Here is a 50,501-nt window from a genome sequence, read left to right as displayed (position 1 = left end):
GCGGTCTTTCTGCGGAGAGGGAAGTATCCCTGGCCAGCGGCAGGGCGGTTATGGCCGCGTTGCAGGACCGGGGCTGCAACGTCGTGGCCATAGACATCGGTGAGAACCCCCCGCGTCAGATTATGGAGGCCGGAATCGATGTGGCCTTCCTTGCCCTCCACGGCAAAGGCGGTGAGGATGGTACGATCCAGGGGGTCCTGGAAATGCTGCAGGTTCCCTATACAGGTTCGGGAGTCCTGGCCAGCGCCATCGCCATGCATAAGACGACCACGAAGCGTCTCCTCCTCTCTGAAGGCCTTCCCACTCCGCGCTTTATCGCCGTGCAGGCGCCGACAGGCGGAACGGGCGGGCTGGAAGACCTGGCCGGCGAGGTACTGGATCAGGTCGGACTGCCAATGGTCATCAAGCCGCCGATGCAGGGCTCCACGATCGGCATTACTTTTGCCCACCGGCGAGAGGACGTATTGCCCGGCCTGGAACTGGCCTTCCGCTACGGCAGAGAGGCCCTGGCCGAGGAATTCGTCCAGGGGATTGAAGTCACTGCCGGCCTGCTGGGCAACCAGGATCCGGTGGTGCTGCCGCTCATTGAAATTGTCTCCGCCACCGGGGTATATGACTATCACGCCAAGTACACCCCGGGGCAGAGTACGCACATCATTCCGCCGCACCTGCCCCAGGCTGTACAGGACGAGATCGGCGGGCTCGCCCGCAGGGTTTTCAAGCTCCTGGGATGTAGCGGCCTGGCGCGGGTGGATTTCATTGTCGGGCTGGCGGGCCCTATGATCCTGGAGGTCAACACTCTTCCCGGCATGACGGCGGTCAGCCTTTACCCCGACGCGGCACGTGCCGCGGGAATCGGCTTTCCCGACTTATGCCTGAAGCTTGTGGAACTGGCTACAGAGACGTAATCGGCATCACTGATAAGGAGGAGATTGGTATCACGCGTTCCGAGTTCGCCCGCCTGATCGATCACACAAACCTTCGCCCAGAAGCCGTTACCGATGACATCAAACGACTGTGTGCCGAAGCCCGGGAATACGGGTTCGGTGCCGTATGTGTGGCCCCATGTTTTGTGACCGCGGCGGCCCGTGCACTCCAGGGAAGCGGCGTCAAGGTCTGCACGGTCATCGGTTTCCCCCATGGCAACAATACCATCGAGGCCAAGGTCGCGGAGGCACGCCAGGCGGCCTTGAACGGAACCGACGAGATGGACGTCGTTCTGAACATCGGCGCCCTCAAGGAGGGCGACGGGCCCTTCCTGATGTCCGAGGCCGACAGGGTGATCGAAGGCGCCAGGGATGTGCGCCGTGACATCTACGTCAAGCTGATTATTGAAACCGCCTACCTGACACGTAACGAAAAGATGCTCGGCTGCTGGGTGGCCACGGGGGCCGGCGCCGACGCCGTCAAAACCGCCACCGGCTTCGGGCCGGCAGGCACCAACATCGATGACGTCCGCCTTCTGCGGGACGCTCTGGGCCCTCATTTCGGCCTTAAGGCCGCCGGAGGAATCCGCGATCTGGCGACGGCCCTGGCGATGCTCGAGGCGGGTGCCGACAGGTTGGGGACAAGCTCCGGCGTTAATATAATGCGTTCCTGGCCCGACTGATCCCCCTGCGATGTCGAAGAGCCGCGCTTTGGCTCGGGGATTGTAGTACGAATTATGGTATTCATGGCAGGAAAAGGTATACGCTGTGCCGAAACCCCTTCTGGGTAAGGAGGGGAGATGCGCAGTGTATTGGATCTTTGTCAAAAACCCCCTGAGCGGGTTCAAACGCCTGGCCGACCGCAGCCGTTTCTGGTATTTCGCCCACCGACTCCTCAAGTCCGCCGGCGCCGAAAGCAAGGCCCTGAGTTTTCTTGAAAGGAGCCTGCAGTCGCAAACCGGGCACCCCGAGCTACACCTGGAGGCCGGCCGGCTTTACCTGCGCAGGGGCCAACTGGACCGCGCCGCCTGGCACTACCACCTGGCAAACTGCGCCGTGGAGCCCGACAACTTTATCGCGTGGCTCGAGGAGTCCTGCGCCGGCGACCAGGGCGGGATCCTCGGGGACCGTAGCGCCGTCCTTATGGCCCTGGGGAACTGGTACCTTAACGCCGGGGAACCGGAGAAGGCGCTCACCTGTTACGACAGGCTAACCCTGGCCGGTCGCGGGGCCGGCGTTTCGGTCCTGAATAACAAGGGTGTCGCCCTCCTGGCCCTGGGGCGGCCGCGGGAGGCGCTAAGTCACTTCGAGGAGGCGCGGAATGCGGGCGGAGCCGGCCCGGAGGTTTCTTTTAACACGGGCCTGGCCCTCAGCAAGCTGGGGCGTTTCGCGGAGGCGCTCAAGCACTATGACAGGGCGCAGCGTGCAGGACTTGATTCGGTCGACATCCTAAACAACAAAGGTTACGTCCTCTACCACCTGGGCCGTCCCCGGGAAGCCATCCTTTGTTATAAACTGGCCCACCGGCTGGTCCCGGACGACCTGACCGTGCTAAACAACCTGGCCGCGTGCTATGAACGCCTTAACCGCCTGGAGGAAGCCATCGCCGCCTACGAAACCGCCCTGCGGTTCCATGCCCGTGACGCCACCCTGTATAACAACTTCGCCCTGTGCCTGGAAAGAGCCGGGCGCTACGAGGACGCCCTCGCCCATTACGAACGGGCCATTGAGCTTGATCCCCAAAACCGCATTTTCAGAGCGAACCGCGGGGCCTGCCTGGTACACCTGAACCGGGCGCCCGAGGCCATGGCCGTTTATGACCGGCTCCTGGCCGAGGAGCCCGCCAACCAGTTCGTCTGGGGACTTCGCGGCGACCTGCTCGCCGCTCTCGGACGCGACCGGGAGGCCACCGAGGCGTATAACCGTGCCTTGGGACTGACTGGATAAGCCGCTTTGCCCTTCGCACCACCCGTGCCGCCGCCGCTACAGGCGGCCTTTTTTATTTGGTCCTGGTCAGGACCCGGATCTTCGCGCATAATAGAAGGGAACCGGCCGAAGGAGGGGTTTGGCAATGTATGAACTTACTGTCGCCACCCGCTTTGCGGCAGCCCACCAGATCCCGGGTCATCCGGCCGAGTGCCGGCGGTTGCACGGGCACACCTGGAAGGTTGAAGTCTCAGTGGCCGGACAGCTTGATCCGGCGACGGGCATGGTGGTGGATTTTTGGAATCTTAAGGCCGCAGTATATGAGGCGGTGGGGGAGCTGGACCACCGTCTGTTGAACGAACTGCCGCCCTTTATGGGTCCGGACCCGCTGCGCATACCCACCGCGGAGAACATCGCCCGCCACATTTTCGCCACCGTGGCCGTGCGCCTGGCGGCCGTCAATCCTCGCCTCAAGATGCGCGCTGTACGGGTTTGGGAGTCGCCGACGGCCTCCGTCATCTACTCGGGGGAGGGATAACCCGTGGACGCCGTAATCCTGCTTTCGGGTGGACTGGACTCGGCCGTCAACCTGGCCTTCGGGGTGCGCAATTTTCGCTTCCGCATGGCCATTACGGCTCACTACGGCCAGATGGCCGCGGAACGCGAGATCAGCGCCGCCAGGGCGCTGGCCGCACATTACGGGGTACCGCACCAGACGGTGGACCTGCCCTTTATGCGCGGGCCAGGTGGAGGCGCGCTCCTCGGCTGCGGAACGGTCCCCGAGCCTGACCCGGCCGCCTTGGACGATCCCGCCCAGGCCGCCGCCTCGGCGCGGCGCGTATGGGTGCCGAACCGCAACGGTCTACTGGTCAACGTTGCGGCCTTCTTTGCCGAAGCCATGGGGTGCACGCGGATCGTATGCGGCTTTAACCGGGAGGAAGCGGCGACCTTCCCCGACAACTCGGAGGAGTTCGTGGCCGCCGTAAACGACGCCCTGAGGCGTTCCACCCTTTGCGGCGTGCAGGTGGTCAGTTTTACACAGCGCTTATCCAAGGATGAAATTGTCAGCCTCGGCGACACCCTCGGTGTCCCGTGGGAGTTGATCTGGAGTTGCTACCGCGGCGGCGAGAAACCCTGCGGATCCTGCGAGAGTTGCCGGCGTCTGGCCCGTGCCGTGGCCTCCCGCGGGCGCAACAAAGGAGGGTAGAAAGGGGGAAAGGTATGCACGTCCATTTGGTCCCGGACAGTCTGACATATGACGGCACACAGCTGAGGCCGCACTGGGCCTTCCGCCGTTTTCGCCTTCAGGGGGACAGTATTGTGACCTTCCGGGGACCCTGCCGGGTGGAGTTGAAACACATGGTCGACCTCCAGGATGTTCTCGATGAGGCCCCAATTTTCAGCCCGGATATGCTGCATTTCATCGTGGAGCACTTTGACACCGACCTCCAGCGCGGCATCTTGCGACAGAGGCTGTTAATCGCCCTGATCCGGGAGATCCTTGCCGAAAGAGGCGGTCCGATTAACCGCCGCGGAGACGATCTGTTCGTCGGCGGCCTCAAGCTTTCGGTCTCTATCGCCACTATCAGCCCGATGAGTACCCTCATTCACACCGGCTTAAACGTCCGCACCGAAGGCGTCCCCGTGCCCGCTGTCGGCCTGACGCAACTGGGCTGGGCGGATGTGGAGATCCAGGAACTGGCCGCCCGCATTGCGCGTAACTACGCCGAAGAAATGGCCGGCGTGCACCTGGCGCGCTGCAAGGTCCGGGGGGTTGGCTAGGGTGAGGGCGCCGCTGGTCGAGGTCTTCACTTCGATCCAGGGGGAGGGCCTCTACGTTGGCTGCCGGCACCTTTTCATTCGCCTGGCGGGATGCAACCTGCGCTGCGCATACTGCGACACCCCGCAGGCGGTGCCGGACGCCTGGCGCCTGGAGCGGACCCCGGGCCGAGGCGATTTTTCCGCCCTGCCAAACCCCGCGGCCGTGGATGATGTCCTGGAATGCCTGCACCCCCTGCCGCTTAACCTTTATCATGCCGTGAGCATTACCGGCGGGGAACCCCTGCTCCATGAGGCGTTTCTGGCCGAAATGCTGCCGCGCCTGCGACGCCGGGGCTGGCGGATCTACCTTGAAACCAACGGCACCCTGCCCGGCGCCCTGAAGCGGACGGCGGCTTTTTGTGATATCATCGCTATGGATTACAAGCTTCCGAGTGCGACCGGGCAACAGCTTTACGAGGCGGAGCACGCCGCGTTTCTGCGCCGTGCGCGGGGGCCGGGCCTGTTCGTGAAGGCGGTCGTGAGCCATGACACGTCCGCCAAGGAACTGGCTGCAGCAGCGGGGGTCATAGCCCGCGAGGCACCGGGCACGCCGCTCGTCCTGCAGCCGGTAACGGCGCCCGGCAACGGCACGCCGCAGGTCAATCCGGCCCGTCTCCTCGCCTTGCAGGAGACGGCACTGGCCTTCCTACCGGTGGTGCGGGTGATCCCGCAGACGCATATCATGCTTGGGGCGCGCTGAACATTGAAGGAGGATTTCTTTGGACCTTTCGAAGATTGAACGTGCCGTAACCTTGATCCTTGAGGCCATCGGGGAGGACCCTGCACGCGAGGGGCTGCGCGACACTCCGCGCCGTATGGCGCGTATGTACCAGGAGGTCTTCGCCGGCCTTAAGGAAAACCCGGACGACCACCTTGAGAGGCTCTTCACCGAGGATCACGAGGAACTGGTCCTGGTCAAGGACATCCCCCTTTATTCCTTTTGCGAACACCACCTGCTTCCGTTTTACGGCGCCGCACACGTGGCTTATATCCCCCGCCGGGGGCTGATCACCGGCCTTTCCAAGCTGGCCCGCGTCGTCGAGGGGTACGCGCGCCGGCCGCAACTCCAGGAGCGGCTGACAAGCCAGGTTGCCGACGCCATTATGCGTAAGCTGGAACCTTATGGCGTCCTGGTGGTGATTGAAGCGGAACACATGTGCATGACGATGCGCGGGGTTAATAAACCCGGCGCCAAAACCATCACCTCGGCGGTTCGGGGTATCTTTGAGACCAACGCCAAGACACGGATGGAAGCCTTCGCCCTGATCAAGGGCCGCTAGGGGAAGGGAGGGGCAGGTAAAACGCCGAAAGGGGAGAGCCGGGCCATGGAGGAAAAAGCCGGAAAACTCGAACTGATCGCCACCCGGTCCTTCGCACCCTACGATGAAATGTACCAGGTCGTTGATTTCCTGAATAAGAACCTGAAGAACCGGGGTCTGATCTTCGGATTGACAAAAGCTAAGGATGGGCGGATGGCGATCACGGTTTATGAAACGTAAACCTTTTTAGATAGTCCTTACGGGAGGTTTGACCGGTTGCGGATCCTCTTAACCAATGACGACGGTATCTTCGCCGAGGGTCTCGCGGTGCTCCGCCGTGCCCTCGCCGATCTGGCCGAAGCCGTCTACGTTATCGCGCCTGACCGGGAGCGCAGTGCCGTCAGCCATGCCATCACTATGCACCGCCCCCTGCGCGTCCGCGAAACCAAGTTTCAGGACCCGCACTGCCGCGGCTGGGTGGTCGACGGTACGCCGGCGGACTGTGTCAAGCTGGCCCTGGAGTCGCTGGTTCCGGCGCCGCCGGACCTCGTGGTCGCGGGGATTAACCTGGGCCCGAACCTGGGCACCGATGTGCTCTATTCCGGTACGGTGGCCTCGGCCGTGGAGGGCCTGCTTAACGGCGTGCCGTCCCTTGCCGTCTCCCTGGCTACCCGGCGCGACCCCGACTATGCCGCTGCGGCCGTCTTCGTACGGGACCTCGTCCCCCTTATACTGCAAAGGGGCCTGCCCCGGGGCACCCTCCTGAATATCAACGTCCCCGGCGGAACACCGCGGGGCCACCGCTTGACCGTTCTCGGCGCCCTGCGTTACGTTAACGCTATTGACCACAGGGTTGATCCGCGCGGCCGGGATTATTTCTGGATGGCCGGCCAGCCCGAGGTGGTCGGCGACGTCGACCCGGACAGCGACATTGCCGCCGTCCGCGAGGGGTACATCTCCATTACACCGCTCAAGGTGGACTTAACGGATCGCGCCACAATGAAAATCCTTTCGCGCTGGCCCATCGGCCGCAACGGACATTGAGCTTTTACCGGCGCAGGGCCCGCATTACCTGCCCTATGAGCACGCGAAGGCGGTCCAGTTCAGCCGGCGTCAGCCCGCCCACCAGGATCAGCACCCCAAGGTAAGCCGCCAGCCCCCCGGCAAGGGCGGTAAGGGTGCCGGTCGCACCTGTCCCGCCAAGTCTTGTGAGCCCCGACACCACAAGGGCCAGGACAAACGAGGCCGCCAACGGCCGCGTCAACAAACGGGACCAGTCCAACCGGCAGCCGGTCAGGCGGGTCACGTCGCGCAGGTTCAGGACGGCCATAATGATAAGGTAGCCCGTCAGCACCAGACCCGTGCCCTGGATCCCCCATACCGCCGTCGCGTAAAAGATGCCGGCAACCTTGAAGATCGATGCCCAGAGCATGTTTTTCAGCGGCTCCGCGGCCCGTCCCAGGCCCTGCAGGATGCCGGTCGTGGCCTGGACCAGGTAAAGAAATGGCCCGCCTGCAGCCAGGGTGGTCAGGATCGCCCCGGCGTCGGGATAACCGAAGAGCAAAGCACAAAGCCGGGATGGAAGGAGCAGGAAGACCACCCCCGCCGGCAAGCCGATCAGGATCGCGACCCGTACAGCGGCGCCGATCCGCTTGGTGAGGAGGTACCGGTTTCCTTGGGCGGCGGCGTCGGCCACGGCCGGAACAAGCGCAGTGGCCAGGGATACAGTGAGGATACCCGGAGTGTAGAGTAGGGTCTCGGCCATTCCCACGAGTTTCCCATACGTCGCCGTCGCCTGGCTCAGGGTAAGCCCGGCCGCGGCCAGCCGCTGCGGGATAAGTATGGCGTCCAGGGACATGAGGGCCGTCGAGGTGAACCGGGTAAGGGTCACCGGAACGGCAAGGCTAAAGATGCGCCGGGTGTCCGCGACAAAACCACCCTCCGCTTTCATCGGCAGAACGAAACGGGGACGGCGACGCAAATAAATGCCAAGCATAGATATAAGACCCACCAGCTCACCTACCACTACCCCCGCCGAGACCCCGGCCGTGGCGCAGGCCACTCCCCGCGGCAGCAAAAACCAGGCCAGCCCCAGACCCACTGTAACGCGTACCGTCTGCTCGACGGCCTGCGTAAACGCCGTCGGCCACATCTGCTGCAGGCCCTGGAAAAAGCCCCTGAAGGCCGAACAGACAGAAACAATCAAAACCCCCGGAATAAGCGCCGTGAAGGCCGGCTGAACGTCCGGGTTGACAAAAACGTGTCGGAGGATCCAGGGTGTGGCCGCCGAGAGCCCGAGGGTGCAAAAAAGGGCAAAGAATAATATGTAAACGCAGGATCTCCGAAAAATGCGGTAGGCCGCGGCGGGGTTATGCCGCGCCAATTCCTCGGCCACAAGCTTGGCAATCGCCACCGGTATGCCGGCCGAAGCCAGAACCAGGACCATGACGTAAATCGGGTAAACCATGTTGTACAGGCCGATCCCCTCGGCATGGACCAACCGGACCAGGACAACCTGGTAGGCAAAGCCCAGGACGCGGTTGTACAAGCTGGCCAGGGAAAGGACAAACGTGCCGTAGGCCAATGAAGGTGCGGCCATGTCGACCCTCCCGCATCTCCCGTCTGCTGTGTGACAAAGCCAAGCGGTAATAGTTATGAGGGAGGGGCCAAGCCTATGAGGAACGATCCCCGCAGTTTTTCGTGGAATGCCGGTCCTGCGCAGGGTTTTCCTTGTTCCTGTCGAAGTGTTAATGTCGGCGCGTTGGGGGAAAGTATAGAAATAAATTCCAAGGGAATCATATTGAAGCGAAAGGGGCTGTCTTCTTGAAGAACTATGAGGCGAAGAACATCCGTAATGTAGCCGTGGTGGCCCATGGCGGGGCGGGCAAGACCTCACTCGTCGAGGCCATGCTTTACTCCACCGGCGTGCTGTCGCGCTTGGGGCGCGTCGAGGATGGGACCACCACCGCGGACTACCACCCTGAGGAAGCCAAGCGCGGGATGACCATCCATACCAGTATCGTGCCCGCCGAACTTCGTGGGATCAAAGTAAACCTGCTGGACACACCGGGATTTCCCGACTTCGTCGGCGAAGTAAAGGCTGCCCTCCGCGTGGCCGACGGGGCGCTGGTGGTCGTCAGCGCCGTGGACGGCGTTCAGGTCTTGACCGAAGCCGCCTGGGAGTTCGCCGGCGAACGGGAGCTGCCGCGGATGGTCTTCATTAATAAGAGTGATCGTGAAAATGCCAGTTTCTATAAGGTTCTGGATCAATTAAAGGATCAGTTCGGCTCGAACTTCGTGCCTTTTGCGCTGCCCATTGGGATGGCCGAGACTTTCCAGGGCGTGGTGGATGTCGTGCGGGGCCGTGCGCTTACGTATAGCGACGGGAAGGCGAAAGAGGTTCCCATCCCGGACGAGGTGGCCGCGCGTCTTGAAGAGTATCGCGAAAAGCTGTCCGAGGCCGCCGCTGAGGCGAACGATGATCTACTGACGAAGTACCTGGACGGAGAGCCCCTGTCTCCTGAAGAGGTCCTGAGCGGCCTGCGCGAAGGGTTCGCCGCCGGAAAGTTCGTTCCGGTCTTCTGTGGCTCGGCGACCAAGATTGTCGGTGTGGACCTGCTCCTGGAGAGCCTGGCTGATTACTTCCCGGCACCCGAAGGAGACGTCAATGCCCCTCTGGCCGCTCTCGTCTTCAAGACCATGGCCGACCCCTTCGTCGGCCGCATGAACTTTATCCGTGTCTTTGACGGCGAACTGAAGAGCGACAGTACGGTATTTAACGCCAACAAAGAGAAGACGGAAAAGATCGGGCAGGTTTTCTTTGCACGGGGCAAGAACCAGGTGGCGACCGATAGGGTGCCCGCCGGGGACATAGCCGTCCTCGTCAAGCTGGCCGAAACAACCACGGGCGATACCCTTTGCAGCAAGGAGAATCCGGTGACGCTCCCGGGCATCGAGTTCCCTGAGCCGACCCTCACTCTTGCTATCGCCCCGAAGACCCAGGGCGACGACGATAAGCTGTCGACCGCCCTGGCCCGTTTACAGGAAGAGGAGCCGACCATCCGTGTAACCAAGAACACCGAAACCAAGCAGACCCTGCTCACCGGGATGGGCGAAACACAGCTCGACATTATCGTCGATCGCTTCAAACGCAAGTACGGCCTGGACGTCGTCCTGCTGCCCCAGCGGATCCCCTATCGCGAAACCATCCGTGCTACGGTTCAGGTCGAAGGCAAGCACAAGAAACAGTCGGGTGGGCGCGGGCAGTACGGGCATGTCTGGATCCGCTTCGAGCCCCTGCCCGGAGAGGAATTCCACTTTGCCGAAGAAATCTTCGGCGGGTCGGTGCCCAACCAGTACATCCCGGCCGTGGAAAAGGGCCTCCGGGACGCCTTGAACGAGGGGGTGCTGGCAGGCTATCCGGTGACCGGGATCAAGGCCGTCCTTTACGACGGCTCTTACCACCCGGTGGACTCCTCGGAAATGGCCTTCAAGATCGCCGCTTCCCTGGCCTTTAAAAAGGGCATGCAGCAGGCCAAGCCGGTCCTCCTGGAGCCGATTATGGAGGTTGAGGTCCTGGTGCCCGAGGCCTTCATGGGTGATATCATCAGCGACCTGAACACGAAGCGCGGACGTGTCCTGGGCATGGAACCCGCTGGGAGGATGACGCGCATCCGCGCCCTCGTGCCGCTTGCCGAGCTGGCACGCTACGCCATCGACCTGCGGGCGATTACCCAGGGCCGGGCCACGTTCAAGATGAAGTTTTCCTCTTACGAAGAGGTCCCGGGCCGCCTGGCCGAGGAGATCATTAAGAAGGCCCAGGAACAGAAACAGGAAGACAAATAGGGCGGACGAGCCGGTTGCTGTAAGGGCGCGGGAACAAACCCGCGCCTTTCTGCTAAAAGGCTGCAGGAACAGCCAGGACCGTTGCCCGTCCCCAAGTCTCCTCAAGAAGATGAGGCGGATCGCATGTCAGACGACCGGCCGAGATAGGCGCTTTGGAGGCCGGTGCTTTGCAGGAGTGCACGGGGGCTCCCGGAAAGCACGATGCGTCCCTGCCCCATTATCAGGGCGCGATCCGCTATGCGCAGAGCCGCCCGCGCGTTTTGCTCCACCAGGATGACGGTGTGTCCCTGGTCTTTCAAGTGGCGGATCGTTTGCATTATCTCTCGCACCACCAGCGGAGCAAGTCCGATGGACGGTTCGTCCATAAGCAGCAGCCTGGGGCGCGCCATCAAGCCGCGCCCGATAGCCACCATTTGCTGCAGGCCCCCGCTGAGAGTGTGAGCCGGGGAGTCGAGCTTCTCCTCAAGGCCGGGGAAAAGAGCAAGTATCTTTGAAAGGTCCTCGTGGAGAAAACGCTTGTCGCGGGCGTAACGACTGAAGGCGCCCAGAAGGATATTTTCCCGAACAGTGAGAGATGGAAACAACTGACGGTTCTCCGGTACCAGGCTGACGCCCATCTTCACGACGGCCTCGGCGGGAAGGCCTTTCAAGGGCCGCTCTTGTAAGAAGATCTCGCCCTTCGCCGGGGGATGGATCCCGGCGATGGCCCCGAGAAGGGTGCTCTTACCGGCGCCGTTGGCTCCCAGGACCACCAGGATTTCACCCGCGTCAACGCTGAAAGAAACGCCGTCAACCGCGCGGATATGGCCCCGGTAAACCGACAGATCCCTGACAATCAGCAATCTTCTTCCTCCTCTTTTCCTAAATAGGCGGCTATGACCTCCGGATTTCTCTGTATCTCATCCGGAGTCCCGACAGCAATCACCGCACCGAAGTTCAAAACCACCACTCGATCCGCAGTCTCCATTACGGTCTCCATGTCGTGTTCCACCAGGACGAGGGCCAGTCCCGAGTCCGCCAGGGAAAGCAAGAACCGGGAAAGCTCTCGTGATTCAGCCTCGTTGAGACCTGCGGCGGGCTCGTCCAAGAGCAACACTTTGGGGGATGAGGCCAGGGCGCGTGCAATTTCCAGCAGCCGCTGCTGTCCGAAAGTAAGCTCTCCGGCCGGGAGATGGGCCTTCCCCGCCAGCCCCAGCCGATCAAGCAAGGCCGATGCCGTTTCATACAGCGAACGGTCTTCCGCCATCACTCCGGGGCGGCGGAAAACACTGCGCAGGAAACCGGCCTGTCGCATACGATAGGAGCCGACCATTACGTTCTCAACGACTGTCAACGTCGTGAACAACTCCAGGTTTTGGAAGGTGCGGGTTATCCCCAACTCCGCTATACGGAAGGGCTTCAGCCCGTTCAAGCGGCGATTCTGAAAAACTATATCACCTTCATCGGGCTGTACAACTCCGGTGATCAGGTTGAAGGTTGTCGTTTTTCCCGCGCCGTTCGGCCCGATCAACGCGAGGACTTCGCCACTTCTCACTTCAAAACTGACGTCATTTACCGCCAAAAGCCCACCAAATCTCTTGGTCAACCTTGTTACAGCGAGCATTTCGCACCCCTCTGCGGCTTCGACGCTCGAAAGTTTTCGGCACGGCCCATCCGCGGCAAAAGAATACCTTGCGGGCGTAAGAGCATTATTAAGACGAAGATCACTCCGAAGAACACTATTTCGAATTCACCGCCGGCTGCGGGCAATATGAGGGGTACGGCGAAGCGAAGGAACTCCGTCAGCCCGACAATAATCGCCGCCCCCAAGACCGGTCCCCAAATGGTACCCAACCCTCCCAGCACAGCCATCAAAGCAAACTCCATCGACGCTGTAAATCCGAAAGGCGCAGGGCTTACAAAGGTCACCCAAAAGCTGTACAGCCCTCCCGCAAGTCCGGCAAGAAAAGCACTCATTCCGAAGGCCTGAAGCTTCAGCAGAGCGGTGTTGATACCAATCGCTTCCGCGGCTTGCTCGCTGGCGTGTATCGCCCTGAAAGCCCGTCCTGTCGGTGACCTGGTAAGGTTCGCCGTCGCCGTCAACGTCAGCGCGAGCACGCACCAAACGATGTAGTAGTACTCCCGGTCATTGTCCGCTACAAGTGGACCGATGCCGAGATAAGGGATGCCGGTTAAACCTGAAGGTCCTCCGGTATAACCCGTCAACTCATTGAAGAGTGAAAAAGTCAAAATCCCGAAACCAAGCGTGGCCAGGGCCAGGTAATGCTCCCGCAGTCTAAGGATGGGACGGCCGATTACCACCGCCACGAGGGTGGGCAACAGCGGGGCCATCAAAACACAGAGGAAGGGAGGACAGTGGTAACGGGTGGCAAGGACCGCCGCCGTATAGGCACCCAGTCCGTAAAACGCGGCTTGGCCGAAGGATACCTGGCCGGCGAAGCCCATAAGCAGGCCGAGGCCCTCAGAGATGATGGCATATAGGCCAACGACGATCAGAATTCCCAGGATATAGGTGTTCGTCACGATCAGCGGGACAGAGAAAAGCAGGCCCGCCGCCGCCAAGCAGAGCCACGGTTTTCCAATAGCCAATAATCATCACCCCATATTCTTCCTAGCCGCCGTTTCTGGTTGATCCGAGGATACCGGTGGGGCGGGTGAGTAGCACCAGGATCATTACCGCCATCGCCACCGCGTCTTTAAGCCCGGAGGATAAGGTTCCCGCGGCGAAGGCTTCAATGATCCCCAGCAGCAGGCCACCGACGATCGCTCCGTTGACATTCGTGACCCCGCCTAGAATGGCCGCGACGAAACCTTTTAAACCCAGCATGAAACCCATGTCGTATGTGGCTGTGGTGATAGGGGCGATAAAGATGCCCGCCAGAGCGGCTATTACCCCGCTGAAGCTGAAGGCCAAAAGCGACAGGCGTTCCGGATTGATGCCGACAAGGCGGGCCGCTGTCGGGTTGACCATTGCCGCACGCACCGCTTTCCCGGCGTAAGTCAAGTCGAAGAAGGCGAAAAGTATCCCCACCGCGACCATGGCCAGGCAAAGGACCAGCAGACTTTGAGGAACGATGGTCGCCCCGCCGACACTTATCGGCGCAGCCTTGATAAAGGGATGCAAGGTGTAGGGGTGCGTGCCCCATATGAGAAGGGCCGCACCCCGAAGAGCGATGGCAACGCCGATGGTTATGATGATGAGCGTCAGAACGGAAGCATTACGAGCACGGTGGACGGTGCTCCGCTCCATGGCCGCACCGATCACGCCGGCTATGATCACTGCCAAGGCATAGGCCATGATATCGGGACAACCGGCCTCCCGGAGGCTTACCGCGGTCAGGACGCCGATGGTCACGAATTCACCGATCGCCAGGTTGAAGATCCCGGTGATGTTAAAGGTGACCACCAACGCCAGGGCGATTAAGGCATAAATGCTTCCCACGGTAAGCCCGGAAAACAGATACTGAATAAACTGCCCGTCGACGCCCAATTCGCTCAGTCCTCCGAACTTATTGTGTCATGAGTTGCCATTTTCCGTCTCTGATTTCGACCATTACCATGGAATCTTCGCCCAACCCGTTATGGTCCCGGGGTGAAAGAGTGAACACACCGCTGATCCCCGCGTAACCGGTTATGCTTTCCAAGGCGTCACGGATTTTGGCCCGGTCCGGTCCGGCTTCGGCAAGAGCCTTAACCGCTAGACTGAAACCGTCGTGCGCATGGCCGCCGAAAGTGCTGGGACGCTCATTGTACTTTTTCCCGTAAGCGGCAATGTACTCCAGCAGAACTTGCTTCTGCGGGTCGTTGTCAGGAAGCTGTTCGGCCACCAGGATCTTCCCTACAGGGAGGATCACGCCGTCGGCAGCCTCACCGGCCAGATCAATAAAGGCTTTGTTGCCGATGCCGTGGGTGTGGATGAGAGGTATTTGCAGTCCCATGTCATGGTAGTTCTTGGTAACGATGGCCGCCGACGGCGGAATGGCCCACACTACTGTCGCCTGCGCCTTCGAGGCCTTAACTTTGGCGATCTGGGATGTCATATCCTTATCTGTGGCCTCGAACTTCTCTTTGACCACGATATTGAGTCCCATGTCGGCGGCCGCCTTTTCAAAACACTCACGACCGGAGTCGCCGTAAGCGTTGTTCATTGAGAGGAAGGCGACGTCCTTGAGGCCCTTTTCCAAAAGATAACGGGCGATCTTGTTGGCAACAAGGATATCGCTCTGGGCCGTCTTGAACACCCACCGCCGCTCGCCGACCGGTTCCACGATCTTGGCCGAAGCCGCCAGGGAAATCAGCGGCACGTTGGCCTTCTGTATGGTGTCCAACATCGCCAACGTGGGGCCACTCGTGCTGCACCCGAGGACAGCCAGTACCTTGTCCTGGTCGATCAGTCTCTTGGCGGCCAACACGGCCTCCGTCTCGTTAGACTTGTTGTCAAGGATAACGAGATCAACAGGATGTCCGTCGATTCCTCCCTTGGCGTTCAGCTCTTCAACAAGCATCTCCAGAGTGTCCCTTTCGGGTTCGCCGAGTGATGCAGCCGAACCGCTGATGTCAATCACGGCACCGATCTTATAGGGCTCAAGCTCCCCCTTGGCAGGCGCCCCGGTCTTCGGGGAGCAACCGGCACCCAGGAGCAACAAGGCCGCAAGAAGACAGAAGGCAATGACAACTGGATTTCGTTTCCTCATCCTTTCAATTCCTCCTCGCAATAGACTGTCGGCAGCGTTGGAAAGCCTCTCCCTGAAGGGTTGCCGGATATCCCCTCCCTTAACGTTCTCTCATCGTCACGACAGAACCCGCCATACTAAAAAAGACCTTTCGTCCGTCAGGGACGAAAGGTCTTCCGTGGTACCACCCTGTTTGGCCCGAAGGCCCGCTCCAAGGGTCAAAACGGTACTCGTAACGGTACCGCGTAACCCCTCTTCCTTTTAACGGCGGAAGTCCCCGGCCACGTCTACTGGAGAGGAGGTCGGATCGCAAAGCGACTCAAAAAGCCTCCCTGATCCCCGACATCCCCCGTTCAGGTGGCGGCTCCGGAGGGAACTTCGGTGCGCCTTCCCTGGAAAGGCTTGCAGTCGGCGACCCTTCCTCCCTGTGAGTTCCGGACGCCCTACTTTCCTCCGTCATCGCCTTCAGGCTATGTAATTATGATGAATCTACCATCTGCGACACATGGCGTCAATAGTTTTCTGTGCCGTTTGTCCTCTTGACTGACACCCGACGGGTATAGTTAGATAGGGGATGGGATAAACACCTCTTCAAACACTGATCGGGAGGGGGCTCCGGATGGCGATGGGCTGTCGGCACGGTCTTATGACCCTTGTCCTTGTCACCGCTCTGGTTATCCTTGTCGGCTGCGCCGCTGGTTCTCCCGCCGACAGTGGAAGCCACGACTCCAAGGTACTCAAGGTGGCGGCCACGATCTTCCCGCTGGCCGACATAGCGCACCAAATCGGCGGAGAACGGGTCGAGGTCGTCACGCTTCTGCCCCCGGGGGCCAGCCCGCACACCTTCGAGCCGACGCCTGAACAGATGCGCGGTCTCACGGCGGCGCGCGTCTTCATCAGCGTCGGGCCCGGCCTGGACGACTGGGCGGCACGCTTGGGAGATGGCGGCCGTGGCGACCGCGTGGACGTGGCCGTGCTTGAGACCATCCCCGCCTCCGCCCTCATTACCGAGCAAAACAGCGGCGAGGCTCACGGGGAGGATGGGCCGGAGGCCGGCTCCGATCATGACCATCACGGTGTGAATCCGCACGTCTGGCTGGACCCCGTCCTGGTGCATGATCACATCGCGCCGGCCGTCGCCCGGGCCCTGACCGAGGCCGCGCCGGAAAACCGCGATTACTTTGCCGCCCGCCTCCGGGACTACCAGTCGGCCTTGGAGGCCTTGGACGAAAGCTTCCGCACCACTGTCGGGACGATTACGGACCGGCGGTTCGTCTCCGTCCACGCCGCCTGGACTTATCTGGCACGCCGTTACGGGCTTGAACAGGTGGCCGTGGTGGAGGCCTTTCCCGGCAAGGAACCGTCGGCCAAGTGGATCGCCGGCGTCGTTGACACCGCCCGCGTCGCAAAAGCGTCCACCGTCCTCGCCGAGCCGCAGTTAAACACCCAAACCGCCCGGGTCATCGCCGCCGAGTTGGGGGGCCGCGTCATCATCCTGGATCCCCTCGGCGGTCCCGGTCTGCCCGGAAGAGACAGCTATCTGAGGCTTATGCGGTATAACCTGCAGGCCCTTGCCGAGGGGCTCCTACGTTGAAGTGACACAAGGAGGTACCGATCTCGTGTCGAACACCGAACGCGCCCGCAACCTGGCGGAACAGACCTGTGACCTGGTGATGGGCGGGCTGACGCAGGGAATGTACCCCGAAGGTTTTTTCGAGTCGTACAATAACCTTGTTAACGAACGTACCGGGGAGTTCCCCGACCTGGACCAGGACTACTTCGAGGAGGCTCGCCGCCAGCTCCTGTGGGAATTTGGTGTCTATACCTTCCACCTCGCCACCACCCGGGCCAACTGGCTGCTGCGCAAGCCGGCCGAGGGCCGCACCAAGCCCCAACCCGATCCCGAGGCCCTGCGGGCCTTTCGTGATGCCTATGCCGCCCGATTGGACAGGTCCTTCCGCGCCTTGGGCCTGGCCGAGCTTCCGGATGCCGCCTTCGACGGTCAGGGCAAGACCCTGAACGACCGGGTTACTGATGGAACGGCCCGCCGGTATGTCACCCTTGATGGTTCTAAGGACATCACCAGGCGTTTCCGCCACTACGTCACGGCCCCCAACTACGCCCAGGCCTTTGGATCGATTATCGCCTTAAACCTTCTGCCCTACGGGTTTGATTACATCCATACCGAGGCCCTGTGCCGCGACTACTCCACCCGGCTGCTGGCCCTCACCAACCAGGCCCTGGACACCGCCCTGGAAAACGAGAGGAAAGCCGGCAAAGAGGCCTAGTAAGAATTCATAAGGCTCATATGAAAAGGCAGTTCCAACATATTGGAACTGCCTGTCGTTTCATATGGCGGGGGATGCAGGAGTCGAACCCACATCGACGGTTTTGGAGACCGCTGTTCTACCATTGAACTAATCCCCCGTGCACCTTTCATTATAGGGTTTACACCGGTACCGAGTCAAGCCTCGCCTAAGTCTCCAACCGACCCCTGTCTCCGTATTTCCTTTCGCCGCCGGTACATAATACAATGGAGAAACAGCATAAGGGAGGCAGGTATTACGATGCGCAGGCGGTTGCTCGCCCTTGTTCTGACAGCAATCCTCGTCTTCACTCTGGCCCCCGCAGCATCGGCAGAGAAGGTCATCACCCCCGGCAAAGCACCTTTGGAAACAAAGGCGGCGTCCGCCCTGCTGATGGACGCGGTCACCGGACAGGTTCTTTTTTCAAAGGAGCCTAACCGCCGCCAGCCGATTGCCTCGGTCACCAAGATTATGACGCTGCTCCTGTCCGCCGAGGCGCTGGAAAAAGGCAAAGTACGGCTGGAGGACATGGTGGAAGCCAGCGAACACGCCTCAGGGATGGGCGGCTCGCAGATCTTTCTCGCTCCCCAGGAGCAGTTCACGTTCCGCGAGATGCTGATCTCCATTGCCACGGCATCGGCCAATGACGCCAGCGTGGCCGTGGCCGAGCACCTGGCCGGGAGCGAAGAGGCCTTTGTCCAGCAAATGAACGAAAAGGTCCACGCGCTCGGGCTCACCAACACCCATTATGTCAATACCACCGGGTTGCCTGACGAGGGCCAGTATTCCTCGGCCTACGACCAGGCCGTAATCCTGCGCGAGGCTTTGCGCCATCCAATTATACGCGAGGTCTCCCGGCTCAAGGAGTATGACCTGCGCGGCGGCAAGTTTAAGTGCTGGAATACCAACAAGCTCTTATGGTGGTACCGGGGCGCCGACGCCGGCAAGACCGGTTGGACGAATGAAGCACAGTTCTGCCTGGCTTCCAGCGCCAGGCGGGACAACCTGAGACTTATCGCCGTGGTTCTGGGCTGCCCGGAACCGAAGAGCCATTTCCAGGAGTCGATGAAGCTTTTTAACTGGGGTTTCGCCCGTTACCAGGGCCTGCTCCTGGCCAAGGAAGGACAAAAGATTAAAACCGTTCCGGTGGAAAAAGGCACTGCGCCCAGTGTCGACCTGGCCGTGGCCAATGAAGCGGCGGTCGTCGTTCCAAAGGGCGAGACAAAAGGGATCGGTTCACGTATTGAGATCCCCGTGCGCCTGACAGCCCCCGTGCGCAAAGGCCAAAAAGTCGGGGACTACGTCCTGACAAAAGACGGTCACGAACTCCGCCGCGTTCCCATAGTGGCAACGCGGAGCGTTCCCCGGGCAACATTCATCCAGCAATGGTGGAAGATAAGCCGCCACATCCTCGGGTAAACTGACGCAGTACGGGGCAGGCCCGGTACGGTCCGCCCCATATTTTTGTCGGGGTCTATTGGAATAATTTAGCAGGATTCTCTTTCCCGGTGGCGAAAGGAAAAGCAAAAACCATGCGGGGGAGGGATAAGAACCGTTGGAACCTGCCTTTGACGTCAGAAACGAGACCCTCATTGCCCGCCTGGGGGGAGAAATCGACCTGCGGGTCACCGACAATTTGCGCCGCCATCTGGAACGGGAACTGGACCGCAGTCGGGCACGGAACCTGATCCTGAATATGTCCGATGTCACTTTCCTGGACAGTTCCGGGCTGGGCGTCATCCTCGGGCGGTACAAGCGCATCACGGGACAGGGCGGATCTATGGCCCTGGTCGGCGTGTCACCCGCTGTGCGGCGTGTCCTGGAGTTTTCCGGGCTGACGCGGCTCAGCCGCCTTTACGACTCCGAGGCCGAAGCCCTGGCCGGCCTGGCGGGGGGAGAGGGGAGCAACAATGGTTAAGATAAAGAACCGGTTACGGATGGCGTTCGACAGCCGGCCCGAAAACGTCGGCCTGGCCCGCGTGGCCGTGGCGGCCCTCGCCTCGCAACTGGATTTCACGGTGTCCGAGCTTGACGATATCAAAGGCGCCGTTTCGGAGGCGGTCTCAAACGCCATAATCCACGGTTACCGGGAACGCTCGGGAGAAACGGTCCGCCTGGATGCCATACTGACCGAACACGGGCTCGAGGTCATGGTCGAGGACGAGGGCGAGGGCATTCAGGACGTCACGCAGGCCCAAGTCCCCGGTTTTACCAGTACCCCCGAGCGGCTCGGACTGGGCTTCGCCTTTATGGAATCCTTCATGGACACGGTGGAGGTTATTTCCGCTCCCGGCCAGGGAACCCGGGTCCGGCTGACAAAGCGGATCGAACGCGGTGAGCATGCGCGCGCGCATTGACCTTAACATCCCGAACCGGCCTCTCCTGACCGACCGGGAGACCCGCCGCCTGATCAAGCTGGCCCATAAGGGCGACGTCATCGCCCGGGAGACTCTCATTAACGCCAACCTTAAGCTGGTGTGCAACGTCATCCGGCGCTTCGAAGGCCGTGGTTACGACCATGATGACCTTTTTCAGATCGGCTGTATCGGGCTCATCAAAGCTATAGACAAGTTCGACCTCCGTTTCAAGGTCAAGTTCTCGACCTATGCCGTTCCAATGATTATCGGCGAAATCCGGCGTTTCCTGCGCGATGACACGCCGGTTCGCGTGAGCCGTTCCTTGAAAGAGCTGGCGTGGAAGGTCCAAAACGTCCGTGAGCGGCTCGCCGCCGAGCTTTCCCGCGAACCAACCATCGGTGAAATCGCCGATGCCCTTAAGGTGCCGCGTGATGAACTGGTAGCCGCCCTGGACGCCGCCCAACCCCCGGCCTCACTGTATGACATACTGCACCAGGAGGAAGGCGACCCGATATACATTATGGACCAGGTGCACCACCGGGGAGACGGCGAGGACACGTGGGCCGAACGGATCGACCTGGACCGTCTGCTGGAAGGATTGCCCGAACGTACGCGCCAGATTATCATCTGGCGGTTCTTTGAGGAATTGACACAGGCCGAGGTCGCCCGCCGTCTCGGCCTTTCACAGGTTCAGGTCTCACGTCTTGAGCGGGAGGCCCTGCACAAGCTGCGGATGCTCTGTCGCACTCAGTAGCAACCATTTCGAGCAGCGGGCCGGCAAGCCCCTTTCCCGGCATATGGGATGAACGTGCATTAAACTCCTCCGGCGCCGGAACAATAGAAGTATCACCAACTTGAGCACGAGGAGGGAATGAGCAGATGCACGTCAAGGTGGCCGAACTGGTCGGGGAATCGCCCGACGGTTGGCGCGGAGCCGTCCAGGGCGCCGTCGATGAAGCCTCGCGGACGCTCGGCAAAATCACCGGAGTAGAGGTGGTGAACTTCACCGCCAACGTGGAAAACGGGAAAGTAACCGAATATAAGGCCAACCTAAAGGTGGCCTACATCGATTAGGGACACCCCGCAGGTGTCCCTCTTTCCACAACCCGGGGATAAGGAGGTGACTGGGACTGAAGGTTGACTTATCCAAGCCCCTGGATACCCAGCGCGACGAATACATGCGCATCAGTGACCGGATGAAGCCGAAGCCTCCGGTCCTGCGGAACACCATCTGGGCCTTCGCCGTCGGCGGCCTGATCACCATACTCGGCCAGGCCCTTCTGCTGTTTTTCCAGGGTCTGGGCCTGGCACCCCTGGCGGCCGGGACGGCCACGTCGATCACCCTGATATTTCTCGCCGCCCTGCTGACGGGCCTTGGTGTGTACGACGAGATCGCCCGCTACGCCGGTGCGGGAACCATCGTCCCGATTACCGGCTTTGCCAACTCCATGGTCGCACCGGCCTTGGAGGCCAAAGCCGAGGGTTTGGTCCTCGGCGTGGGAGCGCGCCTCTTCACCATCGCCGGTCCGATTCTCGTCTTCGGCATCGTCGCCGGATGGATTATGGGGCTAATCTATCTTTTGATCCGCTAACGCAGGAGGTGGAGACCTGTGGCGGGGCCCAAGAAGCAGGGCCAGACGGTGACTTTCCAGTACCCTCCGGTAATCATTGCCACTGCCACCGCCGTCGGTGCCAAAGAGGGCCGGGGACCCCTGGGCAACACCTTTGATAAGGTTATTGAGGACCCTTATCACGGGGAGAAAACCTGGGAAAAGGCTGAACGCCGCTACCTGGAGGACGCCGTAAACAAGGTTCTGGCAAAGGCCAGCCTAAAACCGGACGAGGTCGACTTCTTTCTGGCCGGCGACCTCTGCAATCAGATCACCGCTTCCGGTTTCACGGCTCGTCAGTTGGGGATTCCTTTCCTGGGACTCTATGGGGCCTGCTCAAGCTTCTTCGAAGGTCTCGCTCTGGGGGCAATGATCGTGGACGGCGGCTTCGCCGACCGGGTACTGGTCGCCACCTCGTCCCATTGCTGCACGGCGGAGCGCCAGTTTCGCTTCCCGACCGAGCAGGGTGTGCAGCGCCCTATGACCGCCCAGTGGACGGTGACCGGAGCAGGAGCGGCGATTCTGGCGCGCCCTGGGACGGGAGGAAGCGGGCCGGTGATCACCCATGCCACGGTCGGACGCGTAATCGACCTGGGTATCGGGGATCCAAGCGATTTCGGCTCGGCGATGGCCCCGGCGGCAGCCGATACCATCATCAGCCACTTGCGCGATACCGCACGCGGTGGCGCAGCCTTCGATATAGTGGTTACCGGAGACCTCGGACACTACGGCCGGGGTATCGCCGCCAAGATTCTTCAGGATCACGGCTACGACCTGGGCGGCAAACTTGAAGACTGCGGCATCCTCATTTACGACCAGGCCAAACAGGACACCCATGCCGGCGGCAGCGGCTGCGCCTGCTCGGCCGCCGTGTTCTGCGGCCACCTGATGCAGCAGTTGCAGCAAAAGCGGATCAACCGCCTGCTGGGGGTGGGAACCGGCGCTCTCCTCAGCGCCATCACCGCCAAGCAGGGCGAGACCATTCCCGCCATCGGACACGGGGTGGTCGTCCAGGCGGGCTGACGGGGGGATGAAAGCATGATCTTCCTCAAAGCCTTCATTATCGGGGGGCTATTCTGCGCCATCGGCCAGTTGTTGATGGACCTGACCAACTACAAAGTGACCCCGGCCCATATCCTCGTCGGCTTTGTCACCGCCGGGGTGATTATCTCGGGGCTCGGCCTTTACCAGCCTCTAGTCGATTTCGCGGGGGCCGGAGCGACCGTGCCGCTCACCGGGTTCGGCCACCTCCTGGCGCAGGGATCGATCAAAGGAGCGCAGCAGCAGGGCCTCATCGGCGCCTTCACCGGCGGATTGGCCACCGCGGCCCCGGGAATTACCGCCGCCGTCGTCTTCGGCTACCTGACGGCCGTCATCTTCCGGCCCAAAGGTTAGCATTGGTCATCAATTCACAAAAAGGACGCGGTCACCGTACAAGATGGACCGCGTCCTTTCTTTGTTTGGTGTCCTGGGTCGTGGTGCCTTGTCAAAGGGGTATGGGGTCGTTAAAATGTTGGTAAGTGTCTGGGGCCGGTGCCCCTGGCGCAGGAGAATGAGAGGAGAGGAGTTCAGAGATGACCGCTACCAAGATTCTGCTCGGCGAAGAGGAAATCCCGCGCGCCTGGTACAACGTGCAGGCCGACATGCCCCGCCTGCCAAAGCCCCCGTTGCATCCGGTCACAAAGAAGCCCGTCGGCCCGGACGACCTGGCGCCCATCTTCCCGATGGAACTTATCAAGCAGGAGGTTTCCACCGAGCGCTGGATCGAGATCCCCGAGGAAATCCGGGAGATTTACCGCCTGTGGCGGCCCAGCCCATTGATCCGTGCCCGCCGCCTGGAGAAGGCCTTAGACACACCGGCCCGGATCTATTTCAAACATGAGGGTGTCAGCCCGGCCGGCAGCCACAAGCTGAACACGGCGGTGGCCCAGGTCTACTACAACAAGCTGGCCGGCATCAAGCGCCTGGCTACCGAGACGGGAGCCGGACAATGGGGCAGCGCCCTGTCCATTGCCTGCAAGTTTTTTGGCCTGGAATGCACGGTGTATATGGTCAAGGTGAGTTATCATCAGAAGCCCTACCGCCGGTCCTTGATGCAGGTCTACGGTGCCGAGGTTCTGGCCAGCCCCAGTACCCGCACCAACGCCGGACGCCGGATCCTGGAACAAGACCCTGACTCGCCGGGCAGCCTGGGCGTTGCTATCAGTGAAGCCGTCGAAGACGCCGCGATCAGGCCCGACACCAACTACTCCCTTGGCAGTGTCCTGAACCACGTCATCCTGCACCAATCGGTAATCGGCCTGGAGGCCAAGGCACAGCTTGAAAAAGCCGGCGAGCAGCCGGATATCCTCATCGGTTGCGTCGGGGGAGGCTCGAACTTCGGCGGTTTCGCCTTCCCGTTCATCTCCGACAAGCTCGGCGGGAGGCTGGCGACGCGCTTCATCGCCGTGGAACCCACGGCGTGCCCCACACTGACCCGCGGGTTGCGGGCCTACGACTTTGGCGACGTGGCCGGTCTCACCCCACTCTGTTACATGCATACCCTGGGGACGAATTTCATACCGCCGGGCATTCACGCCGGCGGCCTGCGCTACCATGGGGATTCGCCGCTCTTGTGCCAGCTCGTAGCCGACGGATATGTCGAGGCGCAGGCCGTCAACCAGACCGAGATCTTCAAGGCCGCCCTGCTGTTTGCGTATAACGAAGCCATCCTCCCGGCACCGGAGTCGGCCCATGCCATCGCCGTGGCCATCAAGGAGGCGCTTATCTGCCGCGAGGCGGGCGAGGCGAAGACCATCGTCTTCAATCTCAGCGGGCACGGCCATTTCGACCTCAGTGCTTACGACAGTTATCTCGCCGGGGAACTGGTCGACTTCCCCCTGCCGGAAGAAGACCTGGCCCGGTCGCTCCAGAAGCTACCTGTCATCGAGGAGGCTTAATGGATGTTGCTGCGCGGGACCATGCGGGTGAACGACCGCGGGCATTTGGAGATCGGCGGCTGCGACGCCGTCGAACTGGCCCGGACCTTCGGTACTCCGCTCTACGTCATCGATGAGAACCTGCTACGGGACAACTGCCGCACCTACCGCTCGGCCTTCGGCCCCGACAACCATGTTATCTATGCCGGCAAGACGCTGCTCACCGCGGCTATCTGCCGGATCATCGAAGAGGAGGGACTGGGGCTGGACGTCGTCTCGGGCGGAGAGTTGCACACCGCCCTCGTGGTGCAGTTTCCGGCCTCGCGCATCTACTTCCACGGAAACAATAAATCGCCGGCCGAGATCCGGATGGGCCTTGAGGCCGGTGTCCATCGCTTCGTCGTGGATAATGCCCTTGAACTGGACCGGTTGAACCGGACGGCGGGCGACCTGGGGCGGACGGCGTCCATCCTGCTCCGCCTGCAGCCCGGCATCGAAGCCCACACGCACGAATACATCCAGACCGGAAAGGTCGACTCCAAGTTCGGCTTTCCTGTCGCGACCGGCCAGGCCATGGAGGCCGTGCGCCAGGCGCTTACACTGCCGCATATCCGCCTCCACGGCCTTCATTGCCATATCGGTTCCCAGATCTTTGAATTACAGGCCTTTGCCGACGCCGCCCGGGTCATGCTTGAGTTCGCCCGGAAGGCGCACGAGGCCACAGGATGGACGCTTTCCGAACTAAACCTTGGCGGCGGGCTCGGCATCTATTACGTGGAGGGTGACGAGCCTCCCACGATCGGCGATCTGGCCCGCACCATCCGTGGAACCGTCGAAGCCACGGCCGCCGGGCTGAGCCTCCCCCTACCGCGGATTATGGTCGAACCCGGCCGCTCACTGATCGGACCGGCCGGAACGACCCTTTACACCGTCGGCGCCGTGAAGGAAATCCCGGGGATTCGCACTTACGTCGCCGTGGACGGCGGCATGGGCGACAACCCCCGGCCCGCGCTCTACCAGGCTCGCTATGAGGCTGCGGTGGCCAGCCGAATGACGGAACTCCCGGGCAAACCGGTATCTATTGCCGGAAAGTGCTGCGAGTCGGGGGACATGCTGATATGGGACATCCGGCTGCCCGCCCCGAACCCTGGAGACATCCTGGCCGTACCGGCTACGGGAGCCTACACCTACTCGATGGCGTCAAATTATAACCGCCTGCCGCGGCCGGCCATGATCCTTGCCCGGGATGGAACGGCGGAACTCGTCGTCCGCCGTGAAAGCTACGCCGATCTGACGCGTAACGACGTGGTTCCGGCTCGCCTGCGCCCCGACCTTCCCACCAACCAAGGGGGAGAGGCTTGAGCTTTGAAACTGATAACGACACATACGAATACCGATTTCGACGGGCTGGCGGCCATGGTCGCGGCCCAGAAGCTCTACCCGGACGCCGAGCTTGTCCTGCCGGGCAAACTGGCACGCAACGTGGAGGAGTTCGTAGCCCTTCACCGGGATATCCTGGACCTCCACAAGCCGGGTGAACTGCGCCCCGGGGACGTCGACACGTTGATCCTGGTGGATACCAAAAACGCCAGGCGGCTGGCGAAGCTTGCCGCCCTTACTGAACACCCGGGGTTGAGGATCCATATCTTCGACCACCACCCATGGGCGGAAGGAGACATCCGGGGTGAATTTGAACTGGTGGAACCGGTGGGAGCCGCCACCACCCTCCTCGTAGAGGAAATCAGGGCGCGGAATCTCGCGGTCACCCCCTTCGAGGCCACCGTTCTGGCTCTTGGTATCTACGAGGATACCGGGAGCCTTCTGTACACCAACACCACCCAGCGTGACCTCGAGGCGGCAGCCTACCTGATCGGTCTCGGGGCGAACCTCGCCCTGGTGGGCCGGTTCCTGGCCCGCCCGCTAACCGACGAGCAGCAAGAACTCCTGCGCCATCTCCTGCTTTCGGCGGAACGCCATCTGGTCAACGGCCAGAAGATACTGATCGCCCGCAGCAGCGTGGACGAGTTCATCGGCGGGCTGGCCGTTCTTACCCATAAACTGAGCGAGATCGAGCACATCGACGCCGTCTTCTCCGTCGTTGAAATGGAGGACCGGGTGCACATCGTCGCCCGGAGTTCCGTCCCGGAGGTCGACGTCCGCGAGATCCTGTCCCACTTCGGCGGAGGCGGCCATCCGGCGGCGGCTTCGGCGACGATCAAGGGCCAGAGCCTGGACCATATCGCCAACGAGCTTCTGGACACCATCCGGATGTTGATACACCCGCCGGTCACGGCCCGCGAGATCATGTCCAGTCCCGTGAAGTCGGTTCCGCCCGACATGCGGGTGGAAGAGGCCAATCAGATTATGCTGCGCTACGGGCACACCGGCCTGCCGGTCGTTGAAAACGGCCACCTCATGGGGATCATCTCCCGCCGGGACGTCGAAAAGGCCGACCGCCATAACCTGCGGCATGCCCCCGTTAAGGCCTTTATGACCAAGAACGTGCTGGTCGCCGCCCCCGACACGCCCCTTACCGAAATCCAGCATCTGATGATAGAGAATAACATCGGGCGTCTTCCCATCGTTGACGGCCATCAACTTGCGGGCATTGTCTCGCGCACCGATATCCTCAAGACCCTGCACAAGAAGTTCAAGCCGCGCTTTTGCACCTTGTTTAATTCCCCGCAACAGGAGATGGGATACCAGAATATGGCCGAGGTCCTGCGCCGCAACCTTTCCGCGGAGGCCCTGCGGATCCTGAGCACTGTCGGCCGCATCGGCCGGGATCTCGGGTGCCGGGTCTACCTGACGGGCGGCATGGTCCGCGACGCGCTTCTCGGTCGTCCCAGCCGGGACTACGATCTGGTTGTGGAAGACTGCGATGGAGCGACGCTGGGGGATAGGATCGTCGCGGCCCTTGGCGGGAAACTCAAGGTGGCGGAGGCGATCGATAAGGCCCAGGTGTTCCTGCCGCAGGGACCGCGGCTCGACATTACCATGGCCCGGCGTCACTTCGACGCCTATGGCAAGCCGCTGGACGGGGTGGACGATTCGCCCCTGCGCCACGAACTCTACGGGCGGGACTTCACGATTAACGCCATTGCGGTTGTCCTGAACCCCGAGGGGTTCGGCGACGTCATCGACCACTTCGGGGGACGGGACGACCTCCAACACGGGCTGATCCGAGCACTGCACAACCTGAGCTTCATTGAGGATCCTATCCGCATCCTGCGAGCAGTCCGTTATGAGCAGCGCTACCGTTTCAATATCGAGCGCCAGACCCTGGCCCTGATGCGCGAAGCCCTGACCGAACGTGCCCTGCGGACCGTGCCGGATGAGCAGCAATGGGCCGAGGTGAAGCGGATGCTGGATAAGGACTATACGCCGCGCACCCTGGCCCGCCTGGCGCAGTTGAACATCTGGCCGCACCTTTTCCCCAAAGTCACCTACTGGGAGGTGCAGCCGGTCGTAGGCCGCATTCCCCGGGTTATCCGGAGGCTCCAGGAGTGGGAGGTCCCTCCCCCGGCCGAACTCTGGCTCTGCTACTTTACAGCCATTCTCCACTCCTCGCCGATGCCCTTGGTCCTGGAAACCTGCAGCCGCTACAAGATCGGCCGGCGCCAGACGGAGAACGTGGTGACCGCCCTGGAAAGCTGGCGCCAGGCGGTCCGCGGCTTTTCATCCCCCAATACCAGCCTGGTGAACCTGGCCCGTATTTACCTTCAACTACCGCGGGAGGCCTATCCGCTGGTCCTGGTAATGCTCGAAGAAGAACGGCTCCAGTACCGTTTCCGCGATGTCGCCGCCATTCTTAAGAAACATAAACCTTCCATTACCGGCAAAGATATTAGGAGCCTCGGATACCGCCCCGGCCCTTTGTTCCGCAAGGCCTTGGATGCCGTGTGGCAGGCCAGGCTTGAGGGCCATGTCAAGAACAAGCAGGAAGAGTTGGATTATGCAATGCGGGTGATGGGGCTGGACAACGGCCCGGGGACCAACGCAGCGACCGCGCAGATAGCGGGAAGGAGCGAATAAGCCTTGTTTCATGTGCCGAACCTGGCCGAGATTATCGCCCTTGTCCCGGCAATTATGCTGGCCCTCACCGTACACGAATACGCCCACGGTTTCGTTGCCGACCGCCTCGGCGACCATACCGCCCGCTATGCGGGGAGGCTGACCTTGAACCCCGTAGCCCACGTGGACTGGCTGGGGCTGCTCTTGCTCTTTGTCGCCGGTTTCGGCTGGGCGAAGCCGGTCCCGGTCAACCCCTACAACCTGCGGGGCAATGTCAAGCAGGGCCTCCTACTGGTGTCCCTCGCCGGCCCGGCGGCAAACCTGGTCCTGGCCCTCGCGGCTTCCGTTCTACTGGGTTTGATTGATTACATGCAGTCAGGCTTCGGGTTGCTGCTGCTCTACCAGTTGATCTATATTAATGTCGTGCTGGCCGTTTTTAACCTTATTCCGGTACCGCCCCTGGACGGTTCCAAGATCCTGGCGGGCCTGCTGCCCGGACGGCAGGAGTGGCTTGTGGCTCTGGAGCAGTACGGTGTGCTTGTCCTGCTGGTCCTTATGGTGACGGGACTAATCGGCAAGTTCCTGACCTTCTTCGTCGTTCCGTTGGCTGAAATGTTCTTCAACCTGGCCCGTGGTCTGGCGGCGTAACCGGCCAGGATTTCCAACCTCTTTGAAAGGATGAGATAAACCAACCATGCGTATCCTTAGCGGCATGCGGTCCAGCGGCCGCCTGCACATTGGACACCTGAGCGTACTTCATAACTGGATCGCTCTGCAGGAAAAACACGAGTGTTTTTTCTTCGCCGCCGACTGGCATGCCCTGACCACCATCTACGAGGATACCAGCGCCCTGCGCGAAAACACCCGGGAGATGATCGCCGACTGGCTTGCCGCCGGGATTGACCCCGAGAAGGCCACCGTTTTCGTCCAGTCCCGTATCCTGGAGCATGCCGAGTTGCACCTGCTCTTTTCAATGTTCACGCCCCTGTCCTGGCTGGAACGTGTGCCCACCTACAAGGACCAGGTGCAGCAGCTCGGCGCCCAGGGCAAGGATATCAATACTTACGGCTTTCTCGGGTACCCCTTGTTGCAGGCGGCGGACATCCTGATCTACCGCGCCGATGCCGTGCCCGTCGGCCAGGACCAACTGCCGCACCTGGAGTTCTGCCGCGAGGTCGCCCGGCGTTTCAATTACCTCTATGGCCAGGTCTTCCCGGAGCCGAAGGCGCTCCTCACGGAAACGCCCGTCCTCCCCGGGACCGACGGGCGCAAGATGAGCAAGAGCTATGGCAACGAAATCGCCCTGGCCATGCCCGTCGAAGAAGTCGACCGGCGTGCCCGGATGATGATCACGGACCCGGCGCGCATCCGCAAGAACGACCCCGGCCACCCGGAGGTATGCACGGTGCATACCCTTCACAGCCTGTACAGCGCCGACCGCCTGGCCGAGATCGAGGAGGAATGCCGCACGGGGCGCGTGGGATGCGTGGCCTGTAAAAAGGAACTCTCGGCCGCCCTTAACAGGGCACTGGATCCGATCCGCCAGCGCCGCAGCCGGCTCCTGGCCCAACCCCGTTACCTGGACGACGTGTTGGCCGCCGGGACCGAAAAAGCCCGTACGGCCGCCCGCGCTACGATGGAAATCGTCCGGGAGGTCATGCACATTTAGGTTTCGTAGGGGGAACGGTAAAGGAGGAGGAAGGGAGGATTTCGTGCTTTTCCTGCTGATAATCGCCGCGCTTCTGATGGCGGGGGTTTTTCTCGCCCTGACCTTCCTCCGGGTTAACCTGGCCTATCGCCGGGAGGGGGAAGACGACCGGGTGGCTGTGCTTGTCTCATGGCTCGGCCTGCCCCTCTACCGGGCGGAGGTTCCGATGCTCGACCTGCGGGCGGGCCTGGGGAGAAATCCCGCTATCCGCCTCAAATCCCGCTCCGCCACCGATACCCCGGCCACCGCCGTCGACCGCGAGGTCCGGGAACTGCCCCTGTCCGTCCTGTTTCTGCGCTGGTATAACGTCTTCAAATCCTTCCGCGCCGGCATCTGCTACCTTACCCCCCGCATACGTATCGAGGACCTGGACTGGAGTACCCGCATCGGCACCGAGTCGGCCGACCGGACCGGGATACTGACCGGACTCACCTGGGCGGTCAAGGGGTCGCTCCTTACCCTGACCTCCCGCCTAACCGACTTCCGCGCCCACCCCCGCCTGGCCGTAAAACCGGACTTTGGCCGCCCCGTTTTCGCCACCGATATCCGCTGCATACTGGCTATCCGCCTGGGCCATATTATAGTCGCGGGCCTGAAGGGCCTCGCGGCACATGTAGGGGGGAAGTCCGGTGGAGCAGCACCCCATCCAGGGTCTGATGCAGACGGCCATGGAGAGCATTAAGCAAATGGTGGATGTGAATACCGTGGTCGGCGACCCGGTGGAGACCCCTGACGGGATAATCATTATTCCAATTTCCAAGGTGGCGGTCGGGTTCGCCGCCGGTGGCGGAGAGTTTGAAATCGCGCGCGACGACGGCGCGAGCACGTATCCTTTCGGCGGTGGAAGCGGGGCCGGCGTATCCGTGCAGCCCATGGGCTTTCTCGTCGTGGGCCAGGGACAGGTGCGCCTCCTGCCGGTCGACGCCAACGGCATCGCCGATCGCCTCATCGATCTGGCTCCCGCGGTGCTCGAACGGCTCGACAATTACCTTAAGAAGAAAAGCAGCGAGCAGTAAGGAGCGCGGTTCTACCCCCTGGCCCGTCCTCATAGAGTTTGACTACGGAGGACAAGGACAAGGGGGATCGTGTCTTGGTCAACGTTGTCTGGCTCGCCCTAATTCTGTTCGGTATTGTTGCGGCCGCGGCCAACGGGCGCATCGAAACGGTCACCACCGCCGCCCTGAACGGGGCGCAGACCGCCGTATCCACGGCCCTCGGTCTAATCGGGATCCTGGCCTTTTGGTGCGGCGTAATGAAGGTCGCCGAGGCTGCGGGCCTGGTCCGGGCCCTTTCAATGATTGTCCAGCCCTTTATCCGCCTGCTTTTTCCCAGCATCCCGCGCAACCATCCGGCCTTCGGGGCCATCGTGATGAACCTCTCCGCCAATGTTCTCGGCCTGAGCAACGCCGCCACACCGATGGGCCTTATCGCCATGCGGGAGATGCAGCGGCTTAATCCCCGCCCGGATACCGCCTCCGAAGCCATGTGCACCTTCCTCGCCATGAACACCGCCTGCATCACTCTAATTCCGGCCACGATCATCGGCATCCGTATCATGTACCGGTCGGCCGATCCTACGGCGGTGGTTGGAACAACTATCTTCGCCACGGCCTGCGGCATGACGGTGGCGGTCCTTGCCGACGTTCTGCTGCGCCGCCTATACCGCCGCCGGGGAGGCGGGCCATGCTAGTTCTGGTAGGTGAAATCTCCCGCTGGGCGATCCCCGCTTTCCTGGTGATCGTCCTGCTGGCCGGTGTGATAAGGCGGGTACCGGTCTTCGAGACCTTCGTGGAGGGGGCCGAGCAGGGCTTCGGACTGGCGGTGAAGCTGATCCCCTTCCTCGTGGCCATGGTGGTCGCCATCAGCATCTTCCGGGCCTCGGGAGCCATGGACGCCACCGCCCGCGCCCTGACCCCCGTTCTATCCGCCCTGGGCGCTCCGGCGGAGGTCCTGCCGCACGCCTTGCTGCGCCCCCTTTCGGGAGGGGCGGCGCTGGGAGTCGCCACCGAATTAATCAAGGAACACGGCCCCGACAGCCTCATCGGTTTTCTGGTATCGACCATGCAGGGCTCCTCCGACACCACCTTTTACGTCCTAACCCTGTACTTCGGGTCGGTGGGCATCAAGAAGTACCGCTACGCGGTCGTATCGGGGTTATTGGCCGATTTCACCACGTTCATCGCCTCCGTATATATCGTGAACCATATTTTCAAGGGCGGGTAGGCAAGATACTATTAAGGTGTAAGTACCCCTCTAAGGACGGTGGACGAACCCTCTTGTCTCTCGAGCGTCTGCAGAAGGTCCTGGCCCACGCGGGCGTAGCTTCCCGCCGCCGGTGCGAAGAGTTGATCCTGGCGGGAGCGGTCCGGGTGAACGGGCGGACGGTGACCGCGCTGGGAACCAGCGTGGATCCGGACCGCGACGTCATCGAGGTGCACGGGCGCAGGGTACAAGCCGAGAAGCCCGTTTACATCCTTCTATACAAACCCGCCGGATACGTCAGCACGGCGGACGACCCCCGGGGGCGCCCCAAGGTGACCGACCTGGTACGGGACATCCCACGGCGGCTTTATCCCGTCGGACGGCTGGACTACGACACCGAGGGCCTGCTTCTCCTTACCAATGACGGCGAACTGGCCTACCGCCTGACCCACCCCCGTTTCCACGTCCCCAAAACCTACCTCGCCGAGGTCGAAGGCCGGCCCGACGCGGAGGACCTGGCCCGCCTGGCTTCGGGCGTGCCCCTTGAGGACGGCATGACCGCTCCAGCCCGTATCCTCCTGCGGCGGCCCGGGCCGCCGGCACTGATCGAGTTGACCATCCACGAGGGCAGGAACCGCCAGGTCCGACGCATGTGCGCCGCCGTGGGCCATCCCGTGCGTCGCCTGAGGCGCATCCGTTTCGCCTTCCTGGAACCCCGGGGCCTGTCGCCGGGGAAGTACCGCCATCTGACGGCAGCCGAGGTGCGCCGCTTGCACCGGCTCGCCCAATCATCGGAAAGGAGCAGGATTTTTAAACCGGGAGAAGAATAAGTAAGCAATTCAAGCTCCTTAAGGGAGAAGGGGATTTAATTGGTGATAAAGTACCAGTCCGGTGGTGAACAGGTGGAAGCAGACCTTCGTGTCAAGATCCGACTTGACTTTAAAGGTGTTTCCCGTCCCGGCCGCCTCTTTGGCGGCAAGCCCACTGAGAAGGTCGCTGAAGAGGTTCGCGAACAACAGGTCGCCCTTTTTCGCAATGTGCCGGTCCAGGGAGTGCAAATCGAGGACATTAACCTGGCGGGGGAGATTTACACCATCTTCGATGAAAAGGCCAATAACGAAGTCGCCTTCGCCCCCGTGGAGTTGACAGTCGTCGCCGCCGGCCTCGAGGACCTGATTCGCTTCGTCATCCGCGAGGAGTTCCGCCGTATCGAGATCCTGGAGCCTGCGGGCATCGTCCTGTCCCGTTTTGAAGTGGAACGCCTGCTCTTCAAGGTCAACGAGGAAGCGCGCGGGTTGCGCGAGTGGCTGGAGCACAAGTATAACCGTTAGGGAGGGCCGGCCTTGTCCGTGGTCCGTGGCATTCGCGGGGCAATTACCGTAGAACACAACGCCGCCGAGGAAATCCTGGACGCCACAAGGGAACTGTTGACGGCCCTGGTGGATGCCAACCAAATCGCCGTGGATGACATCGCCAGCATTTTTCTCACTATGACCCCCGATCTCAATGCCGAGTTCCCCGCTCTGGCGGCGCGGCAACTTGGATGGCACCAGGTGCCCCTTCTCGGAGCGACCGAGATCGCCCACCCGACGGCCATCAGCCGCTGCATCCGCGTCTTGATGCACGTTAATACCGACAAGAAACAGGGAGAGATGAAACATCTCTACCTGCGCGAGGCCGCCCGGCTGCGCCCCGACCTCCTGATGCCCTGAGAGCCGGGCCCCGTCTTATTTGGAGCCCGGTTTAGGGGGGTAAGGAAGTTGCGCCGCGTCAAGGTTAAGGACCTGGTTCCGGGGATGCGCGTGGGGATGGCCGTCCTCGGCCCCAATAACGAGATTTACCTCAAGGCCGGGGTAAAGATCACGGCGGGATATATCACCCGGCTGCTAGAGTTGGGGTTCTCCTGGATCTACATCGACGAGGGCCCGGTGGACTACAGTTCGGTACCGGACGTCATCATGCCGGCGACAAGAACCCGGGCCATCGAACAAGTGCGCCAGGTGATGCTGGAGGCACTCGCCTCCCAGACGAAACTTGTCACCATTCCCCCGGCGCTGAACGAGACCGTCAACGAGATGATCGAGCAGTTGACGGATAACCCATCGGCGATGGTCAACCTGGCCGATATCCGCACCGAGGACGAATACCTCTACCACCACTCGGTGAACGTCTGCGTGCTGGCCCTGATCACCGGTATCAGGTTGGGGCTTGACCGCACACGGCTGTACACCCTCGGCGTGGGCGCCCTGATGCACGATATCGGCAAAATCCAGATCCCCGACGATGTCCTGTACAAGCCGGGGAAGCTGACCCGCGAGGAATTTGAAATCATTAAGAAACATCCGGTTTACGGGCGTGACCTTCTAGCCTTCGACCCCGATGTCGCAGCCATCGCCTACGCCCATCACGAACGGTTCGACGGCGGGGGGTACCCTTTGGGCTTAAAGGGGGCGGACCTCGGCCTGGAGGCCCAGATCGTGGGTATCGCCGATATCTTTGACGCTCTGACCGCCGACCGCATTTACCGGCCGGCCCAGCCGGTGCACGAGGCCTATGAAATGCTGGCGGCCGCCGGAAACTACTGGTTCCACTTCGACCTGCTGCAAGCCTTTCTCGCCAATGTCGCCGCTTATCCCACCGGAACCATCGTAGAACTGAATACGGGCGAGGTGGGTGTGGTGATCGATACGCCGCCCGGCTACCCCACATTCCCCAACCTCAAAGTCCTGACCGGCCCCGAAATGAGAGGCCTTAAACAACCGTATGCCCTGGCCACCCTGACCACCAACCGCTGGGTGGCCCGCGTACTGACGCAGGAGCAGTTCCCGGGTCTCCGCTTCGTACAGCAGGATTCGGCTCTCTAGTCCGGGCACCAAGTCCCCCGTCCAAAAAATAGTTGCGCCGTAAATGGGCGCATGTTAGTATGTTTCCCAAACATTATCGGCTGCGGGAAAAAGGGAGGCCGCGACGACACTCCTGGGTTGGAGTGTTTTTATTCTCCAGAGAGGGGGAACGCAAGGTGACCGGCAGCCTTGTCCGGGAAAACATCGGGAACCTGGCCATCTACCGGCCCGGTAAGCCGATCGAAGAAGTCCAGCGCGAACTGGGACTTCAACGGGTGATCAAACTGGCTTCGAACGAAAACCCTCTGGGGCCCTCGCCCCGGGCCGTTGAGGCCGTGACCCGCGCCGCAGGGGGGATCGCCCTCTACCCGGATGGAAGCGCCCATCGCCTGCGCCACGCCCTGGCCCGTTTCCACGGGGTGGACCCGGAGGCCGTTATCCTGGGCAACGGCTCGAATGAGATCGTCCAGATGGTCTCCCTGGCGGTCCTTAACCCCGGCGACGAAGCCGTTATGCCTGTTCCAAGCTTCCCGCGGTACCAGCCGCTGGCGCGTCTTATGAACGCCAGGCCTGTGGAGGTCGCCCTGACCGGTGATTTCCGGCTCGACCTGGAGTCCATGGCTGTGCATCTTGGCCCGCGGACCAAGCTCGTCTATATCTGCAACCCGAACAACCCCACCGGGACGATCAACACCCGGAAGGATGTCGACCGTTTTCTGGAACGTGTCCCCCGGGAAACGCTGGTTATTTTTGACGAGGCCTATTTCGAGTATGTGGAAGATCAACGCTACCCCGACGGCCTGGACTACCTGCGGGCCGGTCACAACGTGCTGGTCCTGCGTACCTTCTCCAAGGTCTACGGGCTGGCCGGTCTCCGCATCGGATACGCGGTCGGCGACCCGGACCTCATCGCCTACCTGAACCGCGTACGTGAACCCTTTAACGTCAACGCCCTGGCACAGGAGGCGGCGCTCGCCGCTTTAGAGGACCAGAAGTTCGTGGAGCGTACCCGCGAGAATAACCGGCGGGGGAAGGCACAATTGTACCGGGCCTTCGAGCATCTGGACTTGCCCTATGTCCCGACCGAAGCCAACTTCATTCTCTTTGACGCCGGGCGGAATGAACGGGAAGTCTTTCAGCGCCTGCTCAGGCGCGGGGTGATCATCCGCGGCGGTTTCGGCTACCCGACGATGCTACGGGTGACCATCGGTACCCAGGAGGAAAACAACGCTTTTATCTCGGCCCTGGAGGCCGTGCTCGAGGAGGATTTTTGATTATGGTCATCATTATGAGTCATGGCGCCACTGACGCGCAAATTGAGAACGTCGTACACCACCTGGAGGCGGCCGGTTTCCGTATTCATCTGTCGAGAGGCGTCGAGCGGACCATCATCGGCGCTATCGGGGACAAGACCCGCCTTTCGGAGATCGCCCTTGAGGCCCTCCCGGGTGTTGACGGCGTGGTGCCGATCCTTCAACCCTATAAGTTGGCCAGCCGCATTATGAAAGAGGGAGGAACGGTGATTCGTGTCGGTGACATCGAGATCGGCGGGAAAACGGTCCAGGTTATGGCCGGCCCCTGTGCGGTCGAAAGCCGGAAGCAACTCCTGACCGCCGCCTCCTACGTACGGGCGGCGGGAGCGACCATCCTTCGCGGCGGGGCCTACAAGCCTCGGACTTCGCCCTATTCCTTCCAGGGACTGGGCGAGGAGGGTCTGAAAATCCTCGCCGAGGCTCGTGAGCGTTACGGCTTGAAGATCATCACCGAGGTTATGGACATCCGTACGCTGGATGCGGTGGCACAGTACGCCGACATCATCCAGATCGGCACGCGGAACATGCAGAACTTCAACCTGCTGCGCGAACTCGGTGACATCCCCAAGCCGGTGCTCTTAAAGCGAGGTCTGTCGGCGACGATCGAGGAGTGGCTTATGGCGGCCGAGTACATCCTGGCCTCCGGCAACGAGAACGTCATCCTTTGCGAGCGGGGCATCCGCACCTTTGAGACGTACACCCGCAACACCCTTGACCTTACCGCCATTCCCGTGGTGAAAAACCTGTCGCACCTGCCCGTAATCGTCGACCCGAGCCATGGGATAGGCAAGTGGAAGTACGTCATCCCCATGGCCCGGGCCGCCGTGGCCGCCGGCGCGGACGGTCTGCTCGTCGAGGTCCATCCCAACCCGGCCGAGGCCCTGTGTGACGGCGCCCAGTCCCTTACGCCGGAAAACTTCGCCGCCATGATGCAAGAGGTGCGCCGGGTGGCCGAGGCCCTGGGGCGCAAGGTACCGCCGGCCCAGCCGCCGAGCGCCTGACGATGTTTGAGCGAGTCGCGATCATCGGGGTCGGCCTTATCGGCGGCTCACTGGGCATGGCTCTACTGGACCGCCGTCTGGCCCGCTCGGTGGTCGGTATCGGCCGCAGCGAAGAGAACCTGCGGCTGGCCCTCACCCTGCAGGCCGTGACGGAATACACCACCGACCCTGCCGCCGGGGTTCGCGGAGCCGACCTCATCGTCCTAGCCACCCCGGTTGGGGCGATTCTTCCCACCCTGGAGCGGATCGCATCCCACCTGGCCCCGGGGGCTACGGTGACCGACGTCGGCAGCACCAAAGAACAGATCGTCGCCAGGGCCGAGACCGTGATCCCTTCGGCCTGCGCTTTCGTCGGCGGGCACCCTATGGCCGGAGCCGAGACGGCGGGGGTGCGGCACGCCGACCGCTACCTGTTTGAGGGTGCTTTCTGGGTTCTGACGCCGACACCGCGCACCTTGCCGCAGGCACTTGAGTGCCTGCGCCGAATGGCCGCCCGGCTCGGCTCCCGCGTCATCGAACTGGCGCCGGCCGAGCACGACCTGATGGTGGCCGCCGTCAGCCACCTGCCGCACATCGTCGCCGCCGCCCTGGCCAATACCGTGGGAGACATGGCGGACGGCGACCGGGCCCTTTCCCTGGCCGCCGGCGGCTTCCGGGACACCACGCGGATCGCCGCTTCGAGCCCCGAGATGTGGCGCGATATCTTCGCCAGCAACAGGGACAAGGTTCTCCAGATGCTGTGGTTTTTCCGCCACCAGATCGAGCAGGCCGAAACCATCCTGCGTGCCGGGGACGACGGGGCCCTGACCGCATGGCTGGCCGCGGCGCGTGCGACCCGCCGGGCCGTGCCGGCCCGGGTCAAGGGGTATCTTTACGATCTGCACGATTTGACGGTTACCGTTCCCGACCGGCCGGGGGCCATCGCCTCCGTGACGGCCGCCTTGGCGGCCGAGGGCATCAACCTCTGCGACCTGGAGATCCTGCGCGTACGCGAGGGCGAGGCCGGCACGGTGCGCCTGGCCTTTGCCAGCATCGCGGACCGCGACCATGCGGCCGCCGTCCTCAGCCGCAACGGCATTCCGGTGCGGGTGAAATGAGAGCCCTAGGCTAAGTTACCCAGGGATACACTAAGCCCTGGAGGCGAAGACGGGCCGGGCAAATGCGGTCATCGGTTCGTGCGAATCTCATCGAGTCTGACGACCGACGACTGTCGACCGTTGTGCAAGCCAACACCGGGTGCGGTGCAGCGGTGCGTGTATACCGGCGCTACGCCCCACGGTATGCGGATCTCCCGTCGGTAACAGTATCGACCCAAGCCAACGGAGTTGCAGGCGGTAGGTACGCGCTTCTAATTCCGCTAACAGAAAGTTGTCGGCGAAGCGAAGGAAATTCCGGCCGTCAGCCGAGCCCGCCACAAGGAGGAGTCTAACCCTTGGAAGTCCATCAGGCCCACGGCCTGCGCGGCACCATCGAGGTACCCGGGGACAAATCCATCTCCCACCGTTCGGCCATCCTCGGCGCCCTCGCCAAAGGCGATACGACCATCACCAATTTTCTCCCCGGTGCCGATTGTCTGGCAACCCTGGCATGCCTGCGCGCCCTTGGCGTCGCCATCGAGGGGCCGGATAGAGCTAACCGCGTCACCGTTCACGGGCACGGACCGGAATCGCTGGTCGAGCCGGAAGACGTCCTGAACGCCGTCAATTCCGGTACCACCTTTCGCCTGCTGGCCGGGGTCCTGGCCGGCAGCCCCTTTTTCTCGGTCCTTACCGGGGACGCCTCACTACGCCGGAGGCCCATGGCGCGCATTGTCCGGCCGCTGTCCGAAATGGGGGCCGCCATCCACGGACGGCAGAACGACCGTCTTCCCCCGTTAGCCATCCGCGGCGGGAGGCTTCAGGGCATCGACCACACCCTGCCCGTGGCCTCGGCCCAGGTCAAATCGGCCATCCTGCTGGCCGGGCTGTTCGCCCACGGGACCACCTCGGTCACCGAGCCCGCACCCTCCCGTGACCATACGGAGCGCATGCTGGCCGGCTTCGGCGCCGACATCCAAAAGGAGGGCCTGACGACGGTCATCCGCCCGGGTCCGTCCCTTTCGGGGCGTGAGATCAAAGTGCCCGGAGATATCTCTTCGGCAGCCTTCTGGCTGGTGGCCGCTACCCTTGTGCCCGAAAGCGACATTCTCATTCGCGAAGTCGGCATCAACCCTACACGGGACGGAATCATCAAGGTCCTGCAGCGGATGGGCGCCAATCTTGAGGTCATCCCCCGGGACCCGGCCGCGAGTGAGCCGGTGGCCGACCTTCACGTCACCAGCGCCCGCCTGCGCGGGGTGGAAATCGGCGGGGACTTGATCCCGAGCCTGATTGACGAGATCCCCGTGCTCGCCCTGGCCGCCGCCCTGGCCAAGGGGCGCACCGTGATCCGCGGCGCCGCCGAACTGAAGGTCAAGGAATCAAACCGCCTGGCCACCACCGCCGCCGAACTGCGCCGTTTCGGGGCACGGGTCGAAGAGCGCCCGGACGGCCTGGTGATCGAGGGCGTGCCACAGCTTCATGGTGCCGCGGCCCGGAGCCATGGTGACCATCGTATCGCCATGACCGTTCTTATCGCCGGTCTTGCCGCCAGGGGCACCACTACACTTGATGACGCAGCCTGTATCGATGTGTCTTTCCCCGGTTTTACGGGGCTTTTGAAAACGGTTGCCGCGCAAAATTCTCTCTAGAAGTGTTTCTGACGCTTTTTTGTATTTAAAAAGGAAATGTGATAATCCTGTCGAAGATTATTAAGCGTAAAGCTCCGACCGAAGGAGGCGTGGCCTCACCGGATGAAGGATGTCGTGGCCATCGACGGTCCGGCGGGCGCCGGAAAGAGTACGGTGGCACGCCTGGTAGCCCGGGAAATCGGCTACCGTTACGTGGACACCGGGGCGATGTACCGCGCCCTGACGCTTCTAGCCCTGCGCAAAGGGATACCGTGTGACGCCGAAGATCTGGTGGCGGAGCTTGCCGCACGCGCCAGGATCATTATGAACGGGGACGGTCCTGTTCCGTCTGTTATTCTGGACGGTGAGGACGTCGGCACCGCCATCCGGCAACCGGAGGTTTCGCGCCACGTCTCCCTGGTGGCCCGCATACCTGCCGTCCGGGAGCGGCTGACCGAACTCCAGCGGCGGATGGCCGCCGCCGGCCGCGTGGTAATGGAAGGGCGTGACATCGGCACCGTCGTTCTGCCGCACGCCGAACACAAGTTCTTCATAACCGCATCCGCCGAGGAGCGTGCCCGCCGCCGGCAGCGGGAACTGGCCGCCGCCGGGCGGCAATGCGACCTGGACGTGCTGGCGCGCGAAATCGCCCGGCGCGACTTTATCGACAGCACGCGCGAGGTAGCGCCGCTCAGGCCTGCACCGGACGCCCTCGTGATCGATACCACCGAACGGACCATCGATCAGGTGGTAGAGATGATCGTGCGGGAGGTCCGGGGCAAGTAATGTTTTATTGGTTTGCCCGGTGGCTGTGCAAGATCGCCCTGGTCACGTTGCGTCGCTGGGAGGTCAGAGGGGTGGAAAACATCCCCGCCGAAGGACCTTTAATCGTAACGGCCAATCACGTCAGCTACTGGGACCCGGTGGTGGTGGGCTGTGCCCTTTCCCGCCAGGTCTTCTTTATGGCAAAGGCAGAGTTGTTTCGCTTTCCGGTTTTTGCGAGCATACTCCGATGGCTTGGAGCCTTTCCGGTGCATCGTCACCGTCCGGACCGCCAGGCCCTTCAACGAACCCGGCAGGAACTGGAAAAGGGGCACGTTCTGGGCGTGTTCCCGGAAGGCACGCGCAGCAAGACCGACACCTTCCTGAAGCCCCACCTGGGCGCGGCCCTGTTGGCCGTTAAATACGGGGTGCCCGTGCTTCCCGTGGCCTTGCAAGGCACGCGGGGGCTGTGCGGAAAGGTACGCGTCCGTATCGGGGAACCCTTGCGCTTTGCCGGGGAAGGAGGCGAGAAGCCCTCCAAGGAGCGCCTTGAAGCCGTGGCCCAGGAGATTATGGAACGCATAGGCGCCCTCTTGAAGGGTTTGAGGTGATGTAGAGTGGAGGTCAAACTGGCCGCCAAGGCTGGTTTCTGTTTCGGCGTTCGCCGGGCGATTGACCTGGCCCTTAAGACGGCCAGGGAGGAGCAGGGCCCGATCTATTCCCTGGGACCCCTGATCCATAACCCCCAGGTGGTCGGCTTTTTAGCCGAACAAGGGATCAGGGTTATCGAGGATATCCGGGCCGTGCCCAGTGGAACGCTCATCATCCGCTCACACGGTGTAGGCCCGACCGTGCTGGCGGAGGCCCAAAACTTAGGTTTCAAGGTTGTGGACGCCACCTGCCCGTTTGTGAAGCGGGCCCAGCGGCTGGCCCATGATCTTACGAACCAGGGTTATCAGGTCGTTGTGGTCGGCGACAAGGAACACCCGGAGGTTCGGGGAATCGTGGGCTGGACGGGCGGCCAGGCCATAGTGGTGGAAAACCCCGGGGAAGCCGGTCGACTTCCGGCGTTGCCCCGGGTCGGCGTAGTGGCCCAGACCACCCAGCCCCAAGACAACTTCGAGGCGGTGGTCCGGGTCCTGGAGGAGAAGATGGGGGAGGTCACAGTCTCCAATACCATCTGCAATGCCGTTGCCGAACGCCAACAGGCCGTGCTGGAACTGGCCCGCGAGGTGCAGTTGATGGTTGTGGTTGGGGGGGCTGACAGCGCCAACACCCGCAAGTTGACTAATCTCTGCCGGCAAACGGGGACTCCGACCTATCAGATCGAAACAGCGGATCAGCTGGATCACGATTGGTTTCGGGGCGTCCGGGTGGCCGGCTTGACGGCAGGAGCTTCCACGCCTGACTGGATTATCGAGGAGGTAGAAAGGCGGATGAGTGGGATGGAAGAAATGGCGAACCCCGAAGCCGAAATGCAGGCGATGCAGGTTCGTCCGCTCAGGAGCGGTGATGTGGTGAAGGGCACGGTCGTGGACATCGGCCAGGATGAAGTCATGGTCGACGTCGGCGCCAAGTCCGAGGGGGTCATTCCAATACGCGAGTTGTCCTGCTATGATGTCACCTCCCCCCAGGAAGTGGTCAAGGTGGGGGATGAAATAGATGTCTGGGTGGTCAAGGCCGAGGACAATGAAGGGCGAATCATCCTCTCCAAGAACCGTGCCGATGCGGTCAAGGCGTGGGAAAGACTCGATGAGGCGTTCCGCAACGAAGAGCCTGTGACCGGCGTCGTCCGCGAGATGGTCAAAGGCGGCCTCCTTGTAGATCTGGGAGTACGGGCTTTTCTCCCCGCATCGCAGGTGGAGAGAGGCTTTGTCGAGGACCTTTCGCAGTACGTGGGCAGGGAGATTACGGCCAAGGTTATCGAGCTTAACCGGGGGCGCAAAAAGGTAATTCTTTCCCGGAAGCAGGTCCTGGAAGAGGAATACGCCGCGAAGCGTCAGCACACCCTGGAAACCATCAAGGAGGGTGACGTTGTACACGGCGTAGTAAGACGTTTGACCCAGTTCGGGGCTTTCGTCGATATTGGCGGTCTTGACGGCCTCCTCCATATCTCCGAGATCGCCTGGCACCGGATCAACCACCCCTCGGAGGCCCTTAGAGTCGGGGACGAGATCGACGTCCTTGTCCTGCGGGTGGACCGGGAGAACGAGAAGGTCTCCCTAAGCCTGAAACAGGTCCTGCCGAACCCTTGGGATACCGTTGCCGAGCGTTATCCGGTGGGCGCCATCGTCCCGGCCCGCGTAGTGCGCCTGGTGCCCTTCGGTGCCTTTGTTGAACTTGAACCCGGCGTCGAAGGGCTGGTCCACATCTCCCACATGGCCGACTGGCATGTCGCCAAACCCGAGGATGTCGTGCAGGAGGACCAGGAAATCAACGTCAAAGTCCTGAGCGTGGACCAGGAGAACCGGCGGATCCGCCTCTCACTGCGAGAGGCCGGCGGTGTCACGGCAGGCGACGAAGAAGGCCCGCCGCCGGCCGCCGCCGGGCACGAGGAGCGCGGCGAGGTCACCCTCGGCGATGTCTTTGGAGAGATGTTCGAAAAGGAAAAGGACGAATAGGCATAATTCAGTTAGAACAAGTAACCAGGCATTCTGGCGAGCAGCCCGGAGGCTGCTTTTCTTTTTTCTTTAACCGCCCTCGATAAGAGTCTTTTGCCGTGCGTGTTGCATATTTGCGGCAGGACGTGGGAGCCTACCACAATAACGCTTTCCGGACGAAGGAGTAGGTGCTATGGGTAGGCTTCCTGTCGGCATTATTCTGCTGATCCTGATCTCCGTGTTGATTTACCTTGGCCTGGCCCACCGTGTCCTGGACCGTATGCGTTTGACCGACCGGGCGGCGCTCGGCATCCTCGCCGCCATGGTCATCGGCAGCCTCATCGACATCCCGATTCCCGTCGGCCGTAATACGCTGGCCCTCAACGTCGGCGGCGGCCTGGTGCCCGTGGGGCTGGCGGTCTACCTTCTGGGCCGGGCCGATGAGGCCCGGGAGCGGACGCGCGCTTTACTCGGAGCCCTGGCCGTCGGGGTGGTCGTCTACGTCATCGGCAGTTACGTAATGACCGGCCTGCCCGAACCGGCGGGACGCTACGATTATGTAGACGTTCTCTACCTGTACCCGATCGTAGCGGCTGTTATCGCCTACATCGCCGGCCGCTCGCGGCGCGGCGCTTTTGTCGCCGCCACCCTCGGCGTCCTGCTGGCGGACATCTTCCACTGGATCCGGCTTGCCGGATCAGCCGTTCCTGGAACCGTCCACATCGGCGGCGCCGGGGCCTTTGACGTGATTGTGGTTTCCGGCATCCTGGCCGTTCTCCTGGCCGAGACCGTCGGCGAAATCCGTGAGCGCCTGCAGGGCGGTCCCGTGCGCGAAGGCCGGGACCAGGCCACGCTGGAGGCCCTTTCCACCCCCGAGGCAAAGGGAGGTCGTGAAGATGAATAACAAGGCTAAACTCGGCCTGCTAATCGGCTTTCTCGCCGTGGCCGCCATGGCCCTCACCGCCTACCAGAAGGCCCCCGGCCTGCTGCCGGCCTGGGCACCGGCATGGGCACCCCCGGGGCTGGGGCGCAGCCTTGATGAAATGAAGGCCGGGGAATACTCCACGGTCCTGGATGACAAGGGGGCCGTCGTCACCAAACTCGGACGGCACGTCAAGGCCGGTAACGAAATCATCAACAGCCGGGGGGAGCACTACCGGATTACAAGGGTCCGGGGCAACATCGCCGAGGCCGAGATGCTGGGCGTGGACAGGGACCTCCTGGCATGGTATGAGTACTTTGACCAGTACGCTGTGCCGGCTGCCAATTCCGGGGCGAACACCGGACGTATCGCGGTTTATCACTCCCACAGCGACGAGTCCTATATACCCACGGACGGAAAGGCGTCCATTCCGGGGAACGGCGGCATCTACCACGTCGGCGCGAGCCTCACAAACGCGCTGCAGGGCCGGCGCGTACCGGTGCTCCATAGCCTGGCGCGGCATGACCCGCACGACGCGCAGGCCTACATGCGTTCGCGGAAGACCGCCGTCCAGCTCCTGAAGCAGAGCCCGGCGGCCCTGATCGACGTGCACCGCGACGGAGTGCCCGACCCCGACTTCTACCGGCGCACCATCAGCGGGCGGGATGCAGCCCAGCTACGTCTGGTCATCGGCAGTCAGAACCCCAACATGAACGCCAACAAAGACTTTGCCCGGCGGCTGATGGCCTTCGCGAACAAGACCCACCCCGGGCTCGTGAAGGAGATCTTCATCGGGTCGGGCAACTACAACCAGGACCTGATGCCCACGGCCATCCTCGTGGAATCCGGAACTTACACCCTCAGCCGGCAAAGAGCCCAGGAGGGCGTCGCTCTTCTGGCGGATGCCATCCCCACCGTACTTGGGGTCGGGACCGCGCCGCGCGCCCCGACCACGACCCGTAACTGGGGCAGTCTGGCCTGGATCATCGTCCTGACCATTGTCGCCGCGGGTGCTTTCCTGGTGATCAGCTCCGGCGGGTGGTCCCAGGCACGCTCCAAGTTCGGCCAGTTCTTCGGCAAGGAGTTCGGGCTGCGCCTGCGCACCGGCTCGCGCGGAGGCGGCCGGGAGGGTGAGCGTTAAACGGGCACGGTGAAAGTTCTTTACCACTGTTACGGCGGCACCCATTCCTCGGTCCTGGCGGCCGCCATCCACACCGGCCACTGCAGCCCCGACCGCCCGCCGACCCGCGATGAACTTGAGACCCTGCCCCTTTTTGACAAGCGGGCAGGAGCTGACTACGGCAGGGCCAGGTTCTACGGACCGGACGCCCAGGGGCACGAGGTCTGGGTGATCGGCCGCCTCAAGTACGCCTCAACCCCGGACAGGGTCTTCGGCGCCATGGCCCGGCTTTTCCCGGAGTCCGGGGAGCAGGTGGTGGTCAACGTCACCCACGCCCTGAACTGGCAAATGCGTTTCGGAGGCTTTGTGTCCCGCGCCCTCCACTTTACGGTACTCGGGCGCCCTTTCATCGCCTGGGGGGCACGCCGGGCGTACCCGGAGATCCTGGCCTTGGTAGCCCGTACCAAAGGAGAACTAAAAGCGCTTGAAGATCGTCTTCATTGACGGGACGCCCCTGGCGGGTCTGGCCGCGATGGAACACGTTACGCTGAACAGCGGCGGCGGCCCGGTGGCCCTGGAAAACGCCGAGTTCCTTACCCTGCCGGAAAACCTGTTCGCCGCCGGTGAGGACGCGGGAGGACATGAGGTCTATGCCATGTGGCTCCCCGCCTCCGGCGAACTCCTCGCCAGGCTGGCGGAAAGCTATATCAAGATGCACCGTCTCCCGCCGGATGCCTGTCGTATCGTCCGGGTCCATCCCCGGGGAATCATCCTCCGCATGGCATCCCTTCTCTATAGCCAGGGTCTGGCGGGCCTGGCGCGGCGGCTGCTCCTGTGGCGCTACCGCCGGGGGATTGACGGGGTCGAGGTGCTGGTGGATAATGGCTAAGGGAGTCAAGAGAGGGGACGGGGAGAGAAGGAGCGTGCATGGCGAGGGTTTGACCGTTGGCGCCGTTGCACCCGGAAGCATTGCCGAAGAACTGGGAGTTGCGGCGGGGGACAGGATCTGCGCCGTTGACGGCCGGCCGCTTGCGGATGTTATCGACTATCGTTTCGCGTTGGCCGGCGAACACCTTGAAATCCTGGTGCGCAGGCAGGACGGGGAGGAGTGGCTCCTCGAAATCGACAAGGATTACGATGAGGACCTGGGTCTGACCTTCGCCGAGCCCTTCGGCCGCCTGCGACGGTGCGCCAACCGCTGCATTTTCTGCTTCCTGGACCAGATGCCGCCCGGTTTGCGGCCCAGCCTCTATGTGAACGATGACGATTACCGCCTGTCCTTCTGGGAAGGCAACTTCACCACGCTGACCAACGCCGGGCCCCGCGACCTTGCACGCATCGCTGCCCAGAGGCTCAGCCCCCTTTATGTGTCGGTTCATGCTACCGACCCGGCCCTGCGCCGCCGGATGCTGGGACATCCCCGTGCCGGGAAGATACTCGACCAGTTGGCCTTTCTAAAAAGGCATGGCATAGCTCTTCACACCCAGATCGTCCTTTGCCCGGGCATCAATGACGGACCCGCGCTGGAGCAAACCGTACGCGACCTGGGCACACTCGCCCCGGCGGTGCAGAGCATCGCCATCGTGCCGGTGGGACTGACCCGGTTCCGCGAAGGTCTCTTTCCGCTCCGGCGGTTCACATCGGAAGAAGCCCTCGGGATTATTGCGTCGGTGGAGCGGAGGCAGAAAGAGTTCGAGCACCGTTACGGTACGCCCCTGGTCTTCGCCGCCGATGAGTTCTACTTGCTGGCGGGAAAGCCCGTGCCGGCGCCCGCCGTCTACGGAGATTTTCCCCAGTTAGAAAACGGCATCGGACTGGTCCGCTGCTTTCTCAACGAAGCCGGGGAGGCCCTGGCCGCGAGGCTCCGGCTCCAGGGGTATTCCTCGGCCGTTGCCGTCACCGGCACGCTGGCCTTTGACCTGATACATGACTTCGCGTACCGTCTGCGGGAAGCCGGTGGCCCGCGGCTCACCGTCATCCCCGTGGAAAATACCTTCTTCGGCCCCGGGGTCACCGTGGCCGGGCTCCTGACCGCCCGGGACGTCGTGCATGCGCTGGACGGCTTATCCCGCAGGGAACCGGTCATCCTTCCGGCAGCGATGTTTAACGAAACAGGCTTGACTCTGGACGACCGCACGGCAGCCGATATTGCAGAAGACCTGGGCGTCCCCGTCCACCTTGCGGGCAGCCCGCGGGAACTGCTGCAACTATTCGGAGAAACGCGGTAGATTGCATATAATTAGGATGTGGAGCATTTGGTGGGAGGAGGCTATAGGACTTGCGTAAGCCGATACTGGCCATTGTCGGTCGCCCAAACGTCGGCAAGTCCACGCTCTTCAACCGCATTGTCGGGGGACGCGCCGCGGTGGTGGAGGCACAGCCCGGAGTAACCCGCGACCGTATTCATCGGGAAGCCGAGTGGGCGGGCGTCCCCTTCACCGTAGTGGACACCGGCGGCATCGCCACGGTCGGCGACGATATGGCCGCCCGGGTAACGGCCCAGGCACGCAGAGCCATCGAGGAAGCCGATGTGATCCTCTTCCTGCTCGACGGGGGGAGCGGTCTACTCCCGGAGGACCATGAAGTCGCCGAAATACTCCGCCGGGCGGCCAAACCGGTGATCGTCGCCGTGAACAAGGTCGACCGCTTCGACCAGCCTCTGCCCACCGCCGAGTTCTACGAGCTGGGGTTCGGCGAACCGATTCCCCTTTCGGCCCGTGAGGGATTGAACGTCGGGGACCTGCTGGACGAAGCCGTCGCCCTCCTGCCCAGGGATGAGGCGTGGACGGGGGATGCAGCAGAAGAGCCGACATCGGTGGCGATCATCGGCCGTCCAAACGTGGGGAAGTCATCCCTGCTTAACGCCCTCCTCGGCGAGGAACGGGTGATCGTCAGCGACGCCGCCGGCACAACCCGTGATGCGGTGGACACCTTTTTGGCCCGCGGGGAACGGCGCTATGTGTTTATCGACACCGCCGGTATACGCCGCAAGAGCCGCATCAGCGAACCCATCGAGCGTTACAGCGTCCAACGGGCGCAGAAGGCGATCAGCCGCGCTGATGTCGCCCTGCTCGTCCTTGACGCCGTGGACGGGGTAACGGCCCAGGACCAGCGCATTGCCGGATGGGCCGAGGAGGCCGGGAGGGCGATCGTCCTCGTCGTGAACAAGTGGGACCTGGTGGAGAAATCATCCGACACCATGGACCGTTACCGCGAGGCCATCCGCCGGGAGCTGGGTTTTGTCGGCTACGCGCCGGTCGTCTTCCTGTCCGCCCGTACCGGCCAGCGTGTGTCAAGCGTTTTTCCCGCCATCGACCGCGCCCGGGACGAGTTCGCTCGCCGTGTACCCACGGCAGAACTCAACCGCTTGCTCCAGGATGCCTTCCTCGCCACGCCGCCTCCATCCGACCGCGGCCGCCGCCTGAAACTCCTTTATGCCACTCAGGCCGCCGTCCGGCCCCCGACCTTTGTCTTGTTCGTTAACGACCCGGAACTGGCTACAAACGCCTACCGCCGCTACCTGGAGAACCAACTCCGGCGCGCCTGGGGCTTCGTTGGAACCCCGGTGCGCATCATCCTGCGCCGGCGGGAAGCGAGGTAACTCAAGATGACGGACCTGCTCTGGATCATTCCCGTAAGCTACCTCCTCGGCTCACTGCCTTTCGGCTATCTTGTGGGCCGCCTGCGCGGCGTGGACATTACCGCCCACGGCAGCGGCAACATCGGCGCAACCAACGCCCTGCGTACCCTGGGTCCCGTCCCGGCCCTGATCGTACTCGCCGGTGACATGGGCAAGGGTGTGCTGGCCGTCTGGCTCGGACAGGCCTTCGGCCCACCGGCAGCCCCGCTCCTGGCCGCCCTGGCCGTCCTGGCGGGACACGGCTGGTCGATCTTTCTGGGTTTTCGGGGCGGGAAGATGATCGCCACCAGCCTGGGCGTCCTTTTGATGCTCTCCCCCCAGGTGACGGCCGGAGCCGCCGCCGTCTGGGCGATCGTGGTCGCCCTGACCCGCTATGTCTCCCTGGGCTCTATTCTGGCCGCCGTGGCCGTCCCGGTGCTTTTTGCCGCCCTCGGTTTTCCCCCGGGCTATATCGTTTTCGCCGGCGTTATCGCCGCCACGGTCATTTACAAACACCGCAGTAACATCGCCCGTCTCCGCGCCGGAACAGAATCCAGGCTGGGCCGGCGCAGCAAGAAATAGGAGCGCGCCCCTTCCTGATGCACTCACATCTTGTCATCCGGCATGTTACAATAGGGGCCGGGGAGGGGAGAGAGAGTTGGCCATTCAGGAGATACACGTCGGCATCAAGCCCGAACTGCGAGATGCGCATGGCCGCGAAACCCTGGCCGAAATCCGCCGCAGCCTCGGCATCACCGGTGTGCACGACATCCGCACCGTGAAAGTATTCCGTTTCGAGGGACTCCCGGAGGAGGATGCCGAATACCTGGCACGCCGCCTGCTTTGCGAGGATGTGTTCCAGCACTACAGCGTAAACCGTCCCCTTATCGGGGATGCCGACCGCCTCGTGGAGGTGGCCTACCGCCCGGGCGTGATGAACCCCGAGGCCGCCTCCCTGATGAAAGCGGCTTCGGACCTCGGTGTAAAGGGTCTCCTGGCCGCGGACTCCAGCCTGGAATACGCCTTCTATGGATCGCTCAGCGAAGACG

55 protein-coding genes and 1 tRNA gene are annotated in these 50,501 nt (G+C 62.3%); 49 read left to right on the top strand and 7 right to left on the bottom strand.

The window, feature by feature from the left end:
• From QMC81_02525 to surE, 10 genes are all read left to right on the top strand, one after another.
• On the top strand, nucleotides 1–908 hold a 908-nt coding region (locus QMC81_02525; GenBank protein ID MDI6906351.1), incomplete at its 5' end, for a D-alanine--D-alanine ligase.
• Nucleotides 872–1,609 carry a deoxyribose-phosphate aldolase gene (deoC, locus tag QMC81_02520; protein MDI6906350.1) on the top strand — a complete coding sequence of 246 codons (738 nt, stop codon included), beginning with the start codon at nucleotides 872–874 and terminating at the stop codon, nucleotides 1,607–1,609. The genes QMC81_02525 and deoC, both read left to right, overlap by 37 nt.
• 124 nt (nucleotides 1,610–1,733) lie before the next feature.
• Nucleotides 1,734–2,873, top strand: a complete 1,140-nt coding sequence (locus tag QMC81_02515) for a tetratricopeptide repeat protein (GenBank protein ID MDI6906349.1) — start codon at nucleotides 1,734–1,736, stop codon at nucleotides 2,871–2,873.
• Nucleotides 2,874–2,997: 124 nt separating this feature from the next.
• Complete coding sequence (queD, locus tag QMC81_02510; protein MDI6906348.1) at nucleotides 2,998–3,390, top strand: 6-carboxytetrahydropterin synthase QueD; 393 nt, start codon at nucleotides 2,998–3,000, stop codon at nucleotides 3,388–3,390.
• 3 nt (nucleotides 3,391–3,393) lie between these two features.
• Nucleotides 3,394–4,059 carry a 7-cyano-7-deazaguanine synthase QueC gene (gene queC / locus QMC81_02505; protein MDI6906347.1) on the top strand — a complete coding sequence of 222 codons (666 nt, stop codon included), beginning with the start codon at nucleotides 3,394–3,396 and terminating at the stop codon, nucleotides 4,057–4,059.
• Nucleotides 4,060–4,073: 14 nt separating this feature from the next.
• Nucleotides 4,074–4,634: a DUF366 family protein gene (locus tag QMC81_02500; GenBank protein MDI6906346.1), complete on the top strand. Its 561-nt coding sequence runs from the start codon at nucleotides 4,074–4,076 to the stop codon at nucleotides 4,632–4,634.
• A 1-nt stretch (nucleotide 4,635) separates the two neighbouring features.
• On the top strand, nucleotides 4,636–5,373 hold the full coding sequence (locus tag QMC81_02495; GenBank protein MDI6906345.1) for a 7-carboxy-7-deazaguanine synthase QueE: 738 nt from the start codon (nucleotides 4,636–4,638) through the stop codon (nucleotides 5,371–5,373).
• A gap of 19 nt (nucleotides 5,374–5,392) precedes the next feature.
• Nucleotides 5,393–5,953, top strand: coding sequence for a GTP cyclohydrolase I FolE (gene folE, locus QMC81_02490; GenBank protein ID MDI6906344.1), 561 nt, complete (start codon nucleotides 5,393–5,395; stop codon nucleotides 5,951–5,953).
• 45 nt (nucleotides 5,954–5,998) lie between these two features.
• Nucleotides 5,999–6,172 carry a YpmA family protein gene (locus QMC81_02485; protein ID MDI6906343.1) on the top strand — a complete coding sequence of 58 codons (174 nt, stop codon included), beginning with the start codon at nucleotides 5,999–6,001 and terminating at the stop codon, nucleotides 6,170–6,172.
• A gap of 36 nt (nucleotides 6,173–6,208) precedes the next feature.
• Nucleotides 6,209–6,976, top strand: a complete 768-nt coding sequence (gene surE, locus QMC81_02480) for a 5'/3'-nucleotidase SurE (GenBank protein MDI6906342.1) — start codon at nucleotides 6,209–6,211, stop codon at nucleotides 6,974–6,976.
• Nucleotides 6,977–6,980: 4 nt separating this feature from the next.
• Here surE and QMC81_02475 read toward each other — a convergent pair whose 3' ends face one another.
• Nucleotides 6,981–8,531, bottom strand: a complete 1,551-nt coding sequence (locus QMC81_02475) for a polysaccharide biosynthesis protein (protein ID MDI6906341.1) — start codon at nucleotides 8,529–8,531, stop codon at nucleotides 6,981–6,983.
• A gap of 224 nt (nucleotides 8,532–8,755) precedes the next feature.
• Between QMC81_02475 and fusA the strand changes: the two genes are divergently transcribed.
• A complete protein-coding gene (gene fusA, locus QMC81_02470; protein MDI6906340.1) occupies nucleotides 8,756–10,777 on the top strand; it encodes an elongation factor G in 2,022 nt (673 codons plus the stop codon).
• A 101-nt stretch (nucleotides 10,778–10,878) separates the two neighbouring features.
• Here fusA and QMC81_02465 read toward each other — a convergent pair whose 3' ends face one another.
• The 5 genes from QMC81_02465 to QMC81_02445 are packed head-to-tail and all read right to left on the bottom strand — an operon-like array spanning nucleotide 10,879 to nucleotide 15,471.
• Nucleotides 10,879–11,619, bottom strand: coding sequence for an ABC transporter ATP-binding protein (locus QMC81_02465; protein MDI6906339.1), 741 nt, complete (start codon nucleotides 11,617–11,619; stop codon nucleotides 10,879–10,881).
• A complete protein-coding gene (locus tag QMC81_02460) occupies nucleotides 11,613–12,380 on the bottom strand; it encodes an ABC transporter ATP-binding protein (GenBank protein MDI6906338.1) in 768 nt (255 codons plus the stop codon). Before QMC81_02460 ends, QMC81_02465 begins: the two co-directional genes overlap by 7 nt.
• Nucleotides 12,368–13,366 carry a branched-chain amino acid ABC transporter permease gene (locus QMC81_02455; GenBank protein MDI6906337.1) on the bottom strand — a complete coding sequence of 333 codons (999 nt, stop codon included), beginning with the start codon at nucleotides 13,364–13,366 and terminating at the stop codon, nucleotides 12,368–12,370. Before QMC81_02455 ends, QMC81_02460 begins: the two co-directional genes overlap by 13 nt.
• A 22-nt stretch (nucleotides 13,367–13,388) precedes the next feature.
• Nucleotides 13,389–14,267 (bottom strand): branched-chain amino acid ABC transporter permease, encoded by an 879-nt coding sequence (locus QMC81_02450; GenBank protein MDI6906336.1) that lies wholly within the window; start codon nucleotides 14,265–14,267, stop codon nucleotides 13,389–13,391.
• Between the two features lie 19 nt (nucleotides 14,268–14,286).
• Complete coding sequence (locus QMC81_02445) at nucleotides 14,287–15,471, bottom strand: ABC transporter substrate-binding protein (GenBank protein ID MDI6906335.1); 1,185 nt, start codon at nucleotides 15,469–15,471, stop codon at nucleotides 14,287–14,289.
• 598 nt (nucleotides 15,472–16,069) lie between these two features.
• On the opposite strand from QMC81_02445, the gene QMC81_02440 reads away from it, so the two are divergent.
• Nucleotides 16,070–17,044, top strand: a complete 975-nt coding sequence (locus QMC81_02440) for a metal ABC transporter substrate-binding protein (protein MDI6906334.1) — start codon at nucleotides 16,070–16,072, stop codon at nucleotides 17,042–17,044.
• Between the two features lie 25 nt (nucleotides 17,045–17,069).
• Complete coding sequence (locus tag QMC81_02435) at nucleotides 17,070–17,738, top strand: hypothetical protein (GenBank protein MDI6906333.1); 669 nt, start codon at nucleotides 17,070–17,072, stop codon at nucleotides 17,736–17,738.
• Between the two features lie 65 nt (nucleotides 17,739–17,803).
• On the opposite strand, the gene QMC81_02430 is transcribed toward QMC81_02435, so the two are convergent.
• Nucleotides 17,804–17,877 (bottom strand) — tRNA-Trp (locus QMC81_02430).
• Between the two features lie 140 nt (nucleotides 17,878–18,017).
• Between QMC81_02430 and QMC81_02425 the strand changes: the two genes are divergently transcribed.
• The 36 genes from QMC81_02425 to QMC81_02250 all read left to right on the top strand — a co-directional run.
• Complete coding sequence (locus QMC81_02425) at nucleotides 18,018–19,175, top strand: D-alanyl-D-alanine carboxypeptidase family protein (protein ID MDI6906332.1); 1,158 nt, start codon at nucleotides 18,018–18,020, stop codon at nucleotides 19,173–19,175.
• A gap of 136 nt (nucleotides 19,176–19,311) precedes the next feature.
• A complete protein-coding gene (gene spoIIAA, locus QMC81_02420) occupies nucleotides 19,312–19,674 on the top strand; it encodes an anti-sigma F factor antagonist (protein ID MDI6906331.1) in 363 nt (120 codons plus the stop codon).
• Entirely contained in the window at nucleotides 19,667–20,113 is a 447-nt protein-coding gene (gene spoIIAB / locus QMC81_02415; protein ID MDI6906330.1) for an anti-sigma F factor, read from the top strand. Before spoIIAA ends, spoIIAB begins: the two co-directional genes overlap by 8 nt.
• A complete protein-coding gene (gene sigF / locus QMC81_02410) occupies nucleotides 20,097–20,867 on the top strand; it encodes an RNA polymerase sporulation sigma factor SigF (protein ID MDI6906329.1) in 771 nt (256 codons plus the stop codon). The genes spoIIAB and sigF overlap by 17 nt, the downstream gene beginning before the upstream one ends.
• 125 nt (nucleotides 20,868–20,992) lie before the next feature.
• Complete coding sequence (locus tag QMC81_02405; GenBank protein ID MDI6906328.1) at nucleotides 20,993–21,187, top strand: dodecin family protein; 195 nt, start codon at nucleotides 20,993–20,995, stop codon at nucleotides 21,185–21,187.
• 104 nt (nucleotides 21,188–21,291) lie between these two features.
• On the top strand, nucleotides 21,292–21,705 hold the full coding sequence (gene spoVAC, locus QMC81_02400; GenBank protein MDI6906327.1) for a stage V sporulation protein AC: 414 nt from the start codon (nucleotides 21,292–21,294) through the stop codon (nucleotides 21,703–21,705).
• An 18-nt stretch (nucleotides 21,706–21,723) separates the two neighbouring features.
• Nucleotides 21,724–22,746, top strand: coding sequence for a stage V sporulation protein AD (spoVAD, locus tag QMC81_02395; protein ID MDI6906326.1), 1,023 nt, complete (start codon nucleotides 21,724–21,726; stop codon nucleotides 22,744–22,746).
• Nucleotides 22,747–22,761: 15 nt separating this feature from the next.
• Nucleotides 22,762–23,118 carry a stage V sporulation protein AE gene (gene spoVAE, locus QMC81_02390; protein MDI6906325.1) on the top strand — a complete coding sequence of 119 codons (357 nt, stop codon included), beginning with the start codon at nucleotides 22,762–22,764 and terminating at the stop codon, nucleotides 23,116–23,118.
• A 179-nt stretch (nucleotides 23,119–23,297) separates the two neighbouring features.
• Nucleotides 23,298–24,662 (top strand): TrpB-like pyridoxal phosphate-dependent enzyme, encoded by a 1,365-nt coding sequence (locus QMC81_02385; protein ID MDI6906324.1) that lies wholly within the window; start codon nucleotides 23,298–23,300, stop codon nucleotides 24,660–24,662.
• A 6-nt stretch (nucleotides 24,663–24,668) separates the two neighbouring features.
• Nucleotides 24,669–26,003 (top strand): diaminopimelate decarboxylase, encoded by a 1,335-nt coding sequence (gene lysA / locus QMC81_02380; GenBank protein ID MDI6906323.1) that lies wholly within the window; start codon nucleotides 24,669–24,671, stop codon nucleotides 26,001–26,003.
• Nucleotides 26,004–26,006: 3 nt separating this feature from the next.
• Nucleotides 26,007–28,676 (top strand): CBS domain-containing protein, encoded by a 2,670-nt coding sequence (locus tag QMC81_02375; GenBank protein MDI6906322.1) that lies wholly within the window; start codon nucleotides 26,007–26,009, stop codon nucleotides 28,674–28,676.
• Between the two features lie 12 nt (nucleotides 28,677–28,688).
• Nucleotides 28,689–29,303: a site-2 protease family protein gene (locus QMC81_02370; GenBank protein MDI6906321.1), complete on the top strand. Its 615-nt coding sequence runs from the start codon at nucleotides 28,689–28,691 to the stop codon at nucleotides 29,301–29,303.
• 46 nt (nucleotides 29,304–29,349) lie between these two features.
• Complete coding sequence (gene trpS, locus QMC81_02365; GenBank protein ID MDI6906320.1) at nucleotides 29,350–30,324, top strand: tryptophan--tRNA ligase; 975 nt, start codon at nucleotides 29,350–29,352, stop codon at nucleotides 30,322–30,324.
• A 43-nt stretch (nucleotides 30,325–30,367) separates the two neighbouring features.
• Nucleotides 30,368–31,045, top strand: a complete 678-nt coding sequence (locus QMC81_02360; protein ID MDI6906319.1) for a DUF2953 domain-containing protein — start codon at nucleotides 30,368–30,370, stop codon at nucleotides 31,043–31,045.
• Nucleotides 30,993–31,379, top strand: a complete 387-nt coding sequence (gene ytfJ / locus QMC81_02355) for a GerW family sporulation protein (protein ID MDI6906318.1) — start codon at nucleotides 30,993–30,995, stop codon at nucleotides 31,377–31,379. The genes QMC81_02360 and ytfJ overlap by 53 nt, the downstream gene beginning before the upstream one ends.
• Before the next feature lie 74 nt (nucleotides 31,380–31,453).
• The gene (locus QMC81_02350; GenBank protein MDI6906317.1) at nucleotides 31,454–32,053 is read left to right on the top strand and encodes a nucleoside recognition domain-containing protein; all 600 of its coding nucleotides are present in this window, start codon (nucleotides 31,454–31,456) and stop codon (nucleotides 32,051–32,053) included.
• A gap of 2 nt (nucleotides 32,054–32,055) precedes the next feature.
• Entirely contained in the window at nucleotides 32,056–32,586 is a 531-nt protein-coding gene (locus QMC81_02345) for a spore maturation protein (GenBank protein ID MDI6906316.1), read from the top strand.
• Between the two features lie 53 nt (nucleotides 32,587–32,639).
• Nucleotides 32,640–33,395: a pseudouridine synthase gene (locus QMC81_02340; GenBank protein MDI6906315.1), complete on the top strand. Its 756-nt coding sequence runs from the start codon at nucleotides 32,640–32,642 to the stop codon at nucleotides 33,393–33,395.
• A 42-nt stretch (nucleotides 33,396–33,437) separates the two neighbouring features.
• Nucleotides 33,438–33,896, top strand: a complete 459-nt coding sequence (locus QMC81_02335) for a hypothetical protein (protein ID MDI6906314.1) — start codon at nucleotides 33,438–33,440, stop codon at nucleotides 33,894–33,896.
• A gap of 18 nt (nucleotides 33,897–33,914) precedes the next feature.
• Complete coding sequence (gene aroH / locus QMC81_02330; protein MDI6906313.1) at nucleotides 33,915–34,277, top strand: chorismate mutase; 363 nt, start codon at nucleotides 33,915–33,917, stop codon at nucleotides 34,275–34,277.
• 48 nt (nucleotides 34,278–34,325) lie between these two features.
• Entirely contained in the window at nucleotides 34,326–35,429 is a 1,104-nt protein-coding gene (locus QMC81_02325; protein ID MDI6906312.1) for an HD-GYP domain-containing protein, read from the top strand.
• Nucleotides 35,430–35,584: 155 nt separating this feature from the next.
• Nucleotides 35,585–36,682, top strand: a complete 1,098-nt coding sequence (gene hisC, locus QMC81_02320) for a histidinol-phosphate transaminase (protein ID MDI6906311.1) — start codon at nucleotides 35,585–35,587, stop codon at nucleotides 36,680–36,682.
• Nucleotides 36,683–36,684: 2 nt separating this feature from the next.
• Nucleotides 36,685–37,722: a 3-deoxy-7-phosphoheptulonate synthase gene (gene aroF, locus QMC81_02315; protein ID MDI6906310.1), complete on the top strand. Its 1,038-nt coding sequence runs from the start codon at nucleotides 36,685–36,687 to the stop codon at nucleotides 37,720–37,722.
• A gap of 2 nt (nucleotides 37,723–37,724) precedes the next feature.
• Entirely contained in the window at nucleotides 37,725–38,819 is a 1,095-nt protein-coding gene (locus QMC81_02310) for a prephenate dehydrogenase (protein MDI6906309.1), read from the top strand.
• Between the two features lie 335 nt (nucleotides 38,820–39,154).
• On the top strand, nucleotides 39,155–40,450 hold the full coding sequence (gene aroA, locus QMC81_02305) for a 3-phosphoshikimate 1-carboxyvinyltransferase (protein ID MDI6906308.1): 1,296 nt from the start codon (nucleotides 39,155–39,157) through the stop codon (nucleotides 40,448–40,450).
• A gap of 102 nt (nucleotides 40,451–40,552) precedes the next feature.
• Nucleotides 40,553–41,215: a (d)CMP kinase gene (cmk, locus tag QMC81_02300; GenBank protein MDI6906307.1), complete on the top strand. Its 663-nt coding sequence runs from the start codon at nucleotides 40,553–40,555 to the stop codon at nucleotides 41,213–41,215.
• Nucleotides 41,215–41,802, top strand: a complete 588-nt coding sequence (locus tag QMC81_02295) for a lysophospholipid acyltransferase family protein (protein ID MDI6906306.1) — start codon at nucleotides 41,215–41,217, stop codon at nucleotides 41,800–41,802. The genes cmk and QMC81_02295 overlap by 1 nt, the downstream gene beginning before the upstream one ends.
• A 6-nt stretch (nucleotides 41,803–41,808) precedes the next feature.
• Nucleotides 41,809–43,812, top strand: coding sequence for a bifunctional 4-hydroxy-3-methylbut-2-enyl diphosphate reductase/30S ribosomal protein S1 (locus QMC81_02290; protein ID MDI6906305.1), 2,004 nt, complete (start codon nucleotides 41,809–41,811; stop codon nucleotides 43,810–43,812).
• A 172-nt stretch (nucleotides 43,813–43,984) separates the two neighbouring features.
• Nucleotides 43,985–44,695, top strand: coding sequence for a DUF1614 domain-containing protein (locus QMC81_02285; protein MDI6906304.1), 711 nt, complete (start codon nucleotides 43,985–43,987; stop codon nucleotides 44,693–44,695).
• Nucleotides 44,688–45,854, top strand: a complete 1,167-nt coding sequence (locus tag QMC81_02280) for a stage II sporulation protein P (GenBank protein MDI6906303.1) — start codon at nucleotides 44,688–44,690, stop codon at nucleotides 45,852–45,854. Before QMC81_02285 ends, QMC81_02280 begins: the two co-directional genes overlap by 8 nt.
• Before the next feature lie 9 nt (nucleotides 45,855–45,863).
• Complete coding sequence (locus QMC81_02275; GenBank protein MDI6906302.1) at nucleotides 45,864–46,337, top strand: DUF3189 family protein; 474 nt, start codon at nucleotides 45,864–45,866, stop codon at nucleotides 46,335–46,337.
• Nucleotides 46,318–46,722, top strand: coding sequence for a hypothetical protein (locus QMC81_02270; protein ID MDI6906301.1), 405 nt, complete (start codon nucleotides 46,318–46,320; stop codon nucleotides 46,720–46,722). The genes QMC81_02275 and QMC81_02270 overlap by 20 nt, the downstream gene beginning before the upstream one ends.
• On the top strand, nucleotides 46,715–48,061 hold the full coding sequence (locus QMC81_02265; GenBank protein MDI6906300.1) for a DUF512 domain-containing protein: 1,347 nt from the start codon (nucleotides 46,715–46,717) through the stop codon (nucleotides 48,059–48,061). Before QMC81_02270 ends, QMC81_02265 begins: the two co-directional genes overlap by 8 nt.
• 50 nt (nucleotides 48,062–48,111) lie before the next feature.
• On the top strand, nucleotides 48,112–49,434 hold the full coding sequence (gene der, locus QMC81_02260; GenBank protein MDI6906299.1) for a ribosome biogenesis GTPase Der: 1,323 nt from the start codon (nucleotides 48,112–48,114) through the stop codon (nucleotides 49,432–49,434).
• A gap of 6 nt (nucleotides 49,435–49,440) precedes the next feature.
• Complete coding sequence (gene plsY / locus QMC81_02255) at nucleotides 49,441–50,034, top strand: glycerol-3-phosphate 1-O-acyltransferase PlsY (GenBank protein MDI6906298.1); 594 nt, start codon at nucleotides 49,441–49,443, stop codon at nucleotides 50,032–50,034.
• A 76-nt stretch (nucleotides 50,035–50,110) separates the two neighbouring features.
• On the top strand, nucleotides 50,111–50,501 hold a 391-nt coding region (locus QMC81_02250; protein MDI6906297.1), incomplete at its 3' end, for a phosphoribosylformylglycinamidine synthase subunit PurS.

This window comes from Thermoanaerobacterales bacterium, from assembly GCA_030019475.1.
Classification (GTDB): domain Bacteria; phylum Bacillota; class Desulfotomaculia; order Desulfotomaculales; family JASEER01; genus JASEER01.
Note: the sequence above shows the minus strand (reverse complement) of the source record. Positions and strands in the feature narration are given on the sequence as shown.

Coding starts and splice junctions, on each gene's coding strand:
- QMC81_02475 (MDI6906341.1), bottom strand. CDS start 8,531: ATGGCCGCACCTTCATTGGCCTACGGCACGTTTGTCCTTTCCCTGGCC.
- QMC81_02445 (MDI6906335.1), bottom strand. CDS start 15,471: ATGAGGAAACGAAATCCAGTTGTCATTGCCTTCTGTCTTCTTGCGGCC.
- QMC81_02385 (MDI6906324.1), top strand. CDS start 23,298: ATGACCGCTACCAAGATTCTGCTCGGCGAAGAGGAAATCCCGCGCGCC.
- QMC81_02310 (MDI6906309.1), top strand. CDS start 37,725: ATGTTTGAGCGAGTCGCGATCATCGGGGTCGGCCTTATCGGCGGCTCA.
- QMC81_02425 (MDI6906332.1), top strand. CDS start 18,018: ATGCGCAGGCGGTTGCTCGCCCTTGTTCTGACAGCAATCCTCGTCTTC.
- spoVAC (MDI6906327.1), top strand. CDS start 21,292: ATGCGCATCAGTGACCGGATGAAGCCGAAGCCTCCGGTCCTGCGGAAC.
- QMC81_02440 (MDI6906334.1), top strand. CDS start 16,070: ATGGCGATGGGCTGTCGGCACGGTCTTATGACCCTTGTCCTTGTCACC.
- spoVAE (MDI6906325.1), top strand. CDS start 22,762: ATGATCTTCCTCAAAGCCTTCATTATCGGGGGGCTATTCTGCGCCATC.
- deoC (MDI6906350.1), top strand. CDS start 872: ATGCCTGAAGCTTGTGGAACTGGCTACAGAGACGTAATCGGCATCACT.
- sigF (MDI6906329.1), top strand. CDS start 20,097: ATGCGCGCGCGCATTGACCTTAACATCCCGAACCGGCCTCTCCTGACC.
- spoIIAB (MDI6906330.1), top strand. CDS start 19,667: ATGGTTAAGATAAAGAACCGGTTACGGATGGCGTTCGACAGCCGGCCC.
- QMC81_02285 (MDI6906304.1), top strand. CDS start 43,985: ATGGGTAGGCTTCCTGTCGGCATTATTCTGCTGATCCTGATCTCCGTG.
- trpS (MDI6906320.1), top strand. CDS start 29,350: ATGCGTATCCTTAGCGGCATGCGGTCCAGCGGCCGCCTGCACATTGGA.
- aroF (MDI6906310.1), top strand. CDS start 36,685: ATGGTCATCATTATGAGTCATGGCGCCACTGACGCGCAAATTGAGAAC.
- cmk (MDI6906307.1), top strand. CDS start 40,553: ATGAAGGATGTCGTGGCCATCGACGGTCCGGCGGGCGCCGGAAAGAGT.
- QMC81_02460 (MDI6906338.1), bottom strand. CDS start 12,380: ATGCTCGCTGTAACAAGGTTGACCAAGAGATTTGGTGGGCTTTTGGCG.
- QMC81_02405 (MDI6906328.1), top strand. CDS start 20,993: ATGCACGTCAAGGTGGCCGAACTGGTCGGGGAATCGCCCGACGGTTGG.
- QMC81_02280 (MDI6906303.1), top strand. CDS start 44,688: ATGAATAACAAGGCTAAACTCGGCCTGCTAATCGGCTTTCTCGCCGTG.
- QMC81_02485 (MDI6906343.1), top strand. CDS start 5,999: ATGGAGGAAAAAGCCGGAAAACTCGAACTGATCGCCACCCGGTCCTTC.
- QMC81_02500 (MDI6906346.1), top strand. CDS start 4,074: ATGCACGTCCATTTGGTCCCGGACAGTCTGACATATGACGGCACACAG.
- plsY (MDI6906298.1), top strand. CDS start 49,441: ATGACGGACCTGCTCTGGATCATTCCCGTAAGCTACCTCCTCGGCTCA.
- QMC81_02265 (MDI6906300.1), top strand. CDS start 46,715: ATGGCTAAGGGAGTCAAGAGAGGGGACGGGGAGAGAAGGAGCGTGCAT.
- QMC81_02295 (MDI6906306.1), top strand. CDS start 41,215: ATGTTTTATTGGTTTGCCCGGTGGCTGTGCAAGATCGCCCTGGTCACG.
- queD (MDI6906348.1), top strand. CDS start 2,998: ATGTATGAACTTACTGTCGCCACCCGCTTTGCGGCAGCCCACCAGATC.